The sequence below is a fragment of the Pseudostreptobacillus hongkongensis genome (assembly GCF_001559795.1).
Taxonomy (GTDB): Bacteria; Fusobacteriota; Fusobacteriia; order Fusobacteriales; family Leptotrichiaceae; genus Pseudostreptobacillus; species Pseudostreptobacillus hongkongensis.
The window spans coordinates 1-45,062 of sequence record NZ_LOHY01000082.1 but is presented as its reverse complement, the minus strand read 5'-3'; the positions used below and the strand labels follow the sequence as shown (position 1 = coordinate 45,062).

The following is a 45,062-nucleotide window of genomic DNA, read 5'->3' as shown; positions in this document are numbered from 1 at the left end:
TTTTATACCTTTTTTATTATGTTTTTTGATATTTTAAAAAGAGTAGAATTTAGATTCTTTAATTTCTAATTTTCTACTCTTTTTTTATAGTTAGAGCTATTTTTTATTGCAACAGCCCCTTTTATATTAATTAATTCTTTTTTATAAAAATAAATGTCTTATCCATACTATATTCTATTTCTGTTTCAAATTTTTTAAAGTAATTTTCTATATCTTCATATAAAGAATCACTTAAAATGCAATCTTCTGATAAGGGTTTAAGTTGCATAGATTGAGCACCACAAGCATCTTTTAGAGATAGTTTGTACCCATATTTACTTATTAAATTATTTATTTCTATAATATTATCAAAAGTAACGATTTTCATATTATTTAGTCCCAAATATTCTATCCCCTGCATCACCAAGACCTGGGTAAATATATTTATGTTCATTTAACCCTTTATCTATAGCTGCAATGTATAAGTTTATATCAGGATGTTTTTTAGTTATAGCTTCAATTCCTTCTGGAGCTCCTATTATAGATAAAACAGAAATATTTTTAACGCCCATCTCTTTTAGATAGTCTATTGTGTAAATTATAGAACCACCAGTAGCAAGCATAGGATCAACGATAAGAACTTTACTTTCTAAAATATTAGTTGGCATTTTAGCGTAATAGTATGTAGGTTCAAAAGTTTCTTCGTTTCTATATACCCCCAAGTGTCCAACTTTTGCGTTTGGTATCAATGCAAGTAATGCATCAACCATTCCAAGACCAGCTCTTAGTATAGGAACTATGGTAACGGGTTCATCTAGAACTAAAGTTTCTGTTTTCTGTATAGGTGTTTCTACATTTATAGTTTTAAGTTTCAAATCTTTAGTTGCCTCATACACCATAAGAGAAGCGATTTCATTTAAACTTTCTCTAAATAATTTAGTATCAGTATTTATGTTTCTTAATATAGAAATTTTATGACTGATTAATGGGTGTTTATATTCAAATACTGCCATTTTATACCTCCTATTTATTTTAAAAAAACAGAATCACTAAAAATAGCAATTCTGCTTTCCACATTATAAATTATATTTTTTCTTGAATTTATCAACTCTACCTGTTTCATCAACAAATTTAGATTTACCAGTATAGAATGGGTGTGAAGTAGAACTTATAGCTACTTTAACTACTGGATATTCTTTTCCTTCAAATTCAACTGTTTCTTTACTTGATTTTGTAGATTTTCCTAAAAATCTTTCACCATTACTTGTATCTTCGAATACAACTAATCTGTATTCTGGATGAATTCCTTTTTTCATTTTGGGACTCCTTTCATAAAAAATTATATATTAAATTTTATGAATATTTTACACTAAAATATGTGTATAAAAATATTTCAAAGTAGTAAAGTTTAAGCGTTTAATGCTTGAACTTTAGTAGCTAATCTTGATTTAGTTCTTGAAGCAGTATTTTTTTTCATAATTCCTTTAGAAACTGCTTTATCTAACTCTTTAAAAGCCACAGATAATGCTGCCTTAGCATCATCAATATTTTTAGAATCAACTGCTGATAATACTTTTTTTACAAAAGTTTTAACTCTGCTTTTAACAGCTTGGTTTCTTAATCTATTTCTTTCACCAATTACGATTCTTTTTTTAGATGATTTAGTATGTGCCATTCTGTTTTCCTCCTTTATACACAATTTTACTATTTATTTTAACATTATACATAAAAAAAAGCAAGTATTTTCTATTAAATTTATTGTTTTTTAGATATATTTTTGGTAAAATTTGATTAAGAAAATAAAAAAGGAAATGATATGATAGAAAAAATATATAATACTCTTTTTGAAAGGTTTAATTTTGAACCAAGAAAAGATCAAATTGAAATGTCATTGTATATAGATGAGAATATGCTTTCAAATAACCCTATTCTTGTAGAAGCTGAAACAGGTTCTGGTAAAACGATGGCATATTTAATACCAACTATATTAAAGGCATTAAATGAAAATAAAAATGTAGTAATTTCAACAAATACTTTAAATTTGCAAGATCAATTATTAAAAAAGGAATTACCTATAATAGAAGAAATTTTTGGTGAAAAAATAGAGTATACTTTAATAAAGGGAAGAAGTAATTATGTCTGTAAAAGAAAATTACAAGAATATTATGATAGAAATAAGAAACCTGAGATATCTAAATTAATTGATGAGATATTTAAAACAAAAAATGGTGATAGATCAGAGCTTAAATCTAATATATCAACTAATATATGGAGTGAAATAGCTTCTGAAAGGGAAACAACTTTATATAAAAAATGTCCATTTTATGAAACTTGCTTTTACTATAATAAAAAAAGAGAAAATGAAAAAGCTAAAGTATTTGTTGTCAATCACCATATATTAATGCTTGATAGGATATTAAGAAATGAATCATCTACATCACTTATTCCAGATTATCAAATTTTAATTATAGATGAAGCACATAATTTAGAAAATGTAGTTAGAAAATATTATTCTTATACTTTTTCTTTTAAAGAAATGTCTAAATGTTTAGGATTATTATACAATAGAAGTGCTAAAAGTGTTGATAAAGCAGGTCTTATTTTAAAAATACTATCTAAAATTGAAGAATATAGCAATAACTTTGAAGTTGATAATTTAAAAGACATACTTATAGATGATATGGACTATATTTATGATAATATTATGAATATTATGAAAATGATAAATGAGAAAATTCCAAATATTAAATTTAATGGGAATCTAACTAATATTTTAAAAAATATAGATTTTAAAAGTATACTTAATAATATAGAATCAAGAATAAAAGAAGTAGATACAAGAATTGGTGAAATAAGTAAATTTTTAGAAAATAATACAGATATAGATAAAGAAAATGAAATGGTATTTTTAAATAATATGATTTCTAAAGTTATATCATTATTTGAAAATCTTAAAATTAATTTTGAATTTAACTTTGATGAGTATATTTATTGGGTTAAAAGTGAAGATGGAGTTTATTTAAATTTAAATACTACACCTTATTATATCGCAGAAAGATTTCATGATGAGTTTATAAAAAAAGTAGAAAGTATGATCCTTGTTTCTGCAACATTAACTACAAATTCAAATTTTGATTATTTAAAACAAAGTTTAGGAATAAAAGAATCTAATGAAAAAATTATTAAATCATCATTTGATTATAAAAATCAGATGAATTTATTGTTGCCTACTAATATTTCTGAACCAAATTCATTAACTTTTAGAGATGAAGCATCTAAGTTTATACTAGATTACACTATTAAAAATAAAGGGAAAACTTTTGTTCTATTTACTTCGTATATAGATTTAGAATACATATCAGAATATTTAAAAAAACATAGTGATTTGAATATTTTAAAACAAGGTGATTATGAAAGGGTAGAATTAATAAGAAAGTTTAAAAAAGAGAAAAAATCAGTACTTTTAGGAACGGATAGTTTCTGGGAAGGTGTAGATATACAAGGAGAAGCCTTAAGTAGTGTTATAATCATGAAAATGCCTTTTCAAGTTCCAGATGATCCTATAGTAAAATCTATCTCTGAAAAATATGGTTCAAGATCGTTTGTTGATTTTCAACTACCTTATGCAATAATTAAACTTAAGCAAGGTGTTGGAAGATTAATTAGATCTAAAAATGATAAAGGTAATGTTATTATACTTGATAAAAGACTATATACAAAAAGCTATGGAAAAATAGTTTTAAAATCACTTCCAAATGCAAATATTGAAATATTAGATTTAGAAAGTATAATTAACTATAATTCACAAATTTAATAATAGATATTATTATAGAATGGGGGAGATTACTTGTAAATACGATGCTTTAAGTTTTTAGGAGAGGGCTTTTATAACAGTATCTCTAATTGTTAAGTCAAATAGAGCCAAAGAAGAAAGAAAAGTAAGAATGAGATAAAATCATTTGATAAATTGTGTTGTTAGGAGTACAATATAAATATATAAAACTTAACAACACAAGGAAGTGATTTACTATGGGTAAATTTTCAGAAAATATAATAAGATTATCTAAGAATAAAACTAGAAGAGAAATAATAGATTATTTATATCAAGAAGGTTTAAAAGGTTGGGTAAATATTAGAAATGATTTTGGAGATAAGTATACTAAATATGTATCTTCTGAATTTAATAGAATTTTATATGAGGCTAAGTATAAAGTTGTTTCTAATATAGAAAATGGGAAACAAATAAATAATTTAGTAGATGAAATAATAAGAAAATCAAAACAAGAACAGGAGCCAGTTTGGTATAAATATTGGTGGACTGAATTATAAAAGGAATTTATAGTTCCTTTTTTTATTACAAAAAATTTTTAAAGGAGGTAAATGGAAGGTTTAGTAACAAGTATAAATATAAAAGATGCTAGAATTTGAAAACAGAATAAATTTATTTAATAGAGTTAATCAATAAGTTGATGGAATGATAACAAAATATATTTAGGATGCTTTTGATAATATAAGTTAAGAAAAATATAAAATTTTATTTTTATCGATTATATAATTAAGTATGTATGGTATTGTTACCTTTAAATTATTAATATTTAATTCAAAGTAAAAGTTTGTATTTTATAATATAAAGTGGTATACTTTAATAATAAAAAAGAGAATTGGAGTATAGATATGAAAATAAATTTTTTAGGTAAAACTTTTGAAGTAAGTATTAAAAGTAATCAAAAATCTAAAAATACTAAAAGTTTTTCAATTTTAAATGACACTAAAACTCATAGAATATTGATATATATTTTAATAGTAAGTATATTTTTTATATTCTCTACACTTAAAAATAATGTTCAAACATATAATATAGGAGATATAGCTAAAAATGATGTTATAGCATATAAAGATCTTACTTATACTAAAGATATATTAGATGATGAATTAAAAGCTAAAATAAAACAGAATACAACTCCTGAATATGATAGAATTGAAGATGTTGATAAAGATGAAATAGATAAGCTAGATCAATTTTTCCAAGATTTAAATCAAGTAGATTTAAATAATGATACTAAAATAAAGGAATTAATATCTATATATGAACTTGATTTAAAAGTATCAGATGTTAGAACAATAGGTATTAATAAAGGAGTAAAATACTATTTATTCTTAATTAATGTATTAAATGAACTATATACAACAGGAATATATAAAACAAGTGATGTAAATAAGATTTTATCTGAAAAACAAATAGTTTTAACAGATGAAGAAAAAAAATTAATTATGAATTTTGTAAAACCAAATCTTGAAATTAATAAAGCTAAGACTCTTAATAAAATAGAAAAAAATATGGAAAGGCTTAAAAATAATGTAGTTTCTATAAAAAAAGGAGATATAATTCTTAGAGAAGGTGGGGTTATAACTGATAGTATATACAATAATCTTGAACATCTGGGTTATATAAATGCTAAAGATGTTTTAACAAGAATATTTGGACAAGTATTACTTTATGCAATAAGTAGTGTAATATTTATAGCTATTTCATATAAATATTTAAGAAAATCTTTCAATTCAAAGAGTTTTTATCCTTTAATTATTACGGTAGCATTAATAGATTTTCTATATTTATTCTTATTTAATAGCTATGATTTAAAATATCTAGCGCCATTTTTATTACTCCCGCTTATTGGTAGTGTACTTGATAAAAATCATTTGTTTATATTCATCATAACCTCGTTTAACTATATATTTGTTTTAGGAGACTATAAGTGGACAGCTATAATACTTTTATTAAGTATAATGGTTATGAATATAAATTCAAATGTTTCAAATAGAAATCAAATAGTAAAAAATAGTATATATATAGGATTGATACAATCGTTTTTTGCTATAGCTTATGGATTTGCATCTAATTCAGATCTTATAGAAATAATACCAAATATTATTGCATCAATAATATCAGGTATATTAACAGGTATATTTTCTTTAGGTTTAATACCATATTTTGAAAATTCATTTAATATACTTACAGATATTAAGTTATTAGAATTATCTAATTTTTCTAATGATTTACTTAAAAATCTATTGCTAGTTTCACCAGGTACTTTCCACCATAGTATAATGGTTGGAGCACTTGCAGAAGCTGGTGCTGAAAGTATAGGTGCAGATTCTATACTTTGTAGAGTTGCATCATATTATCATGATATAGGTAAAATGAAAAGACCAGAATATTTTGTTGAAAATCAATATGGTATAGTTAATCCACATAATAAGTTAAAACCAACACTAAGTGCATTGATTATAACATCACATACTAAAGATGGATATTTTTTAGGTAAACAGTATGGGTTACCTAAAGAAATTTTAGATATTATTTTAGAACATCATGGTACAACTTTAGTTCAATATTTCTATTATAAAGCATTAGAAAGTGGTGAAGAAGTTACAGAAGATAGTTTCAGATACCAAGGACCAAGACCTAGAAGTAAGGAATCAGGAATTATTATGATGGCAGATACTATAGAAGCTGCTGTTCGTGCAAGTAGTGATAAAAGTTACGATTCTATAGAAAAATTAGTTAGATATCTAATTAAATCTAAAATAGAGGATAATCAATTATCTGATTGTAATATAACACTAGGTGAGATAGAAAAGGTTATAAATGCTTTCTTAAATGTACTAAGAGGTATTTATCATGAAAGAATACAATATAAGAATATAAAATAAGATAAAGGGACTTTTGCTCCCTTTTATAGAATATATAATATATGTAGAAAGAGAGACTTTATGACAAATAAAAGTAAAAATATAAATATGTTTTTAATGGATGGAGATGTAACAGGTGTTATAAAATGTACTTTGTCGAATTGGACAGGAATAGTCTATAAAATTCCTAAAACTAAATTAATAAGTGATAATATAAAAAATAGAGATCATTTAAAACAAAGTGGTATATATTTTCTTTTAGGAAAAGATGATGAAAGTGGTGAAGATATTGTATATATAGGTCAAGCAGGAATTAGAAAAAATGGTGAAGGTTTATTATTAAGAATATTAGAACACACAAGGGATAAGCATAATGAGTATTTTAATGAAGTAATAATATTAACTACTCAAAATAATTCTTTTGGTCCTACAGAAATAAGTTATCTTGAAAATAAGTTTACAAATCTTGCAAAAGAATCAGGAAGATATATTGTTATAAATGGGAATGAACCTAATATAGGAAATGTAACAGAAGAAAAAGAAAGTGAACTTGATGAAGTAATAGAAAATACTAAATTAGTAATAGGTACTTTGGGGCATAAGATATTTGTATCTCTTGCTCCAGAAAAACTAAATGATAAAGCTAATGAAGAAATCAATAAAGAATTAGAATTATTTTTAACTAATAAAGAAAAGACAATAAATGCAAAGTGTATTAGAACTAATGAAGGTTTTGTGGTTTTGAAAGACAGTATGATAGCTATGGAAGATGTTGATTATAATAATGAAAGTATTAAAAAAATAAGAAAAGAATTAATTGAAAAAGAAGAAATTGTTGATGGTGTTCTTAAAAAGAATATATTGTTTAATAGTGCTTCTTATGCTTCTGGATTTGCAATAGGATATTCAACTAATGGAAGAACTTATTGGAAAGATATAACAGGAAAAACTTTAAAAGAAATAGAAGAAGAAGAAAATAATATAAAGTTATAAAAGGCAAAGATTAAAATAATTAATGTATACTATTAAAAATATATATTTTACATAATGAATAATTTATGTTATTATTAGTTATACTAGGAATTTTGGAGGAAATAAATATGAATAGAAATGTAGTTGTTAAAGGATTTATGATGGACATGTAAATGAGCTTGTATCTAAATTTAGGTACAGGCTAGTTTGCATGTGCCAACAACTACAAATAAACGGGCACACAGCCCGTTTTTATTTTAAGGAGGGAATATATGTCATATTTGAAATTTGATAATATAACTAAAGAATTTTCAGGTAAATTGGCAGTAAATAATGTTAATTTTGATATAGAAAAAGGAGAGGTGTTTGGAATAATAGGTTTATCAGGAGCAGGTAAATCTACTCTAATACGTATGATTAATAAATTAGAGACACCTACAAAGGGGAGCATATATTTAGAAGGTAAAAATATATTTGAGTTTGGTAAATATGAAACACGTGATTATAGAAAGAAAACTGCGATGATATTTCAAAGTTTTAATCTTTTATCATCAAGAACTGTTTTTGAAAATATAGCACTACCTTTGGAAATTTCTAAAACACCTACTAAATATATCAAGGAAGAAGTAAAAGATTTGCTTAAATTAGTAGGACTTGAAGAATTTTCTGATAAATACGTAAATAATCTAAGTGGAGGACAAAAACAAAGAGTTGCTATAGCTCGTGCATTAGCTACAAAACCAGATATATTATTATCTGATGAGTCGACTTCAAGTTTAGACCCTATAACTTCCAATTCTATACTTGAATTATTAAAAGATATTAATGTTAAACTTGGAATAACGATAATATTAATAACACATCAAATGGAAGTTATTAAAAAAGTATGTGATAGAGTTGCTGTTATGAAATCTGGAAGTATAATAGAACTTTCAACTGTAAAGGAATTATTTGTAAGTCCTAAAACAGAACTTGCAAGAAATTTAATAAGTGATTTAAAATTAGAGGTTCAAAAAGGAAAGAAAAATACTCTTAAATTAATATTTGATGGAGAACAATCGGATATGCCTTATGTATCTATACTTACAAGAAAGTTTAATGTAGATGTAAATATATTAGGAGGATCTATAGATACTTTATCGCATGGTATAAAGGTTGGTCATCTAATATTAGAAATTGAAGCTGATAGTTTAGAAGAACCTATTAATTGGTTAAGCAAGCATAAAATAAAGGTTGAGGTGATATAAATGATATTAAAAGCAATACTAGAAACTATATATATGATATTTGCTTCAATGTTTATAGCAAGTATAATAGGTATGCCTATTGGAATTTATTTATCAATAAGTAAAAAAGGTGGAATAAAGGAAAATTCAATAGTAAATAGAATACTTGACTTACTAATAGTAAATATAACAAGGTCTATACCATTTGTTGTATTGATAGTGTTATTAATACCGCTTTCAAGATTTTTTGTAGGTAAGTCTTATGGAACAACCGCTTTTATAATCCCTCTTTCTATAGGTACTGCACCATTTGTTGCAAGAATATTAGAAAATTCATTAAATGAAGTAAGTTATGGATTAATAGAAGCAGGAATTTCTATGGGAGCAAGTACTAAGGATATAATATTTAAAATATTAATTCCAGAAGCTACTCCAAGTATTATAAATGGAATTACTTTAACTTTAATATCACTAGTTGGATATTCAGCTATTGCAGGTATTATTGGAGGTGGAGGACTTGGAGATTTAGCAGTTGTTCAAGGATTCCAAAGAGGTAATTATAAATTAATGTATTTATCAACATTGTTATTGATAATATTAGTTCAAATAATACAATTTATAGGGACTAATGTAGTAAAAAAAATAGAAGAAAAGAGAGGAAGATGATTATGTTCAAAAAATTTATTGCAGTATTAGCAGCAGGGGTACTTTTATTATCGTGTGGAGGTAATGGAAGTGAAAAAAAAGAGGCTACAGGTGAATTACAAAAATTAGTTTTAGGAGTTTCTCCAGTTCCACATCAAGAATTAGCAGAACTTGTTAAAGATGATTTAAAAGCAGAAGGTATTGATTTAGAAATAGTAGTATTTAATGATTATGTTCAACCTAATTTACAGTTAAAAGATAAAAGTATAGATGCTAACTTCTTCCAACATGTACCTTACATGGAAGAATTTGGAAAAGCAAATAATATAGATATGGTTAGTGTTGGTGGAATTCATTTAGAACCTTTAAAAGCTTATTCAGATAAAATTAAATCTATAGAAGAATTAAAAGATGGAGATGAAGTTTTAATACCTAATGATCCATCTAACCGTGGAAGATCTTTAATATTACTTGATTCATTTGGTGTTATTAAATTAAAAGATAAAACAAAACTTGATGCTTCAGTTAATGATATAGCAGAAAATCCTAAAAATCTTAAATTTACTGAATTAAATTCAGAACAAATAGCTCCAAGATTATCAGAAGTAGCATTAGCTTTAATTAATACTAATAATGCATTAGCTGCAGGAATTAATAAAGATAAAGCTATACTTGTAGAAGGAAAAGATTCACCTTATGTTAATATAATTACAGTATTAAAAGAAAATGAAAATGATGAAAGAGTTGCAAAACTTGTTAAAGCATTAAGAAGTGAAAAAGTTAAGAAATTTATAGAAGAAAAATATAATGGTGAAGTAACAGCAGCATTTTAAAAAAACTAGGGTAACCTAGTTTTTCTTTTAAAATAACAAAAAAATTATTAATTTATTAAAAGTAGAGATTTAATTTCTACTTTTTTTCTAAGATAAATTTAGTAGAGTTAAAATGATAATGATGCTATGATTATAAATATTAAAATAGAATATTTGTTGATTTTGATACTAATAAAATTTTAGGAATATCTCCATATTTGAGAAGTGATGTAATGATAAATAGATTTTCTAACTATTCTGATAGTGATAGTGTATATAATCAACACGATTATGTTATTTATAAAGTTCATGAAGAAATATTGTATAAAATATACTATAAAAATAAGGGTAAAGTTTTATAGGAAATAGAAAAATTATTACCTCATTGTGATTTGAAAGGTAAATATTCAATAGATATAAAGTTCAAAGTATCAAAAATACTAATAGTACCATCAGAAAAAATATATCGAGCATAAAAAAAGCAAGAAAAAGTTATGATAAAAGTATTAGAGCATAGCAACAAGTTTTTAAATATGGTGAATTTGTTTTAGATGAATTTAAACATTTAAACTGGGATGATGAATATGAAATTGGACAATTTGAAAAATAGAAAAGAGGATAAAATGAAAATTTTGATTGTAATTTTAGTTATAATATTAAATAATATTATGAATATAATTTTGATAGATAAAGAAAAATTAAAAGTAGATGATAAAAATGAAGTAGTGAAATATAAAAAGGAGATATATAAAATAATAATGGATAATATAATATTGATAATATTATTATTGATGTCTTGGAAATTAAGTATAGATTTTCTATTTAATATATCAGAAATTTATTTTGCTCTTTTTGTTTTTATAGATAAGATAATAAAAATAGGGATTAAAAAAATTGAAATTGTAAAATATTATGCTTCAATAATTTTTTATTGTTATTAACTATACAAAAAATAATATATTAGATAATATTAAATTTTAATTATTTATGTCTTAAATTATTAATTTTAAACTTTTAAAAATATATAAAATTTATGGTTTATATAAAAAATATATATTTGACTTATGTTTTTTCTAAGTGTATACTAAGTACAATAAGTTCTGGAACAATAGAAATAAGGAGGTATAAATGAGTAGTAAAATAAAGTATATATTGAAAATTTTATTTTTTATTTTTACTATGTGTTATGGATTTTTATTTAATAATGACTATCTTTATCATACGATAGTTATTTTATGTATCTTTGATTTAATGATTTGCTTATTTAAGTATAAACAAAATAAAAATATAATAAACAAAATTAATTCGATTTTAGTTATAAAACCTGTTATATTTTGGATAATATTGATATTTAAATATATGTTTTAGGAGGGAAAAATGAAAAAATCAATTATAATTGCGTTAATATTTTGTGTTCCATTTATTAGTTTATCTAATGTAGAAAATAATCAGCAAGAGATAAAACCGGTTAATTTAAATGAACCTAAATTACCAGAAGAAAAACCATTAAAACCTGAATTTGAAATACCTAAAGATGAGTTTTTAGGTGAAAAAGGGAGAGAAAATGGACGTAAAGTTGGAGAATTTATAGCAGGAACAGTAGGAGTTGCTACTCCTTATATTACTGGAGAAGTTGGAAGTTTAATAGAGGATGGATATAAAGCGGTAAAAAAGAAAATAGAAGAATCTAAGGCTGAAAAAGAAGAAAAAGAAAGACAAGAACAAGAAAAAAAGAAAGGGAAGCAGCTAACAGATATATACCGCAGTATACTATGGCAATGCCAGAATGGAAAAGAGAACTTGATAAAGCTCTAGGTAATGAAGTTAAAATAACAGATAAAGCATTGAAAGGTGAAAAATTTAGTAATAAAGATAAATTTTTACCTTTAAATGAAAAAGAGATTAATAAAAACATTAAAGAAAATTTAGAAAATAAAAATAATGATAAAAAAAAATAAAAAATATAAATTTTTAGTACTGACTCCAAAAAGTTGGACAAATTAATTTAACTAACTAATAAGAATTGATTTCTGTAAGAAGCAGGAGTTAATCCTTTTAATTTTTCCTTTATTCTTTTATTATTGTAATAATATATATAATCTTCTATTGCTTCCTTCAATTCTTCTAATGTCTTGTATTTTTATTCTTGTTCATAAAACATTTCTGATTTTAACAACCCAAAGAAACATTCCATTAATCCATTATCTAAACTATTTCCTTTTCTTGACATACTTTGAGTTATCTTCTTCTCTTTCAATTTTTCTTGATATGAATAATGCTGATATTGCCATCCTTGATCACTATGAAATATCAAATTTTCATAATTTTCATTTTCTTTAAATGCCAAATTTAACATATGATTTATCTGCTCTAAGTTAGGACTGCGTGAAATATCATATGAAACTATATATCTTCCATAAGCATCTAATATTGGTGATAAGTATAACTTTTCTCCTCTTAAATTAAATTCTGTCACATCTGTAAACCATTTTTGATTTGGAGCTGTTGCTTCAAAATTTCTTTTAATATGGTTATTAGCTATCTTTCCTATAAGACCTTTGTATGAAGAATATTTTCTTTTTTTACGGATAATACTTTGTAAATTAAGTTTCTTCATAAGTCTTTGTACTTTTTTATGATTAATATTTAAACCTTGATTTTTTAATTCCAATGTTACTCTACGATAACCGTATCTTCCTTTATTTACATAGTAAATTTCTTTAAGTTTTTCAATAATATCTTTATTCTTCTCATCAATATCTTTTTTATTAATATAGTAATAATATACTGATCTTGATATTCCAGCAATCTTTAATAACATTTTGAAAGGATATTTAGCTCTAAGTTCGGCTATTACTCTTACTTTTTCTTCTCTTTTAGCTCCCTTTCTTGAACTAGAGCTCTCAATTTTTTTAAGTATTCATTTTCAGCTTTTAGATAAAGTAGTTCATCTTCCAATTGTTTAATTTTTTCTTTTTCAGATAATGTTTTATTATTTTTCTTAGGTTTAGTCATAGATTTAGGTTTCCTTCCTTTTTTCTTTTCTATAACATTATACCCATTTTCTTTAAATTTTGAAAGCCAATTATGTAAAATACCAGAAGATACTAAACCAATATCAAGAGCAACATAATTAATAGACTCATGACTAATTAAAATTCTATTAATTATTTGTAGTTTAAAATCTTTAGAATATGTTCTATTTTTATCTTTTCTTAAAATATCATATCCATGTTTTTTAATTAAAGTAATTAAATATCTAATATTAGATTCATGAACATCAAAAGCTTTAGTTAAAGAAGAAATTGTTTCTCCTTTTTTCCTTCTTTCATATATTTCAATTTTATCTTTTATTGTTAATTTACTCATAAAAAAAACTGCACCTCCAATCTTGTGTCCAAGATTATGGGTGCAGTTCATTATTCTATTTGTGGACAGCTCCTTTATTTTTAGTAGAAAAATAGAGTTATATTATGAACTACAAAGAAATGAGAAATACACTAGAACAAATGGTAAACGAAAATCACGAAGATTTTGCAAAGGCACTAATTAGTTTTGAAAAAGGTATCAATGATAAAGATACCTTGGATAGGTTGTACCAGGAGTATATGGATAATGACAGTATGAGCTTACTTAATGATGAATTTGATTACTTGATTGACGAACTCAGAGAAAATGGACAGATTAAAGAAAGTGTAGCAATTGAAAAAGAAGATAATGATTTGGTGAATATTGTTGGAAATATAGTAGGTGAGGTTGAAGCAATTGAAAGAGAAAATAAGAATGGAGAAGCCTTTAAAGTGGTTAATTTCTCAGTTGTGTCAAAAGACGATGAGGGAAATAAGACTTATACAAATTGTTCGGCTTATGGAGATAAGGGAGATATTTCAAAGGATTTTAAGCAAGGAGACTTGGTAAAGCTTTTTGGTCAGGTAAGAACATCCATTGATGATAATGGAAAAGAGCATACTAATTTTAGAATCATATCGTCTAAGCTTTTAAAAGCAAAGGAATAGATGAAAAACCAAGAAGAAAAGAAAGAATCTGTACTTTGGACAATAAAAAAATATAATGCTGAAGAAAAAGCAAAACCTATTGAGAAGAAAGAAGCTTCAAAGGAAACTGAGAGATAAGTATTTGTGTAACTTATTGTATGTAGACATATTGTATGAAAAAGTGGTATGCTGACAAAAAGGAGGATAGCTATGGATATATATAAAATATTTGCAAATAATGTAAAGAAAAATCGATTGAAACAATCATTGTCACAAGAAGAACTAGCATTTAAAGCTGGTTTGCATCGTACTTATATTAGTGATATAGAGCGAGAAAAACGAAGTATATCTCTAGGCAATATTCAGAAAATTTCTATAGCCCTTAAAATTGAACCATATGAATTATTTTTAAAGGAGGATGCTGAGAATGATTAGCACTTTAGAAGATTTTAAAAGAAAAATGGATGAAATAAGCATCGATGGATGGATTAAGACACATAGAAGTGGTCCTACAGGAATAGGTAAGACATTGGAAGATTTATTAGGTATCAACGAAAACAATGCAGCAGAACCTGATTTCGGGGTATACGAATTAAAAGCAGCTAGAGATACAGATTCGAGTATGTTAACACTTTTTACCAAAACTCCAAAGCCACCAAGAATCAATAATTATTTGTTAAATACATATGGTTATACAAGTGATAATTATGATAATGAAAAAAAGGTTTTACATACTACTTTGTCAGCAAATATACAATCAAGAATAGCTGATACGGGTCAAACTTTAGGCATTAAGTGTTTAGATGAAAAGATTAGCCTAATTGGAAATAGTACAATTGAGGAGGCTTATTGGGAAAGAGAGCAATTAAGGAAGGCGTTTTATAAAAAATATAAGCATACATTGGTATATGTAAAGGCAAAATCAAGAAATATAGGGAAAAATGAAGAATTCCTTTTTTATGAAGCGTATGAACTATCTGATTTTGACTATGAAGGACTTATGGACTTATTAGAAAAAGGAGTAGTAAAAATAGATATTCGTATAGGGCAGTACCCAGATGGTAGGGCTCATGATCATGGTACAGGTTTTAGGATACATCCTCAATATTTTGATGAATTATTTATGAAAAAAGTAAAAATTTGGTCTAGATAAAACTAAAAAGGTAAGCATCACGATTGGTTATTTAACCAGATTAAAGATGCTTACCAATTATTTTTTTAGAGAGAGTATAATCTACACTTTTCGTAGAACTACGATGAATTCATTTGTCATTGTAGTGACAGTTTTTCCTTTTTCGTTAGTTGGTGAATTAAGTGATGGCATAACCTTATTATGGATATTCCTTGTAAATGTTGTTACATGGTGTAAATTGTGTTCTTTTGCAAGCTCAACTAATATTTCATCAGTTTTCAAATATACACCTTTGACAGTCCTATTTCCAACTACCCAAAATTGATAGGTATTTATTTTGGATTTTTGTGAGCATTTACTTAGACAAGAATTTAGGTCGTTATAAAAGCTATATACATCACCGCTTCTTTTTATATCGAGTGCTGATATTTTCTGTAGTGCGTCTCCTAAGGTTGGACTACATAAATCGAATTCAAATCCATTATTAAAATTCTTACCACCTAATAATTCTTTATCAATCTTATTAATGTCAATATCTAAGGAATTTTCATCTAGCCCAACCCATTGCAATGATAGTTTGCTAAATTCCCCATAGGCAACAGTTGTTCTACTATCGCCATATGGAGGTGATGTTATGATTAAGTCTATTGAATTATTTGGTATGGTTGTGAGAAATCTAGTATCATCAAGAGTTGTTTTAACAATAGAATTATTATTATTTACTATTTTATAAAATTCATCCATTCTAGATATATTTTTATCGACTATTTCAAAGAATACATTCAAAACATTTGGATTAAAAGAAGGTAATTTCTTCTTATCGATTCTATACATTTTAAATTCACCATTTCTTTTATTAGATGCTAATCGTATGGTTTCACTTAAAGAAATCATAAAAAAATTTTTTATTTTTAAATCAGGCATTGTTTCCAACACGTTTTTTATAATTTGGATATGTAAAACTACATTAGGCTTAAACCAATACCCTAAGTTTTTGAAATCAGGAAGTGTTGTTACAATTTCTGTAGAAAATCCGTGTTGAATCATAAAATCCTTTAAAAATTCTTTTGCGTTGTCTCCCCAACCATGTTTATCGTATATATTAATATTATTTTCGATTATATAATTTTCTAATGAAGAGATAATATTAGAATTCTCGCTAATTAATTCTTCAATCCTTTCTTTCATTAAATTATGCCATTTTAAAAGCTCAGATTTATCTAAAACTTTAGTTTTTACTTTTGTGAGAATTATAGAAAGTGGATTTAAGTCAGTTGCATATACAGTTGGTATATTGGCAATCATACCTTCTACGGGAACTGTTCCTGATCCAGAAAATGGATCAAAAAGAGAATTTATTGTATAAATATCTTTCATCTTTTTTATTATATTTCTACTTATAGGATAGATCATTGTTGCTGGATAGGAATGAAAACCATGAGTTAATTCACGTGTATCTTCTGATTTGAAATCCCAAAAATCAGCAGGTAAATTTTCAATCCAATTTATTATCTTTTTATCATTATCAGTTTCTTTTTTTTTCATTTGAACTTTTTCTCCAGTATTATACTTATTATTTGATTTATTTTTGATTTTTAACTCGACTGTACAAATAGTATCGTTGTGCCATCCTCCATGAGGAACAAGAAGGATTTTTGTTTTTTTAAAACCGTACGCCATTCCTATACCGCCACTATTCCATCCAAAAGTTATAATTTTTCCGCCAATCTTTAATATACGGGATATTTCCTTTTTGTGATTAGACCAAAAGGAGGCTTTTGTTGTGTCCCAAGTAACGTTATAACCTACATCGTTATAGCATTCACTAACTTGCCTAGGTGAATAGGGTGGGTCGTACAGTATTCCATCAATAGAATTATCATTAAATAATTTAAAAAAATCTAGTGCGTCAAGATGGTAATCTGTATCAAACTCTTGATTTAGGTCATTTGTGATTGTCGCAAATTTATTATTATTCGCAAAAGGATCTATCCACAAACCATCAGTTAGTTCTTCAGATATAAGTTCTTTTATTGGTTTAATGCTAAATGTGTTTTTGTTTGGCATTGCCCATTTGCGTATTAAAACTGGTTCTTCTGGAAAATGAATATGGTTAACTTTTTCTTTATCGCTTTTAACTCTTGCGTCATCTGGTTTTTTTGCATCTGTTGGAATAGCCCAACTCCATCCGAATTTGATTGCACCATCTATTCTATTTTCATTGCATAATTTAGTGATTCTTCTTTCACTTATTCCCCACAAGCATGACGCTTCTTTTATGGTTATGTACGACATATTTTCACCTCCAACTTTATTATATTCTTTTTTCAGAATAATAGCAAGGTTTATTTATATCATTTAGTTTGAAAAATTAAACTTTTATATGATATAATAATAAAAAAGTATGAAAGAAAAGGCGATTTGTAATGAAATTGAGCTATAAGAAACTGTGTAAACTATTGATTGATAGAGATATAAAGCATAAAGATTTTATCGATAAAACGGGGATTAGTAGAAGTACATTTTATAAATTAAAGAAAGATGAAAATGTAACTACAGATGTGATATTAAAAATATGCGAGGAGCTTAATTGTGATATATCTGAAATTATGGAATGTATAGATTAGGGAGGAGTTTTATGTCGGAAATGAAATATGAAATTACAATACATGGAGATAAGGATGGATTCATTCAAATGAAATGCCCATCATATGGTGAAAAGTTTATGATTTCTATTGATGATTATGAAAATGAAGATTTAATTGAATTATGGTGTCCTCAGTGTGGCTTGATTCATAAAAGTTATATTGATGATGATATAGAAGAATTAGCAAACAGGATTATAGAAAATTCAGTTAAGGATCTATTGAATGGGTTTTCAAAGAATTTAGAGAAAACTTTTAAAAATAATAAGTTCATAAAAGTTAAAGTAGGGAAAAAATTAAAAAAAGAAGCAGAATTGTACTGACCCCAAAAAGTTGGACAAATTAATTTAACTAACTAATAAGGATTGATTTCTGTAAGAAGCAGGAGTTAATCCTTTTAATTTTTCCTTTATTCTTTTGTTATTGTAATAATATATATAATCTTCTATTGCTTCCTTCAATTCTTCTAATGTCTTGTATTTTTCTTCTTGTTCATAAAACATTTCTGATTTTAACAACCCAAAGAAACATTCCATTAATCCATTATCTAAACTATTTCCTTTTCTTGACATACTTTGAATTATCTTCTTCTCTTTCAATTTTTCTTGATATGAATAATGCTGATATTGCCATCCTTGATCACTATGAAATATCAAATTCTCATAATTTTCATTTTCTTTAAATGCTAAATTTAACATATGATTTATCTGCTCTAAGTTAGGACTACGTGAAATATCATATGAAACTATATATCTTCCATAAGCATCTAATATTGGTGATAAGTATAACTTTTCTCCTCTTAAATTAAATTCTGTCACATCTGTAAACCATTTTTGATTTGGAGCTGTTGCTTCAAAATTTCTTTTAATATGGTTATCAGCTATCTTTCCTATAAGACCTTTGTATGAAGAATATTTTCTTTTTTTACGGATAATACTTTGTAAATTAAGTTTCTTCATAAGTCTTTGTACTTTTTTATGATTAATATTTAAACCTTGATTTTTTAATTCCAATGTTACTCTGCGATAACCGTATCTTCCTTTATTTACATAGTAAATTTCTTTAAGTTTTTCAATGATATCTTTATTCTTCTCATCAATATCTTTTTTATTAATATAGTAATAATATACTGATCTTGATATTCCAGCAATCTTTAATAACATTCTGAAAGGATATTTAGCTCTAAGTTCGGCTATTACTCTTACTTTTTCTTCTCTTTTAGCTCCCTTTCTTGAACTAGAGCTCTCAATTTTTTTAAGTATTCATTTTCAGCTTTTAGATAAAGTATTTCATCTTCCAATTGTTTAATTTTTTCTTTTTCAGATAATGTTTTATTATTTTTCTTAGGTTTAGTCATAGATTTAGGTTTCCTTCCTTTTTTCTTTTCTATAACATTATACCCATTTTCTTTAAATTTTGAAAGCCAATTATGTAAAATACCAGAAGATACTAAACCAATATCAAGAGCAACATAATTAATAGACTCATGACTAATTAAAATTCTATTAATTATTTGTAGTTTAAAATCTTTAGAATAAGTTCTATTTTTATCTTTTCTTAAAATATCATATCCATGTTTTTTAATTAAAGTAATTAAATATCTAATATTAGATTCATGAACATCAAAAGCTTTAGTTAAAGAAGAAATTGTTTCTCCTTTTTTCCTTCTTTCATATATTTCAATTTTATCTTTTCTTGTTAATTTACTCATAAAAAAACTGCACATCCAATCTTGTGTCCAAGATTATGGGTGCAGTTCAGGTAATCTAGTTTTTCTTTTAAAATAACAAAAAAATTATTAATTTATTAAAAGTAGAGATTTAATTTCTACTTTTTTTCTAAGATAAATTTAGTAGAGTTAAAATGATAATTATGCTATAATTATAAATATTAAAATAGGAGGTTTAACTTGGCTAAAAAAGAATTTACATTAAATAGATTTTTACCTTTAATACATATATTTACTGTATTTATTACAGTTTTACTTGCTTTTAAAATAGGAGTATTTTTTCTACCTTTTGTATTAGCTTTAGGTGTTGTAACATTAACAAGACCTGTTTCAAATTATTTACAACACAAACTTAAGTGGAGTAAGAAACTTTCAAATGGTATAGTAATTACATCGTTTTATTTGATAATATCAGCACTAATATTAGTATTGTTGATAGTATCTTTTTCAGAGCTATATTCATTTATTAACTGGCTTATATCAAATATAGGGAATTCTAAAGACTATATTACTGATATTTTAAATCAATTTGATGGTTTTAAAATTATACTTCCTGAATTTGTTCAACTTAGTTTAAAAAATGGTTTAAATTATTTAGTAACTAAAATGACAGGCTTCAGTATAAGTTTTTTAAATTACTTATTATCATTAACACTTAATTTACCAATATTATTAGTATATTTAATAATAACTATAACTGCTACATATTTAATGGCAAATGATACAGAAGCAGTTTATGATTTTTTTGATAAACAATTTCCAAAGTCTTGGATTAATAAATTTGATTTAATTAGAATAGACGTTTTTTCAGTAGCATATAAGTATTTTAAATCACAATTAATACTAGTATTATTGTGTTTTGTTGAATTATTTATAGGGTTTAGTGTTATAAGTTTAATTTTTGGTAAAATAAATTATGTATTAATGTTAGCTATATTGATAGCTTTAGTAGATGCATTGCCTATATTAGGAACAGGATCAGTTTTAATACCTTGGTCTATATACTTGATTGCAACGTCTCAAATAGGTATGGGTATGGCAATAATAATACTTTATCTAATAGTATGGGTTTTAAGAGCAATAATGGAACCAAAAGTATTAAGTGCTAATTTAAGCATAAATCCATTAATATCACTTATATCATTATTTGTAGGATTTAAATTATTTGGAGTTTTAGGATTCCTTTATGGACCAATAATATTTACTGTAATGACTATAGTATTTGAAGATGAAATAAAAAATGGATTCTTTAAAATTCTATCAGGAGAAGTAAATTAAAATGAAGTATAATATAAAAAATTATATGCCAACATTGAGAATATTAACTATTATTATAGTTATGATTTTAATGGTAAAAGTATCACTTTTTCTATATCCTTTTACTATAGGAATTATAATAGCACTGTTTTCAAAAAAAATTACAAATAAATTTTCTAAATTTCTGAAAATAGATAATAAGAAAATAAATTTTTTAGTAATAACTTTGATATTTTGTATAATAGCTTCATTAATTTCATATTTAGTATTTTTAATACTTATGGAATTACTAAAATTATCAGAGTGGATAAAAATTAATTACACAGTACTACATCGTTATGGTAATTTAGCTATAGAAAGATACAACAGTTATTTACCTAAATTACCAGATTATTTACAAGAATATATAAAAGAAGGACTTAATTCTTTTATAGGTAAATTTTCAGATTATATTTATCAGATTATAAATAATATGTTTGTGTATATTAAATATTTACCAGAATTAATTGTAAGTTTTGTGATTACTATAATTTCAACGTATATTATCTCAAATAATATGGAAGAAATTAAAGTTTTTTTTAAGAATCAATTTCCAAAAAGTTGGCTAAAAAAAATGCAAATAGTTAAAACAAATAGTATAGACACTCTTTTTACATATATTAGATCACAAGCAATAATAGTATCTTTAGTGTTTGTGTTTATGTTTGTAGGCTATACAATTATTAATCATATATCACTTAATATAAAGTATGTGCTAATTTTATCTATAATAAGTGCATTATTAGATGCCCTACCTTTAATAGGTACAGGTCCCTTACTTCAACCTTGGGCACTTTATTTATTTATACAAGGTAACTATAAAGGGGCTATATCGATCTTATTAATATATATAGCTGTTTCAATATTTAGAATGTCTATTGAACCATATATATTAACAGGAAGTTTTGATTTACACCCTATTATATCGCTTTTATCTATGTTTGTTGGATTCTTATTATTTGGTATAATAGGATTTCTTCTAGGACCTATATTATTTACGGTAATTAATATAGTGTTTGAAGATGAAATAAAATTAGGATTTTTTAAAGTATTAGCAGGAGAAAAAATAAATGAAGAAAAAAAATAAAAAAGGATATAAAAAAATATACATAACAATTTTTTCTATAATATTAATTTCTTTTGGTTTATTCTATGCAGATATATTTGTAGTTAAAAGAAATTTTGATATAAATAGTATAACAGTTGAAAAAGGCGATGGATTTTTAAATGTATATAAAAAACTAGGCTTAAGTTATACTCTTTTAGATAAAATATATTTTAAGTTGAATAATCAAAATTTAGTTACAGGAAATTATGAAATTAAGAATAATATAACTAAGAAAGAGCTTTTTGAACTTTTAAAGAGTACAGATACTCAAAATATAGTATTAACAATACCGGAAGGATTTACTCAAAATCAAATTTTTGAAAGAATAGAATCTTTAGGTCTGGCTAATAAAGAAGATATGTTAAGAGCTTTAAATAAAGTAGATTTTCCATATTATCATGAAAAAGATAATTTTGATGGGTATCTATATCCAGAAACATATTTTATTCCTAAAAATGCAGGTCCAGATTTTATTGCAAAAACTATACTTGGAGAATTTTTGAAGAAATTCCCTTCAGAAAAATATCCTGATAAGAAAAAGTTTTATGAAGATTTAAAATTAGCATCAGTAGTAATGTTTGAAACAGGAGGGAATGATAGAGAAAAAGTTGCTGGAGTATTCAAACATAGATTAAGAATAAATATGTTATTACAGTCAGATGCCACTTTAAAATATGATTTAGGAAGAATGGCATATAAGAAAGAGTTACAAAATAATGAGTCTTTATACAATACCTATAAGCATAAAGGATTACCACCAACACCTATATGTAATCCTGATAAGGATACTATAGAAATTACAATAAATGCGCCTGAAAGTGAGTATTTATTTTTCTTTATGAGTGGAGGTAAAACATATTATTCAAAAACACATGAAGAACATTTAAGAAAGAGAAATGAAGTTAAATGAGAAAGAAATTAATTTTAATGTCATTAATATTCTTTTATTCTTGTAGTACAGTAAGTATGAATGAGAAATATAAGAATATTTCCGATAAAACAAATGAAATTAAAAATATTAGTAATACAGCTAAAAATGAAAAAACAGAGCAGAAAAGTATAAAGAATATAAATGATATAAGAGTAAGACTTGCAAGTCTTGATAAAGAAAAACTTAATTTAATATTAACAAGTAATATGAAAATAAATGGACAAAAAGTTTCTTTATATAATATTGAATTAAAGGCTGTGGATAATAAAATTATGTTTGATGGAAATTACTATGATAATATAGAAATATTAAATCCTAGTGATACTATTCAAGTTGGCAAACTTAAATATTATGGAAACTTCTATATAAAAGCGAATAATTCTAAATTGGAAATAGTAAATACTTTAGATATGGAGAAATATTTATTAGGAGTTCTTCCTTATGAAATACCTAGTTCTTTTCCATTAGAATCTTTAAAAGCACAAGCTATAATTTCAAGAACTTATGCATATAAAAATATATCTAGATTTAAAAAAGATTTTGACTTATATGATGACACGAGATCTCAGATGTATCAAGGTATACCTCAAAAAGATGTGAAAAATATAGAAAAAGCCATAAAATCTACAGAAGGACTTGTTATTAAATATAAGGGGACTTTAATAGATGCATTATTTCATTCATATAGTGGGGGTCATACAGCAAGTAGTAAGGAAGTATATGGAAATCATTTTGATTATTTAATTGGTGTTGAAGATAATTATTCTAAATATGTTCCTGATAGTGTATTAAATTGGAAATATCTAATACCCATGAATGATATAGTTAAAGAAGTAGGGTTTATAGTTTCTAGTTTTGATGCAACATATACAGAAAGTGGAAGAGTAGATACCTTGACTTTATATAATGAAGATAAGAGTTTATCTAAAGTATATAAAGGTTTAGAATTTAGGAGAAAATTTTCTACTACTAATATAAAATCTACATCATATACACTAGATATATTAGATAATGGTATAAATGTTATAGGTTCAGGGTATGGACATGGTGTTGGTTTTTCACAATGGAGTTCAAAATCTATGGCTCAAGACTATAATATGAATTATGAAGAAATTATAAAGTTTTTCTATAATGGAGTAGAAGTTGTAAATAAAGGGGATTAGAATGTTTTTAAGTTTTATTAAAGAAAATGATTTGATTAATAAAGGTGATAAAATACTAATAGCTTTTTCAGGAGGACCTGATTCAGTATTCTTATTTGAAAAGTTATTAAGTATAAAAGATGAATATAATTTAGAAATACATCTTGCTTATGTTAATCATAATATTCGTGATGATGTTTATAAAGATATAGAATTTGTTAAATTTATTGCAAATAAATATAATACAAATTATTCAATATTGGATATTAAAATGGATAAATTTTCAGAGGGTGTTGCTCGTGATTTAAGATATAAAGTATTAGAAGAAGAAAGACTAAGAATAGGATTTAATAAAATTGCAACAGGACATAATAAAACAGATAATGCAGAAACTATAATTTTTAGGATAATTAGAGGAACACATCTTGAAGGACTAAATGGTATAAAAGTAAAAAGAGGTAATATTATAAGACCTATACTATACATAAAAAAAGAAGATGTACTTAAACAAGTAAGTAATGATTATATAATTGATAAAACAAACCTTGAAAATGATTATAGTAGAAATAAAATTCGTAATTTAGTTTTCCCTATATTTGAAGATATAAATACATCTTTTATTGATAATATAGTTAAATTATCTAGGATTAATGAAAATGATGAAATAAGGGATATGATAATAGAAAAACTTAAAAAATATAATATAAAAATTAGTAGTAGAAAAATAGATGATATTTATAAAATATATTTTAGTAATGAAAGTAAAATCATAGATTTAGGAAATGAATATGTAGCATATAAATCTTATGATAAATTTAGTATAATAAAAAAAGATGAAATAAATAATTTAGATTATGAATATGTTTTGAAATATGGCGAAGAGATAAAAATAGAAAATTATTACATTGGATATACTAAGTTAAATCTACTTGAAAAAAAATCTGATTATGAGTATAATATCTATAGTTCGGAATATTTAAAAAAAGATACTATTTTTAAGGTTAGAAATAGGAAAAATGGGGATAAATTAGGTGATAAAAAAATAAAAAAAATATTTATTGATAATAAAATAGATAAATTAGAAAGAAATAGAATGCCGATAGTTTTAGTTGAAGATAAAATAATAATGGTAGGAATTAATTTTAAAGAAAAAAATCAAAATTCTGGACAATTTTGTATATATATTAGGAGAGAAAATGGAAGAAAAAGATAAAAATGAACTTCAAGATGAAGAAGTAACTGAAGATCAAAATAATGATCAAAATGAACCTTCAAATAATACAGAAAATGAAGAAAATAAAAAAGAAAAAGATAAAGAAAAATCTAAAAAAAGAAATGAAGAAGAAGAGTTTCAAGAATTTATAAATAAAATAGAAAATCTTAAAAAAAATAAAAATAAAAAAGTTATAAGAATTAAGCCAGGAATGTTCTTTATGGCTATTACTATAATATTCTTAACTATATATTTAATGTTTGGAACTAAGTCTAACTTTTTTGAAGAAAGACAACCTATAACTTATACACAGTTTACAAATAAAATAAGAACTGGTGAAATAACAACTGTAAGAGAAAATCAAGATAATATTGAAGGAATTAAAAAACGTGAAGGTAAAATAGAAGTATTTACTACTAATAAAATAACTTCAAGATTAGGAGAAGATACTAATTTAATGTCCCTTATAACTGAAAAAGGTGTAGACGTTAATGTTAATGAAAAACCTGTAGCAACAGCTATAATTAGTTGGATTTTAGGATTTGTACCTTTAATATTAATGATAGGATTCTTTGTATATATGAATAGAAGTATAATGGGAGGATCAGCTTCTGGAAGATCTGGAGGTATATTTTCTATAGGTAAGAGTAATGGTAAAATAAGTGAAAAACCTAATGTTAAATTTTCAGATGTAGCGGGACTTAAAGAGGAAAAAGAAGAATTAAAAGAAATAGTTGAATTTCTAAAAGATCCATCTAAATTTGAAAAAGCAGGGGCACGTGTTCCTAAAGGTATATTACTTTTAGGTGAACCAGGAACAGGTAAAACATTACTTGCTAAAGCAGTTGCAGGTGAAACAGGAGCAGCATTCTTTAGTATGTCAGGTTCTGAATTTGTTGAACTTTATGTAGGGGCAGGGGCCTTAAAAGTAAGAGAATTATTTAAAGAAGCAAAACAAGAAACTCCAGCTATAATATTTATAGATGAAATTGATGCAGTTGGAAGACGTAGAAATCAAGGTAAAGTTGGTGGAGGTAATGAAGAAAGAGAACAAACTTTAAACCAACTTTTAGTTGAAATGGATGGATTTGAAACTGACCAAAGAATTATAGTTATGGCAGCAACAAATAGAGCAGATGTATTAGATCCAGCTCTTTTAAGAGGTGGAAGATTTGATAGAAGAATAGAAGTTTCAGCACCAGATGTTGAAGGAAGAATAGCTATACTTAAAGTACATACAAGAAATAAAAAACTTAATAATGATGTTAAACTAGAAGATATAGCTAAAATAACACCAGGATTTGTTGGAGCAGATCTTGAAAACTTAATTAATGAAGCAGCAATATTAGCAGCTAGAAGAAATTCTGATACTATACTTATGGAAGATCTAGATGAAGCTGTAGATAAGATAGGTATGGGACTTGGTCAAAAAAGTAAAATAATAAGCCAAAGAGATAGAGATATGTTAGCTTATCATGAAGGTGGACACGCATTAGTTGCAAGTATGATTAAAGATGCAAATAAGGTTCATAAAGTTACAATAATACCTAGAGGAGATGCAGGTGGATATATGATGCCGCTTCCGGAGGAAACTTTAGGTAGAACAAGAAATCAGATACTTGCAGAAATAAATGTTTTATTTGCAGGACGTGCAGCTGAAGAATTAATGATGGATGATATAGCGACTGGAGCATATTCTGATATTAAAAGAGCTACAGATCTTGCAAGATTATTAATAACTAGAGTAGGGATGAATACAGAACTTGGACCAATAAATTATGAAAATAGTAATGAAGGATCATTTGTTTCTGAATTCAGTGACCAAACTAGTCGTGAAATAGATATTGAAGTAAGAAAATTATTGAAATCTAAATATGAAGAAACATTACAAATTTTAAAAGATAATAAAGAAAAATTACAAAATATAGCAGATTTATTAAAAGAAAAAGAAACTGTTACAGGATATCAAATTAGAGCAGTTGTTTCAGGTCTTAGTGTAGAAGAAGTTTTAGAACTAAGTAATGAAGAGTTAGAAAAGTATAATTAATAAATAAGTAAGTAATTTTTACTTGACAAATCATTAAAAATTAGGTAATATATATAAGTATTAATACAAATTACATGTAATGGCATAATTAAAAATTATGTAGAAAGGAGCTCAAAATGGCAGTACCTAAGAAAAGAACTTCAAAAGCTAAAAGAAACATGAGAAGAGCGCATGATGCAATATCAGCACCTCACTTTGTTGTTGAGTCAAATGGTAGTGTAAGAAGACCTCACAGATTAAATCTTGAAACAGGTGAATATAGAGGAAGAAAAGTACTTAAATCAACAGTTGAAGAAATAGTTGAATAGTTACAAAGTACTATAAATACTAGATTTTAAACTAAATAAAGAATAAAGCAGTCCCTATAAATGAGGCTGTTTTTTTATTGTGTTTTTTTATTAATGTCTAAAAAAGTAGTATAATATTTGATACGATTAGTTTAATTAATAAAGATAATAATGAAATTAATTTTAATGGATATGATAAAGAAATGTGGGATAAATTGTGGTATAAAAAATTTGAAAAAGAAAAAGAATTCTTAAATTTAATACATTACTTTATATTTATAAATGGATATATAACAAATAATGAAGCCACTAAAATTTCAAATAAGTTTCCAGAAATAGTAAGAAGATATTTTAATAAATTAGTTGAATTAAAAATATTAAAATTTTAAGGAATAAATAGAAGTCGTAGATATATTTTAAATTATGATAGTTTTTATAAAGGAAAATAATTAACCACTCTGTAAAAATATACGGAGTGTTTTTTGTATAAAAATTATAAAAATGGTATAATATAGAAAAGAATTTAATATAAAAAGAAGGTACTTATGAAATTTGAATTTAAAGGGTTAAATTATGATATAGCTAATGACTTAGAAGATAATACCTTATATGTATTTTCTAATTCAAATGATAAAAACGAATTAGAAAAAAATATAAGGGATCCATTTGTTAAATACAAATTAATAACAGAATCAGAATTTTGGGATAGATATTTGTTAAGTGATAATATAGTATTAAAAGAAGAAAAAGAAACAGTTTTCTATTATAATTCTTTAACTAATGAACAAAAAAATAAACTACAAATAAATGAATATTTTGATTGTATAGATATAGCTTATAGATATTATTCTTTTATGAAAGAATGCGTAGATTTTAAATTAGAAATTGAAAATTTAAATCTATATTCTTGGCAAGAAGAAAAGATAAAAGATATGTTTGATATACATAAGCAAATGATAGAAGAGGTAAAAAAAACTAAGAGAATGCCTAGATATCTACTTCCTTTATTTTCATATACTAATGATAAATATATCTCAAATTTTTCAAAAATAATATTTGTTGATAAATTTTCATTTACAAAATTTGAAATAGAGGTCTTAGAAAAAATTTCAAATTTAGTTATATCTTTATCTGTATCTGAAAATGATTATGATATGCATAAATATATATTAAGAGGAATAAGTTTGCCAAATGTTTTAAATAAAGAGAATATAAAAATAATTGAATGTAATGATAAATTTTCACAAAATATATCTCTTATTAATCATAGTGAAGATTTTAAAATATTTTATGATAAAGATGAAAATACAAAAAATAAACTAAAAAAAGAAAATGTATTTTTAAATCAGGAAGAAGTATTAACTTGTAGTAATTTTAACTTGTCAAATACTATAAATTATAGAATAATTAAGAGTATATTGAATGTTATAAAAAATAAATCAGAATTAGGATATAAGATTTCTGATATATATACTCTTTATTCCATAAAAGATTTTTTAAATATATTTGATATAGATAAAAAAGTTATATTAGACATAAAAAGAGAGCATAAATCAGGGAATAAATATAAAAATAGTGTAAACTATCCACAATTAGAAATTCTTGATAAATTTAGTAATGCAACTAAGTTTGAAGATATAGTAGAATACCTTGTAAAAATATTAAATTATGTTTCTGAAAAAGATAGAAATTTTGAATTAACATATTCATTTTATGAGGCATTAACTGAAATAAATACATTAGAATTTGCTTTTTTAGATAATTTTTCTACGGATTATTTAACTTTATTACTTAAGTATTTTGATGCTAAAAAAGTAAAAATTAAATTAGATAATGTTAATGTATGTGTTAAAAGTATAAATAATTTATCAAGTTTAAAAAAAGAAAAATTAGCATTAATTAATATGCAAGATAGCTTTAAAATTAAAGTATCTAACATATTGTCTATTAGACAAAGATTAGAAATAGGATTACCTATAAAAGAAAATAAGATGCTTGAAGTACTACATATTTACTATAAATTAATATTTAACACAAATAAAATATACATATCATATATTAAAAATGAAGAAGAAAGTAAAGAAGAGTTACCATTTATAACAGATTTAATATATACATATGGCTTAGAACCAGAAAAATTTGAAATTAGTGTATCAGAAAGAGCTAGTATGTTAGAAAATATATTAGATAAAGATAATATAGAGTATAATGAAAATGAAATATATCTAAGTGATCAAGATAGGCTTAAATATGATGAAAATTTTGATATAAAAGAAATAAGCGTAAGTGCTTTCCTTAGATTACTACATTCAGAATCAGATTATTATTTATCAAAAAGAATAGATGTAAATGAAATATATGATGATAGTGTAGGAGTTAATCATATAGGTACTATGTTACATAAATTAATGGAAAAAGTCATGCTGCATATAAAAGAAAATAAAAATAAAATAGAAATTTCAAAAGATAAAATAAATAAATTTTCTAATGAAGTATTAAATGAATATAAAGGACTATTTTTAGAAAAATATTTAAGATATGTAGAGTATAAATATTTAAGTGATATAGATGAAAAAATATCTAGATTCTTATATAAATTAAAAAAAGAATTATTACATGAAAATATTGAAAAAATAGAAATAGAAAAAGAACTAAGTTATAAAGTTAAATTAGATGAAGATAGAGTTATTAAAATAAAAGGTATAGCTGATTTAATAATAACTACCGATAAATCTACATATATAATTGATTTTAAAACAGGTAAATTTAAAAAAGAAAGAAAAAAAGAATATAGTAATCAGGTTAAACTTTATTCTATTATGTCTCAAGATGATAATTGTAAAGAAATTAAATTAATTTTATCGTTTATTTTAGACAATGATAACTATTTTACAGAAATAGATTATGAAAGTTCAAATATTAATAATGAGCATATAATAGAAGTTTTATCTAATATGATTAGTAAAAAAGAAAATTATGAAGTAGGTAAGCCTAATAGATATTCAGATTATAAAGAGGTGATAATATGCAAATAAAAACGGTTATTAAAGCTAGTGCTGGAACTGGTAAAACATATAGATTATCATTGGAATATATATACTATCTTTTAAAAGGTATAGATTTTAGAACTATACTTGTTATGACATTTACTAATAAGGCTACTTTTGAAATAAAAGAAAGAATTTTTGATTTTATTAATCAAATAGTAACTAATAAAGGTGAAGCTGAAAGTTTAAAAGAAAATATAGAATTTAATTTTGGTTATGTGATTGAAGATACTGATGTAGAAATATTATCTAAGATATATAAAGAAATGCTAATAAATAAAGATAGCATAAGAATACATACTATAGATGGATTTGTTACAACTATATTTAAATCATGTATATCAGAACCTATATTATCTATTTATGAATATGATTTGATTGAAGAAAATAGTGAGCAAGAAACAGCCTTTTATGAAGAACTTGTCCTGAAACTTATAAAAAATAAAGACTTCAAGTATAAATTTTCAGATAAAAATATAGAAGATATAAAGAAAGAAATTAAAAAATTTACTGAAAATAAAACAGAAATATTACAAACAGAGATAAGAGAACTACCTTTTAGTGAAGAAGAAATAATTAGAGAATTAAAATATCTACTGTTAGATAAATATTCTTCAGAAAAAGGGTATAAATTAACATCTGGTGTTAATAAATTATCTGAAAAAATACATGATTTAGATTATGATTCAGTAGTTAAAATATTTGATGAAATGTTTACTAATAAAAAATTGAATGCTATTTTTGACGGAAGATCAAGAAAACAGATGTCAAAATTAGCTGAAAATAAAGAGGTATTTATTGACCTTATAAATATAATATATAAAATATCTATGAATAATATGATAAAAGCAACAAATGATTTAGTAGCTAATGCTACAATATTATTTGAAGAAGAATTTAAATTAAAAAAAAGAAAAAAAATTCTTGATTATAATGATATAACTTATTATACTTTATCTCATATATATGATGAAAATTTAAAATTAGTAGAAGATGATAAAATAACTGAATCTTTTGAAGAGTTAATGGGTGGTAAGTTTGATGTAGTAATGATAGATGAGTTCCAAGATACAAGTATAATACAGTTTAAATTATTAAAATTATTAATAAATAAAGCTAAGTATGTAACTTGTGTTGGTGATGAAAAACAAAGTATTTATGAATGGCGTGGAGGATATAAGCAATTATTTGAAGAACTTGAATTTAAATTAGGTCAAGATACTATAGTTAAAAATCTTGATATGTGTTATAGAAGTGAAGAAAAAATTATAGAATTTGTTAATGAAAAATTCACTAACTTACAAGGGTATAACTATATAAATATAGAATCAAGCAAAAAAGAAAAAAATAGAGGTTATGTTGAAATAAAAAAAATTGTGAAAGAATCAATACCAAGAACATTACCTGATGAAGAAAAAGAAAAATTAAGTAATAAAGAATTTAAAGAAATGGTAAAGGATATTAAAGCAAATGGAGATTATGCAAATAGTGCTGTTCTTTTAAGAGGTAATAAAGAACTTGAAATGGTAGCTGATTTACTAGAAAAAGAAAATATACCATATTCTTTATCATCGAGAGCTGATTTTTTAGCATTACCTGTAATAGCTGATGCAAATAGATTAGTTGAGTATTTAGTTACAAAAAATGAAGTTAAAAAATATGAATTCTTAAGAAGTAAAATATTTTCATATACTTTAGGAGATATACAAAAAATATTTAATGGAGAAAAAGAATTGCCTAGTAATTTTAAAAAATTCTTGGATAATTATGAAAAAGTTAATTCAATTAATTCTAATATTTTTGACTTTTCAACTCAGTATTTAAAATATTTTGGTTACGGATCTAAAAATCCAAATAAAGTTGATATAGTTAATTTGAATGAATATTTTAGTATAATGAAAACTTTTGAAAATCTTACAGATTTCTATAATCATCTAAAGAATAATAAATCTAATAGAAAACCAGTTATAGAAAAAAATTCTGTTCAATTAATGACTATACATGCTTCTAAAGGGCTTGAATTTAAAAATGTATATACTATTAATGATTTCAAGTCAAAATTAGGTAAAAATAAATATGTTAAATATGATGATGAATATAATATAGAAGATTTTTATTATCTAGATTTTAAATATTTTAAAAGGATATATAATATATTAGAAGATTGTACTAATGTGTTTTATAAAGATGAAATTCTTGAATATTTAGATGAAATAGGTATTAAAGAAATTTATGATAATCTTACTAAAAATGAAAAAGATGGACACTATAATTTAAATTATGTTGCATATACTAGAGCACGTGAAAATCTATTTATTTATCACATTGAAGATGAAGATATACTTTATGGTAAGACTATTTATGGAAAACTTGATATAGAAGAAAGTATAGAAAGTTATGAAGAAACTAAAGATTATACTAAGTATATAAAATATTTTAAACCTACAGAATATAGGGAAATAGATAATGAAAGATTTAGTTTAAACAGAGTTAATAAACAAAAAGAAGGAAGTGCAATACACTATTTCTTTGAAGTGTATGACGGGGATGCTAAAACTGCAAAAGATACAGTTAAAAAGAAATACGGTAATTTATTGAGTGTTGATTCATTTAAAAGAGTAGAAGAATTAATAGAACATAATTTGTTTAAGTATAAATATTTGTATGAGAAAAAATTGAAAAGATATTCTGAATTTAAAATATATGATAAGTTTGATGAATATAAAATGTATAAAATAGATTTATTATTAATAGATGATAGTTCTAAAAAAGCATATATTTATGATTTTAAAACAGGAGAAAAAGTTTTAGAAAATCCTAAGTATAAAGAACAACTTGAAAACTATAAAAATATACTTTTAGAATATCTTGAAGATTATGAAGTTTATACTGAAATTTTACCTTTAGAGCAATAATTCAAAAAAAATTAAATATATGGTATAATAAAAATAAAAAAGTTAGGAAATGTTATGAGAAAAAATAGAAGAAATGATGAAATGAGAGAGGTTAAAGTAACCAAAGGATATATAGAATATCCAGAAGGATCTGTACTTATAGAATTTGGTAATACAAAAGTAATTTGTAATGCTACTGTAGAAGATAAAGTACCCCCATTTTTAAAGGGAATGAATCAAGGGTGGATAACAGCAGAATATTCTATGCTTCCACGTGCTACTAATACTAGAACTAGAAGAGAATCAAATAATGGTAAATTAACTGGAAGAACGATGGAAATCCAAAGACTTATAGGAAGAGCTTTAAGAGCTGCTATTGATTTGAAAAAACTAGGTGAAAGAACTATAACGATAGATTGTGATGTGATACAAGCTGATGGTGGAACAAGGACAGCATCAATAACAGGAGGATATCTAGCTTTAGAAATAGCTATTAATAAATTAATGGAAGAAAATATATTAGTAGAAAACCCTATAATTTCTAAAGTTGCAGCAATTAGTGTTGGTAAGGTTGATGGAGAAATTTTATTAGATTTAGAATACAGTGAAGATTCATGTGCAGAAGTTGATATGAATATAGTTGTTAATAGTAATAATGAATTTGTAGAAATTCAAGGAACTGGTGAAGGGATGACATTTAATCATCAAGATTTATTAGATTTTATAGAAATATCTAAGAATGCTTTTGACATATTATTTAAGCTATAAATTAGAGCTACCTTAATGGTAGCTTTTCTAATATTTTCCTAATTAAATATAATTGAAAAATATGTTGTGATATGTTAAAATAAGTAAAGATAAATAATATATAAATAGTAGGTGCAAAATGTTAAAAATAGATATTTTAGATCTGAATTTAGAAGAACTCGAAACAGAGTTTTTAAATATGGGTCTTAAAAAATTTAATGCAAAACAAGTATATCAGTGGCTACATCAAAAGTTGGTTTTTGATTTTGATGAATTTACTAATATATCAAAAGAAGTAAGAGAAAAATTAAAAGAAAAATTTGAAATAGGAACTTTAAAATATATAACACACCAAGTTTCAAAAGATAAACAAACTGTAAAATTTCTTTTTTCATTACCAGGTAAAAGATTAATAGAATCAGTACTTTTGAAATATAAAAATAGGTATAGTATATGTGTGTCATCTCAAGTAGGGTGTCCATTAAAATGTGATTTCTGTGCAACAGGAATGATGAAATTTGAGAAAAATTTAAAATGTTCAGAAATACTTATGCAATTTTATTATTTACAAAAATTCTTAAGAGAAAAGAATGATAAAATATCTAATGTTGTTTTTATGGGTATGGGAGAACCTTTTTTAAATTATGATGCGGTATTAAAATCTATCAATATGCTGAATTCTAAAGAAGGACAGGATTTTTCTAAAAGAAATTTCACTATTTCAACTTCAGGACTTATAAATGAAATTAATAAATTTACTATAGATGAAAAGCAAATAAAACTTGCAATATCATTACATAGTGTTAATGATGAAAAAAGAAGTTCTTTAATGCCAATAAATAAAGCTAATCCTTTAGCTAAATTAAAAGAATCACTTATAAATTATCAAGAAAAAACTAAAAATAGAATAACTTTTGAATATATCTTGATAGATGATTTTAATTGTGAAAAAGAAGATGCTGTAGAACTTGTTAAATTTATGAAATCATTTAATCATTTAATAAATTTAATACCATATAATAAGGTTGAAGGAAAACCTTATGTAACACCTAGTCGTGAAAAACAAAGAGAGTTCTATAACTATTTAGTTAGTCATAATCTTAATGTAACTCTTAGAGAAACTAAGGGTGATGATATACAAGCAGCTTGTGGCCAATTAAAAGTTAAGAAGGAGGAAATAATTAATGAAAAAAATAATTAAATACTTATCGATTTTTATAGGATCTTTAGTAGTTATTTTTGGATTAGGTTTAGTTTATGTTATTCATGAGGTTAATCAAAAGTACCCTCCTGAATTAATTAATAATTACAAGCCATTAACTCCATCAGTAATATACGATATAAATGGTAATCAATTAGATTTAATTACTATAGAAAATAGAGATCCAATAGATATAGATCAGATTCCAGAAATGGTTCAAAATGCTTTTATATCAGTTGAGGATAAAAGATTTAGAGAACATAATGGGCTAGACTATATAAGACTTACAAAAGCTTTAATTTTAAATGTAACTAAAACAGGTAGAGAAGGTGGTTCTACTATAACTCAACAATTAGTTAAAAATGTGTTTTTAAGTCCAGATAGAACTTTAAAAAGAAAAATAGTAGAAGCTGTTCTTGCTACTAGAATGGAAAGAAAGTTAACTAAAGATGAAATTTTAGAGCTATATTTAAATACTATTAATTTTGGTAGAGGAGTTTATGGAATAAAAAATGCATCTCTTAATTATTTTAATAAACTACCTAAAGATTTAACTGTAGGTGAAGCAGCTATACTGGCTTCTATACCTAAATCGCCAACTAAGTATTCTAAACTTGAAAATGCGCTACAAAGACAAAAAGTAGTTTTAAAATTAATGTATGAAAATAAGGCTATAACAAAAGAAGAATATGATAAGGCAAAGGATGAAAAAATTACCTTTGTTAATAGGACTACTATAAATAAAAATAATGAAGAAAAAATTTCTAGTACAAATATTGCACCAGAATTTACTACTATAATTTTATCAGAAGTTAAAAAAATTCTTAATATAGAAACAGAAGAAGATGAAAAATTATTATTTAATGGTTATAAAATATATGCAACTGTGGATATAAATATGCAAAAAGCTGCATATAAAGCTTTTGCAACTAATAGTAATTTGAATAGAAGATCAGAACTTGAAGCAGCTTTAATTTCTATAGATCCAAGTAATGGGTTTGTAAAAGCTATGGTTGGAGGTAAAAACTATATTAAAGGAGACTTTAATAGAGCTTTGAGAGCTAAAAGACAACCAGGATCTTCATTTAAGCCATTTATATACTTAGCAGATATGTTAGAAAATTATACGATGGCAACTACTCTTGAGGATTCACCTACAACTTTTGGTAAGTGGACTCCAAGAAACTATGATGCAAAATATAGAAATAATTTAACTTTACTAAAAGCATTAGAAATATCAGATAACGTTGTTGCTGTTAAGGCATTAGATTTAATAGGAATTAAAAACTTTACAAATCTTTGGGAAAGTTTTGGATTTGATAGAAAAGAAGTTCCAGAAGATCTAACAGTAGCATTAGGATCTATAACTTTATCACCTTTAGATATGGCAAAGGCTTATTCTATAATAGCTAATGGTGGAGAAAAGGTTGAACCTCAGTTTATATATAAAATAGAAAATAAATTTGGTGAAGTGATATATGAAGCTGAAACAAAAAAAGAAAAAGTTTTAGAGCCAGAATATGCAGCTCTTGTAACTCATATGATGCAATCTGTAGTTAAAAATGGAGGAAGTAAAGGGGCTCAACTTTATGCTAATGGTAAAATGGTTCCAGTTGCTGGTAAAACAGGTACAACAAGTGATTATGTATCAGCATGGTTTACTGGATATACACCTACATTAGTTACTGTAGTTTATGTTGGAAATGATAATAATAAATCTATGGGAAGAGGAATGTCAGGAGCAAGTGCTGCACTTCCTATATGGAAAAACTACATGCAAATAGTTGCAAATCTTAGTAACTTTGATATAGGTAAGTTCCAATTTATAGATGATAATTTATCAAATGGAAAACTTATTAAAAAAGTAATAGATTTAAAGACGGGATTACTTGATAGTGATGGTAATAATTCGCGTGAAGCATTATTTATAAAAGGTACTGAACCAATAGAATACGAAAATATTATATATGAAGAGTTTTAATTAGATACATATACCCAGAAACTTTATAATAGTAAGTTTTAGGGTATATGTTTTTTTGTATTGACTTTTTCTTAATTCATAGGTAAAATATACCAACAAGAAAGGAGTTGGTTCTGTGTATAAAAAAATATATATATTCTTGTTTCTTATTTTTTCAGTACTTTCATATAGTTTCTGTGATGTAGCTATAAAGAAAGAAAATGTTAAGATATCTAAGGGAGTAAAAGAAGGTGATTATACTATAGAATATGTAGATGGTTCTATAGAAAATGGTACATATAAAAAAGGTAAAAAAACTGGTGAATATAGTTGTGATAAATCTGAAGAAAATGAATCCGAAGGAATAAGAGTTTGGCAGCTTGAAACAGGTACATATAATAATGGAGTTAAAAATGGAGAATATGTATTATCTTATGGTATAGATTTTTTGAATTCAAATACTGAAAATGATAATTATAGCAATGAAGTAGGTATGTATGTAAATGGATTTAAAGACGGAGATTATGTAGCTATGTTTAAATCAGGAGATAGTGAAGTAATAGAATTAGGTAGATATGTAAAATCTAAAAAAGAAGGTGACTATTTAATAGAATACTACAATAAAGGTGTTAAAAATTCTTATGAAGAAGGGAAATATAAGGATAATATTAAAGTAGGTGAATATACAAGATATTTACAAGATGGAAGCGTTGAAAAACAAAAACACAAATAGACGATAATTATATGATTTGAATTTTTAAATGATATAATGTATAATATTAATAATATGGAGGTGCTTATGTCTAAAAGAATAGCTGCTTTTTTTGATGTTGATGGAACTATATTTAGAAATTCATTGCTTATAGAGCACTTTAAGATGCTTATAAAATATGATTTTATTGATGAAGCTACTTTTGTTGGTGGAATTAAGAATAAGTTCCAAAAATGGGAAGAACGTCGTGGTTCTTATGATGAGTATCTTGATGAATTAGTAGATAATTATATAAAGTATTTAAGTAAAATACCTAATTCTGATATTGACTATGTTGCAAATCGTGTCATAGAACAAAAATCAGAAAAAATTTATACTTATTCAAGAGAAAAAATAAAAGAACATTTAAGACTTGGTCATTTAGTTATTATTATTTCAGGGTCACCAATGTTTTTAGTTGAAAAGATGGCTAAAAAATTACATGCACATGATTATATAGCAACAGTTTATCATACTGATAAAGATGGAAGATATAATGGGGAATTAACGCCTATGTGGGATAGTGGTAGTAAATTTAAAGCTATTGATGATTTTGTAAAGAAATATGATATAGATTTAGAAAAATCTTATGCTTATGGAGATACTACAGGGGATCTTGGTATGTTTATCAAAGTTGGTTATCCTGTTGCAATTAATCCAGCAAAAAGACTTTTCGAAAAAATACAAAGTGATGAAGATCTTAAGAAAAGAATACAGATTGTTGTTGAAAGAAAAGATATGATATATCTTTTAGATGGAACAGTCAAATATTTTAATTTGGAGGAGAAGAATGATTAAAAATATAAAAAAAGGATTTTTAGCCTTAACAGCTATAGGGATTTTAAGTCCATTACTTTCATTAAATATTGGGGATACAACTCTATATTTAACATTAATTAACTTTGGGTTTAAAGGTTTAATACCTGCATTATTAGTTGTATTACTTTCAGCTTACCCTATTTATTTAAATGAAAATTTACAAGATAAATTAGGTATAATATTTAATGTTTTAAATCTTATTTTAACTATTTCAATTTTATTTGTTATTAGAGGTAAAATTTCTAACCTTACAGAAAAATGGGGTATTATTAGTGGTTTAATAACTAAGAATTTATCATATTCTTGGGGTATAATATTAGTTTTAGTTGGGATATTAGGAGTTTTAGCTATAACTGTATTTGAGGTTTATTCAGGTAAAAAATCAACTAGTTTTAAAGAAAGTAAAGCTGAAGAAGCTACAGAAATTAAAGAAACAGAAGAAATAAAATAATAAAGGCTACAAATGTAGCCTTTTTACAAAGGAGAAATATGAAAAAATTAAAAATGTATGATATTATGAAAATGTTAATATTTATTTTACTTTTCCAAAGATTCCCACTTAGCTTTGTTGAAGATTTGAAATATTTAGGGATAGGAATTAATGATGATCTGGCCTTATTTTTAGGATATATTTTACTTTTAATAGCTGCAATATTTACAGGAGTAAGTTTAATAGATAATTTACTTACAGTTATTTCTAGGTTAATGTTATTAGAAAATCCAACATTTATTCAAAAAATAGGTAAATTATGTGTTTGGATCGTTATATACATAATAATTTTAGGAGTAATTTTAAGTGTTGTTAGTTTAATACCATATGTAAGAAATAATATAATACTTGGATTAATAATAATTTTAGGATGTATTCCTCTAACATATTTTTCAAAATATCAAATATATAAAATATTTAATATGTATAGATAACTTAGGTAGGTTAAAATCTACCTTTTTATTTACAAAAACATATATAAAGTGTATAATATAGCTATGAGGTGATAATGTGAAAATAAGAGTTCATGAAGACATGAATATAGATGAAGTGGTAGAGCAATATCCTATAGTAGCACATATATTAATGCGTTATGGGCTAGGATGTGGAGGATGTATAATTTCTAGTGCTGAAACTATAGGAGAAGGTATAGAATTACACGGTTTAGATCCGGATATAATATTGGAAGAAATAAATATGATTATAGAAATGGCTGAAGAAGAGGAAGAAAAGCTTAAGAATTCTCAAGGATAGGTGATATATGCGTACAACAGGAGAAATAATATCTACATATTTAAAAAATAGTAATATGAGTCAACATTTAATAGCAGAAATTTTATCTGTAACGCCCCAGTATATTAGTAATGTTGTAAATAATAAAAAAAGTCCTTCAAAAAATCTTTTGAAAGATTTAATTAGGATATTAAAAATATCTGAAGAAGATATGTTACTTATACAAAAATATGAAATATATAGAAGAGGTTATTTGATAGAAAAAGAAGAAAAAGGAATAAAACTTTTAGGTAAATATACTAATAAAGGGTTTAAATATGATTTTTCTGATAAAAAAATTATAATGATTAATACAATGTATAATGTAGAAAATTTAGCTTATGTATATATTTTAACAACAGATTTAGAACCTACGTTTAAAAAAGGGATTAGCATATTTTTTGAATTTAGTAATGAGCTTAAATATAATAATGAGGTTTACTTGTTAAAGTATAAAGATAGTATAGATATTGCAATACTTGAAGAAATTGATGATAAAATAATTATTAGATATATAGAAAAAAATAAAAAAAGTCAACTTTTAAATAAGAATGAACAGAAAAAATTAGAAATAATAGGAATTTATTCAGGAAGTTTTGAAATTAAAGAAAGGAAGTAATATGGCAAGAAAATATTTTGGAACAGATGGTATAAGAGGTGAAGCTAATAAAGATTTAAATATAGATTTAGTAACTAATCTTGGACTTGCTTTAGGATATTATTTAAAGAAAAATAAAGAAGGAGAGTCTAAACCTAAAATTATACTTGGTACAGATACAAGAATTTCAGGGTATATGATTAGATCAGCTTTATCTGCAGGACTTACTTCTATGGGAGTTAATATTGATTTTGTTGGAGTTTTACCAACACCGGGTGTTAGTTATCTTACAAGAATATTAAATGCTGATGCAGGTATAATGATTTCAGCTTCACATAATCCTATAAAAGATAATGGGATTAAAATATTTTCAAATTTAGGATATAAGTTAAATGATGAAGTAGAAGAAGAAATTGAAAGCCTAATGGATAATAGAGAATTTTTAATGCAACATTTAGCAAGTGGTGAAAAATTAGGAAGATTTATATATGTTGAAGATGATATGAAAATGTATAGAAAGTTCTTACAATCTACAGTTAAGACTTCTTTTTCAGGATATAAAGTTGTTGTAGATACAGCAAATGGAGCTTCATATAGGGTGGCAGCTAAAGTTTTACAAAATTTAGGTGCAGAAGTTGTTGTAATAAATAATACACCGACTGGTAAGAATATTAATTTAAAATGTGGATCAACACACCCTGAAAAATTGTGTCAAGCAGTAAAAGTATTTGAAGCTGATATGGGAATAGCTTATGATGGTGATGCTGATAGATTAATTGCAGTTGATGAACAAGGAGAAATTTTAGATGGTGATATTATAATAAGTATAATAGCTATGAATTTATTAAAGAAAAATATGTTGAATTCAAATAAAGTTGTAACGACTGTTCAAAGTAATATGGGGGTTGAAAAATATCTAGAAGAAAACGGAATAAGATTAATAAGAGCAAATGTTGGAGATAGATATGTTCTTGAAAAGATGAGAGAGCAAGGTTTAAATCTTGGTGGAGAACAATCAGGACATGTAATAATGCTTGACTATAACACAACAGGAGACGGAATATTAAGTAGTATACAATTAATGCAAGCATTTATTGAAACAGGTAAAAAATTAAGTGAGTTAAGAAAAGAAGTTACTTTATGGCCACAAAAAATGATTAATGTTATTGTTGATAAAGAAAAGAAATTTAACTGGGATAAAAATGAAAATTTAATGAATTTTATATATGAAAAAGAAGAAGAAATATATGGAAATGGAAGAATTTTAGTTAGGGCATCAGGTACGGAAAATTTAATAAGAGTAATGGTTGAAGCTAAAACTGATGAAATAGTAGATAAAATTTTAAATGAAGTAGTAGAAAAAGTTAAGGAAGAGTTACTATGATACATAAAAAATTTGCACATATTTATGATGAGTTTATGGATTTTGTAGACTATAACTCATGGTATAAATTTTTAAAAACATATATTAATAAGAATTCTAAATTAAAAATAGCTGACCTTGGTTGTGGTACTGGTAAGCTTTCATATTTATTTTCAGCAGATGGTCATGAAGTTCATGCTTTTGATATATCAGATGATATGTTAGATATAGCTAGAAATAAATATGAAAATATAGAGTTTAATAAGATTGATATTACTAAAAATTCAGTAGGTAAAGATTATGATTTTATTATGTGTAATTTTGATACTGTAAATTATTTCAATAGTTTTAAAGAGTTTATTAACTTTTTGAAATTAGTATATGAAAGTTTAAAAGAAGAGGGTATATTCATATTTGATTTTGTTGAAGAAGGTATATTTGATGAAATGTTTGAAAATGATTTATTTATAGATGATACAGAGGAATATACTTGTATAATGAAACATGATAAAAAATCTAAATTTAAGCATATTATAGATATGGTTATATTTGCAAAAGAAAATGGTGTGTATAATAAGTATACAGAAATACATGAAAAAACTATTTTTGATACAGATAAGATACTAGAAGAAGTTAGGAAAATAGGATTTGAAATATATGATAGTGCTAGAAATTCTGAATATGGAGAATCTAGAATATTTTTAGTGTGTAAAAAATAGGAGGCAATTATGAAAAAAATTGAGGATTTAAAAGAATTTGAATTTAGTGAATTATTATCAAATACTAAATTTGAATCAGTTGAAGATGAAAGAAAAAGACTTAGTCAAAGTTATCTTGAAACTAGTATAGATGAAGATGGAGATGAAATAAGAGAAGATATAATAGAAAACGAAAAGAAAAGAAACAGTTATTCTAAAAAGAATAGATTACATAAATATTTATCTTTTGCAACAGGTTTTGCTTATACAATATTATCTCCGGTAATTCTATTATTAGGAATATACTTTGTTCTTGAAAGAATGATAGGTTTTAAAAGAAGTGAATTGACTATAATAATTTTAATATTTTTAGGTATATTAGCTGGTTATTGGACTCTATTTAAAGATATTAAGAAGATAACAACTAAGAAAGGTAGAGAAGATAATGAAGGTGAAAATTAAAAAATTAAATACTAAGGCTATAATACCTACTTATGGAAGTCAAGAAGCAGCTGGTGCTGATCTTTATGCTTGCATGGAAGGTGATACTTTAATAAAATCAGGAGAAACTGTAATGATAAAAACAGGTATTTCTATGGAAATACCTAAAGGATACGTAGGACTTGTTTATGCAAGAAGTGGTATAGCATTTAAAAATGGTATAGCTCCTTCAAATAAAGTAGGAGTAATAGATTCTGATTATAGAGGAGAAATAATGGTAGCTTTATATAATCATAGTAAAGTTGATTATGTAGTTGAAAATTTTCAAAGAATAGCACAAATAGTTATAGCGCCATATATTACTGCAGATTTTGAAGAAGTAGAAGATTTAAATGATTCTGAACGTGGTCATGGAGGATTTGGAAGTACAGGAACTAAATAGAAAAGAGATGAATAGTTATGAAAGAAAAAGTAAAATTAGAAGGCGTTAGTGAAACTTTGTTAATTCCATTATATTCTAGATACATTGAAAGTAAGAGTAAAAATCCTAGATTTATAGATGAGACTGCAATTAAAATAATAGACTCTATAGATTATGATTATGAAAATAAGATAAAGAGTAAATTTAATATTTGGGGATGTAATGCAAGAACTATAATCATAGATAATTATGCACATGAGATTATAAATAAATATACGGATATAACTGTCTTAAATTTAGGGTGTGGTTTAGATAATAGATTTGAACGTTTAGATAATGGTAAAATAAAATGGTATAATCTTGACTTTGAAGATGTTATAAACCTAAGATCTAAATATATAAAAAAGAAAGATAGGGTTATTGATATTGCAAATTCTATATTAGATTTTTCTTGGATAGATAAAATAGATGATAAAAATAATGTGTTAGTAATTGTTGAAGGAGTTTTACCATATTTTAGAAAAGGTGAAGTTAAATTTCTTTTTGATGAAATAGCTAAAAGATTTGTAAATGTACATTTAATTTTAGAATTGATGAGTATTAGATTAGTACAAAATCAAAAAAGACATGAAGTTAATAAAATGATGAAGAATCCTTTTAAATGGGGAGTTGAATCTGAAAAAGATTTTGTGGACTTATGTAATGATTATAGATTTGAAAAAATTGAAAATATAACAGATAAGATGAAAGAAAGAATGCCTATATACTTAAAACCATTAGCATATATAATAAGAAAAGCGAATAATATGATAGCAGTATATAGTAAAATCTAAAGATAAGTATATTAAAATAGATTGGGGCTGTTGCAATAAAAAATAGCTCTAACTATAAAAAAAGGGTAGAAAATTAGAAATTAAATAATCTAAATTCTACTCTTTTTAAATATCAAAAAATATAATAAAAAAGGTATAAAATAACACTTTTAAATGGAAAAATCCACACCAAAATG

Annotated in this window: 46 protein-coding genes and 1 pseudogene; 40 read left to right on the top strand and 7 right to left on the bottom strand. The window is 24.8% G+C overall.

All coding sequences use genetic code 11. The annotated features are described in order from the left end of the window. Positions 1-130 precede the first annotated feature (130 nt). The 4 genes from AYC59_RS03295 to rpsT all read right to left on the bottom strand — a co-directional run bounded on the left by AYC59_RS03295 (position 131) and on the right by rpsT (position 1,654). Positions 131-367 (bottom strand): RDAC family protein, encoded by a 237-nt coding sequence (locus tag AYC59_RS03295; protein ID WP_156445469.1) that lies wholly within the window; start codon positions 365-367, stop codon positions 131-133. Position 368: 1 nt separating this feature from the next. Beyond that, positions 369-992, bottom strand: a complete 624-nt coding sequence (gene upp, locus AYC59_RS03290) for a uracil phosphoribosyltransferase (RefSeq protein ID WP_066895167.1) — start codon at positions 990-992, stop codon at positions 369-371. Positions 993-1,055: 63 nt separating this feature from the next. Further along, the gene (locus AYC59_RS03285) at positions 1,056-1,295 is read right to left on the bottom strand and encodes a type B 50S ribosomal protein L31 (protein WP_066895165.1); all 240 of its coding nucleotides are present in this window, start codon (positions 1,293-1,295) and stop codon (positions 1,056-1,058) included. A gap of 92 nt (positions 1,296-1,387) precedes the next feature. Next, the gene (gene rpsT / locus AYC59_RS03280) at positions 1,388-1,654 is read right to left on the bottom strand and encodes a 30S ribosomal protein S20 (protein ID WP_066895163.1); all 267 of its coding nucleotides are present in this window, start codon (positions 1,652-1,654) and stop codon (positions 1,388-1,390) included. Positions 1,655-1,795: 141 nt separating this feature from the next. On the opposite strand from rpsT, the gene AYC59_RS03275 reads away from it, so the two are divergent. The 11 genes from AYC59_RS03275 (at position 1,796) to AYC59_RS03225 (ending at position 12,285) form a co-directional block, all read left to right on the top strand. After that, a complete protein-coding gene (locus tag AYC59_RS03275; RefSeq protein WP_066895161.1) occupies positions 1,796-3,793 on the top strand; it encodes an ATP-dependent DNA helicase in 1,998 nt (665 codons plus the stop codon). A gap of 215 nt (positions 3,794-4,008) precedes the next feature. Then, complete coding sequence (locus AYC59_RS03270) at positions 4,009-4,308, top strand: hypothetical protein (RefSeq protein ID WP_066895160.1); 300 nt, start codon at positions 4,009-4,011, stop codon at positions 4,306-4,308. 345 nt (positions 4,309-4,653) lie between these two features. Next, complete coding sequence (locus AYC59_RS03265) at positions 4,654-6,693, top strand: HD family phosphohydrolase (RefSeq protein WP_066895158.1); 2,040 nt, start codon at positions 4,654-4,656, stop codon at positions 6,691-6,693. Positions 6,694-6,753: 60 nt separating this feature from the next. Then, complete coding sequence (locus AYC59_RS03260) at positions 6,754-7,665, top strand: GIY-YIG nuclease family protein (protein WP_066895157.1); 912 nt, start codon at positions 6,754-6,756, stop codon at positions 7,663-7,665. A 251-nt stretch (positions 7,666-7,916) separates the two neighbouring features. Further along, entirely contained in the window at positions 7,917-8,891 is a 975-nt protein-coding gene (locus tag AYC59_RS03255; protein ID WP_066895155.1) for a methionine ABC transporter ATP-binding protein, read from the top strand. Then, positions 8,892-9,536: a methionine ABC transporter permease gene (locus AYC59_RS03250; RefSeq protein WP_066895153.1), complete on the top strand. Its 645-nt coding sequence runs from the start codon at positions 8,892-8,894 to the stop codon at positions 9,534-9,536. Positions 9,537-9,538: 2 nt separating this feature from the next. After that, the gene (locus AYC59_RS03245) at positions 9,539-10,348 is read left to right on the top strand and encodes a MetQ/NlpA family ABC transporter substrate-binding protein (RefSeq protein ID WP_066895151.1); all 810 of its coding nucleotides are present in this window, start codon (positions 9,539-9,541) and stop codon (positions 10,346-10,348) included. Between the two features lie 212 nt (positions 10,349-10,560). Beyond that, positions 10,561-10,689, top strand: a complete 129-nt coding sequence (locus AYC59_RS08215) for a hypothetical protein (protein ID WP_281177379.1) — start codon at positions 10,561-10,563, stop codon at positions 10,687-10,689. A 261-nt stretch (positions 10,690-10,950) separates the two neighbouring features. Beyond that, positions 10,951-11,268 (top strand): hypothetical protein, encoded by a 318-nt coding sequence (locus AYC59_RS03240; RefSeq protein ID WP_066895149.1) that lies wholly within the window; start codon positions 10,951-10,953, stop codon positions 11,266-11,268. Positions 11,269-11,704: 436 nt separating this feature from the next. Continuing rightward, positions 11,705-12,142 carry a hypothetical protein gene (locus AYC59_RS03230; RefSeq protein WP_066895145.1) on the top strand — a complete coding sequence of 146 codons (438 nt, stop codon included), beginning with the start codon at positions 11,705-11,707 and terminating at the stop codon, positions 12,140-12,142. Then, positions 12,100-12,285, top strand: a complete 186-nt coding sequence (locus AYC59_RS03225; RefSeq protein ID WP_066895143.1) for a hypothetical protein — start codon at positions 12,100-12,102, stop codon at positions 12,283-12,285. The genes AYC59_RS03230 and AYC59_RS03225 overlap by 43 nt, the downstream gene beginning before the upstream one ends. 47 nt (positions 12,286-12,332) lie before the next feature. Here the strand turns inward: AYC59_RS03225 and AYC59_RS07550 are convergent. Then, positions 12,333-13,696, bottom strand: a pseudogene (locus AYC59_RS07550) (IS3 family transposase). A gap of 104 nt (positions 13,697-13,800) precedes the next feature. Between AYC59_RS07550 and AYC59_RS03210 the strand changes: the two are divergent. The 3 genes from AYC59_RS03210 (at position 13,801) to AYC59_RS03200 (ending at position 15,475) form a co-directional block, all read left to right on the top strand. Further along, positions 13,801-14,343 carry a DNA-binding protein gene (locus AYC59_RS03210; RefSeq protein WP_066895137.1) on the top strand — a complete coding sequence of 181 codons (543 nt, stop codon included), beginning with the start codon at positions 13,801-13,803 and terminating at the stop codon, positions 14,341-14,343. 189 nt (positions 14,344-14,532) lie between these two features. Continuing rightward, complete coding sequence (locus AYC59_RS03205) at positions 14,533-14,757, top strand: helix-turn-helix domain-containing protein (RefSeq protein ID WP_066895135.1); 225 nt, start codon at positions 14,533-14,535, stop codon at positions 14,755-14,757. Then, complete coding sequence (locus AYC59_RS03200) at positions 14,750-15,475, top strand: MvaI/BcnI family restriction endonuclease (RefSeq protein ID WP_066895133.1); 726 nt, start codon at positions 14,750-14,752, stop codon at positions 15,473-15,475. The genes AYC59_RS03205 and AYC59_RS03200 overlap by 8 nt, the downstream gene beginning before the upstream one ends. A gap of 81 nt (positions 15,476-15,556) precedes the next feature. Here AYC59_RS03200 and AYC59_RS08140 read toward each other — a convergent pair whose 3' ends face one another. After that, the gene (locus AYC59_RS08140; RefSeq protein ID WP_169792218.1) at positions 15,557-17,749 is read right to left on the bottom strand and encodes a site-specific DNA-methyltransferase; all 2,193 of its coding nucleotides are present in this window, start codon (positions 17,747-17,749) and stop codon (positions 15,557-15,559) included. Between the two features lie 131 nt (positions 17,750-17,880). Between AYC59_RS08140 and AYC59_RS03190 the strand changes: the two genes are divergently transcribed. Next, on the top strand, positions 17,881-18,081 hold the full coding sequence (locus AYC59_RS03190) for a helix-turn-helix domain-containing protein (RefSeq protein WP_066895132.1): 201 nt from the start codon (positions 17,881-17,883) through the stop codon (positions 18,079-18,081). Between the two features lie 11 nt (positions 18,082-18,092). Next, positions 18,093-18,422 (top strand): hypothetical protein, encoded by a 330-nt coding sequence (locus tag AYC59_RS03185; RefSeq protein ID WP_082752647.1) that lies wholly within the window; start codon positions 18,093-18,095, stop codon positions 18,420-18,422. A gap of 24 nt (positions 18,423-18,446) precedes the next feature. Here AYC59_RS03185 and AYC59_RS07545 read toward each other — a convergent pair. After that, a protein-coding gene (locus AYC59_RS07545; RefSeq protein ID WP_211260004.1) for an IS3 family transposase occupies positions 18,447-19,810 on the bottom strand; the annotation gives its coding sequence in 2 pieces (ribosomal slippage) (positions 18,447-19,303 and positions 19,303-19,810; 1,365 coding nt in all). A 198-nt stretch (positions 19,811-20,008) separates the two neighbouring features. On the opposite strand from AYC59_RS07545, the gene ytvI (AYC59_RS03170) reads away from it, so the two are divergent. The 24 genes from ytvI (AYC59_RS03170) (at position 20,009) to AYC59_RS03055 (ending at position 44,886) form a co-directional block, all read left to right on the top strand. Then, complete coding sequence (gene ytvI, locus AYC59_RS03170) at positions 20,009-21,106, top strand: sporulation integral membrane protein YtvI (RefSeq protein WP_066895126.1); 1,098 nt, start codon at positions 20,009-20,011, stop codon at positions 21,104-21,106. A gap of 1 nt (position 21,107) precedes the next feature. Then, the gene (gene ytvI / locus AYC59_RS03165; protein ID WP_066895125.1) at positions 21,108-22,211 is read left to right on the top strand and encodes a sporulation integral membrane protein YtvI; all 1,104 of its coding nucleotides are present in this window, start codon (positions 21,108-21,110) and stop codon (positions 22,209-22,211) included. Beyond that, on the top strand, positions 22,195-23,142 hold the full coding sequence (mltG, locus tag AYC59_RS03160) for an endolytic transglycosylase MltG (protein ID WP_066895123.1): 948 nt from the start codon (positions 22,195-22,197) through the stop codon (positions 23,140-23,142). Before ytvI (AYC59_RS03165) ends, mltG begins: the two co-directional genes overlap by 17 nt. Next, complete coding sequence (locus AYC59_RS03155) at positions 23,139-24,326, top strand: SpoIID/LytB domain-containing protein (protein ID WP_066895121.1); 1,188 nt, start codon at positions 23,139-23,141, stop codon at positions 24,324-24,326. Before mltG ends, AYC59_RS03155 begins: the two co-directional genes overlap by 4 nt. A gap of 1 nt (position 24,327) precedes the next feature. After that, positions 24,328-25,518, top strand: coding sequence for a tRNA lysidine(34) synthetase TilS (gene tilS / locus AYC59_RS03150; protein ID WP_066895119.1), 1,191 nt, complete (start codon positions 24,328-24,330; stop codon positions 25,516-25,518). Next, positions 25,502-27,565: an ATP-dependent zinc metalloprotease FtsH gene (gene ftsH / locus AYC59_RS03145; RefSeq protein ID WP_066895117.1), complete on the top strand. Its 2,064-nt coding sequence runs from the start codon at positions 25,502-25,504 to the stop codon at positions 27,563-27,565. Before tilS ends, ftsH begins: the two co-directional genes overlap by 17 nt. 116 nt (positions 27,566-27,681) lie before the next feature. Further along, a complete protein-coding gene (gene rpmF, locus AYC59_RS03140) occupies positions 27,682-27,873 on the top strand; it encodes a 50S ribosomal protein L32 (RefSeq protein ID WP_066895115.1) in 192 nt (63 codons plus the stop codon). 182 nt (positions 27,874-28,055) lie between these two features. Further along, positions 28,056-28,241 carry a hypothetical protein gene (locus tag AYC59_RS03135; RefSeq protein WP_066895113.1) on the top strand — a complete coding sequence of 62 codons (186 nt, stop codon included), beginning with the start codon at positions 28,056-28,058 and terminating at the stop codon, positions 28,239-28,241. 156 nt (positions 28,242-28,397) lie between these two features. Continuing rightward, positions 28,398-30,887 (top strand): PD-(D/E)XK nuclease family protein, encoded by a 2,490-nt coding sequence (locus tag AYC59_RS03130; protein WP_066895112.1) that lies wholly within the window; start codon positions 28,398-28,400, stop codon positions 30,885-30,887. Then, positions 30,878-33,814: a UvrD-helicase domain-containing protein gene (locus AYC59_RS03125; RefSeq protein ID WP_066895110.1), complete on the top strand. Its 2,937-nt coding sequence runs from the start codon at positions 30,878-30,880 to the stop codon at positions 33,812-33,814. Before AYC59_RS03130 ends, AYC59_RS03125 begins: the two co-directional genes overlap by 10 nt. Before the next feature lie 54 nt (positions 33,815-33,868). Further along, positions 33,869-34,561, top strand: a complete 693-nt coding sequence (gene rph, locus AYC59_RS03120) for a ribonuclease PH (RefSeq protein ID WP_066895108.1) — start codon at positions 33,869-33,871, stop codon at positions 34,559-34,561. 118 nt (positions 34,562-34,679) lie between these two features. Then, the gene (gene rlmN, locus AYC59_RS03115) at positions 34,680-35,741 is read left to right on the top strand and encodes a dual-specificity RNA methyltransferase RlmN (RefSeq protein WP_066895106.1); all 1,062 of its coding nucleotides are present in this window, start codon (positions 34,680-34,682) and stop codon (positions 35,739-35,741) included. Further along, a complete protein-coding gene (locus AYC59_RS03110; RefSeq protein ID WP_066895104.1) occupies positions 35,725-37,722 on the top strand; it encodes a transglycosylase domain-containing protein in 1,998 nt (665 codons plus the stop codon). The genes rlmN and AYC59_RS03110 overlap by 17 nt, the downstream gene beginning before the upstream one ends. Before the next feature lie 115 nt (positions 37,723-37,837). Next, the gene (locus tag AYC59_RS03105; RefSeq protein WP_066895102.1) at positions 37,838-38,434 is read left to right on the top strand and encodes a hypothetical protein; all 597 of its coding nucleotides are present in this window, start codon (positions 37,838-37,840) and stop codon (positions 38,432-38,434) included. Positions 38,435-38,500: 66 nt separating this feature from the next. After that, positions 38,501-39,250 carry an HAD family hydrolase gene (locus tag AYC59_RS03100; protein ID WP_066895100.1) on the top strand — a complete coding sequence of 250 codons (750 nt, stop codon included), beginning with the start codon at positions 38,501-38,503 and terminating at the stop codon, positions 39,248-39,250. Further along, positions 39,243-39,722, top strand: a complete 480-nt coding sequence (locus AYC59_RS03095; protein WP_066895098.1) for a hypothetical protein — start codon at positions 39,243-39,245, stop codon at positions 39,720-39,722. The genes AYC59_RS03100 and AYC59_RS03095 overlap by 8 nt, the downstream gene beginning before the upstream one ends. A gap of 38 nt (positions 39,723-39,760) precedes the next feature. Continuing rightward, a complete protein-coding gene (locus AYC59_RS03090; RefSeq protein ID WP_066895096.1) occupies positions 39,761-40,195 on the top strand; it encodes a hypothetical protein in 435 nt (144 codons plus the stop codon). 76 nt (positions 40,196-40,271) lie between these two features. Further along, positions 40,272-40,514, top strand: coding sequence for a DUF1858 domain-containing protein (locus AYC59_RS03085; protein WP_390889583.1), 243 nt, complete (start codon positions 40,272-40,274; stop codon positions 40,512-40,514). A 7-nt stretch (positions 40,515-40,521) separates the two neighbouring features. After that, complete coding sequence (locus tag AYC59_RS03080; RefSeq protein ID WP_066895094.1) at positions 40,522-41,151, top strand: helix-turn-helix domain-containing protein; 630 nt, start codon at positions 40,522-40,524, stop codon at positions 41,149-41,151. A gap of 1 nt (position 41,152) precedes the next feature. Beyond that, entirely contained in the window at positions 41,153-42,514 is a 1,362-nt protein-coding gene (gene glmM, locus AYC59_RS03075) for a phosphoglucosamine mutase (protein ID WP_066895170.1), read from the top strand. Then, complete coding sequence (locus AYC59_RS03070; RefSeq protein WP_066895092.1) at positions 42,511-43,212, top strand: class I SAM-dependent DNA methyltransferase; 702 nt, start codon at positions 42,511-42,513, stop codon at positions 43,210-43,212. Before glmM ends, AYC59_RS03070 begins: the two co-directional genes overlap by 4 nt. Positions 43,213-43,221: 9 nt before the next feature. Beyond that, a complete protein-coding gene (locus AYC59_RS03065; protein ID WP_066895090.1) occupies positions 43,222-43,653 on the top strand; it encodes a hypothetical protein in 432 nt (143 codons plus the stop codon). Continuing rightward, on the top strand, positions 43,637-44,074 hold the full coding sequence (dut, locus tag AYC59_RS03060) for a dUTP diphosphatase (RefSeq protein WP_066895088.1): 438 nt from the start codon (positions 43,637-43,639) through the stop codon (positions 44,072-44,074). Before AYC59_RS03065 ends, dut begins: the two co-directional genes overlap by 17 nt. 17 nt (positions 44,075-44,091) lie before the next feature. Next, complete coding sequence (locus AYC59_RS03055; protein ID WP_066895086.1) at positions 44,092-44,886, top strand: class I SAM-dependent methyltransferase; 795 nt, start codon at positions 44,092-44,094, stop codon at positions 44,884-44,886. The last annotated feature ends 176 nt before the right edge of the window (positions 44,887-45,062 follow it).

What these genes read in the sequence shown, in the direction of transcription:
- AYC59_RS03110 (WP_066895104.1), top strand. Translation starts at nt 35,725, where the DNA reads ATGAAAAAAATAATTAAATACTTATCGATTTTTATAGGATCTTTAGTA.
- tilS (WP_066895119.1), top strand. Translation starts at nt 24,328, where the DNA reads ATGTTTTTAAGTTTTATTAAAGAAAATGATTTGATTAATAAAGGTGAT.
- AYC59_RS03225 (WP_066895143.1), top strand. Translation starts at nt 12,100, where the DNA reads ATGGCAATGCCAGAATGGAAAAGAGAACTTGATAAAGCTCTAGGTAAT.
- rpmF (WP_066895115.1), top strand. Translation starts at nt 27,682, where the DNA reads ATGGCAGTACCTAAGAAAAGAACTTCAAAAGCTAAAAGAAACATGAGA.
- AYC59_RS03230 (WP_066895145.1), top strand. Translation starts at nt 11,705, where the DNA reads ATGAAAAAATCAATTATAATTGCGTTAATATTTTGTGTTCCATTTATT.
- AYC59_RS03130 (WP_066895112.1), top strand. Translation starts at nt 28,398, where the DNA reads ATGAAATTTGAATTTAAAGGGTTAAATTATGATATAGCTAATGACTTA.
- rph (WP_066895108.1), top strand. Translation starts at nt 33,869, where the DNA reads ATGAGAAAAAATAGAAGAAATGATGAAATGAGAGAGGTTAAAGTAACC.
- AYC59_RS03190 (WP_066895132.1), top strand. Translation starts at nt 17,881, where the DNA reads ATGAAATTGAGCTATAAGAAACTGTGTAAACTATTGATTGATAGAGAT.
- dut (WP_066895088.1), top strand. Translation starts at nt 43,637, where the DNA reads ATGAAGGTGAAAATTAAAAAATTAAATACTAAGGCTATAATACCTACT.
- AYC59_RS03245 (WP_066895151.1), top strand. Translation starts at nt 9,539, where the DNA reads ATGTTCAAAAAATTTATTGCAGTATTAGCAGCAGGGGTACTTTTATTA.
- mltG (WP_066895123.1), top strand. Translation starts at nt 22,195, where the DNA reads ATGAAGAAAAAAAATAAAAAAGGATATAAAAAAATATACATAACAATT.
- AYC59_RS03125 (WP_066895110.1), top strand. Translation starts at nt 30,878, where the DNA reads ATGCAAATAAAAACGGTTATTAAAGCTAGTGCTGGAACTGGTAAAACA.
- AYC59_RS03205 (WP_066895135.1), top strand. Translation starts at nt 14,533, where the DNA reads ATGGATATATATAAAATATTTGCAAATAATGTAAAGAAAAATCGATTG.
- upp (WP_066895167.1), bottom strand. Translation starts at nt 992, where the DNA reads ATGGCAGTATTTGAATATAAACACCCATTAATCAGTCATAAAATTTCT.
- AYC59_RS03135 (WP_066895113.1), top strand. Translation starts at nt 28,056, where the DNA reads ATGTGGGATAAATTGTGGTATAAAAAATTTGAAAAAGAAAAAGAATTC.
- rlmN (WP_066895106.1), top strand. Translation starts at nt 34,680, where the DNA reads ATGTTAAAAATAGATATTTTAGATCTGAATTTAGAAGAACTCGAAACA.
- AYC59_RS03200 (WP_066895133.1), top strand. Translation starts at nt 14,750, where the DNA reads ATGATTAGCACTTTAGAAGATTTTAAAAGAAAAATGGATGAAATAAGC.
- AYC59_RS03095 (WP_066895098.1), top strand. Translation starts at nt 39,243, where the DNA reads ATGATTAAAAATATAAAAAAAGGATTTTTAGCCTTAACAGCTATAGGG.
- AYC59_RS03275 (WP_066895161.1), top strand. Translation starts at nt 1,796, where the DNA reads ATGATAGAAAAAATATATAATACTCTTTTTGAAAGGTTTAATTTTGAA.
- AYC59_RS03185 (WP_082752647.1), top strand. Translation starts at nt 18,093, where the DNA reads ATGTCGGAAATGAAATATGAAATTACAATACATGGAGATAAGGATGGA.
- glmM (WP_066895170.1), top strand. Translation starts at nt 41,153, where the DNA reads ATGGCAAGAAAATATTTTGGAACAGATGGTATAAGAGGTGAAGCTAAT.
- AYC59_RS03250 (WP_066895153.1), top strand. Translation starts at nt 8,892, where the DNA reads ATGATATTAAAAGCAATACTAGAAACTATATATATGATATTTGCTTCA.
- AYC59_RS03265 (WP_066895158.1), top strand. Translation starts at nt 4,654, where the DNA reads ATGAAAATAAATTTTTTAGGTAAAACTTTTGAAGTAAGTATTAAAAGT.
- AYC59_RS03090 (WP_066895096.1), top strand. Translation starts at nt 39,761, where the DNA reads ATGAAAAAATTAAAAATGTATGATATTATGAAAATGTTAATATTTATT.
- AYC59_RS03055 (WP_066895086.1), top strand. Translation starts at nt 44,092, where the DNA reads ATGAAAGAAAAAGTAAAATTAGAAGGCGTTAGTGAAACTTTGTTAATT.
- AYC59_RS03065 (WP_066895090.1), top strand. Translation starts at nt 43,222, where the DNA reads ATGAAAAAAATTGAGGATTTAAAAGAATTTGAATTTAGTGAATTATTA.
- AYC59_RS03270 (WP_066895160.1), top strand. Translation starts at nt 4,009, where the DNA reads ATGGGTAAATTTTCAGAAAATATAATAAGATTATCTAAGAATAAAACT.
- rpsT (WP_066895163.1), bottom strand. Translation starts at nt 1,654, where the DNA reads ATGGCACATACTAAATCATCTAAAAAAAGAATCGTAATTGGTGAAAGA.
- AYC59_RS03285 (WP_066895165.1), bottom strand. Translation starts at nt 1,295, where the DNA reads ATGAAAAAAGGAATTCATCCAGAATACAGATTAGTTGTATTCGAAGAT.
- AYC59_RS03100 (WP_066895100.1), top strand. Translation starts at nt 38,501, where the DNA reads ATGTCTAAAAGAATAGCTGCTTTTTTTGATGTTGATGGAACTATATTT.
- ftsH (WP_066895117.1), top strand. Translation starts at nt 25,502, where the DNA reads ATGGAAGAAAAAGATAAAAATGAACTTCAAGATGAAGAAGTAACTGAA.
- AYC59_RS03260 (WP_066895157.1), top strand. Translation starts at nt 6,754, where the DNA reads ATGACAAATAAAAGTAAAAATATAAATATGTTTTTAATGGATGGAGAT.
- ytvI (WP_066895125.1), top strand. Translation starts at nt 21,108, where the DNA reads ATGAAGTATAATATAAAAAATTATATGCCAACATTGAGAATATTAACT.
- AYC59_RS03070 (WP_066895092.1), top strand. Translation starts at nt 42,511, where the DNA reads ATGATACATAAAAAATTTGCACATATTTATGATGAGTTTATGGATTTT.
- AYC59_RS03295 (WP_156445469.1), bottom strand. Translation starts at nt 367, where the DNA reads ATGAAAATCGTTACTTTTGATAATATTATAGAAATAAATAATTTAATA.
- AYC59_RS03080 (WP_066895094.1), top strand. Translation starts at nt 40,522, where the DNA reads ATGCGTACAACAGGAGAAATAATATCTACATATTTAAAAAATAGTAAT.
- AYC59_RS03240 (WP_066895149.1), top strand. Translation starts at nt 10,951, where the DNA reads ATGAAAATTTTGATTGTAATTTTAGTTATAATATTAAATAATATTATG.
- AYC59_RS03255 (WP_066895155.1), top strand. Translation starts at nt 7,917, where the DNA reads ATGTCATATTTGAAATTTGATAATATAACTAAAGAATTTTCAGGTAAA.
- AYC59_RS03155 (WP_066895121.1), top strand. Translation starts at nt 23,139, where the DNA reads ATGAGAAAGAAATTAATTTTAATGTCATTAATATTCTTTTATTCTTGT.
- AYC59_RS03210 (WP_066895137.1), top strand. Translation starts at nt 13,801, where the DNA reads ATGAACTACAAAGAAATGAGAAATACACTAGAACAAATGGTAAACGAA.
- AYC59_RS08140 (WP_169792218.1), bottom strand. Translation starts at nt 17,749, where the DNA reads ATGTCGTACATAACCATAAAAGAAGCGTCATGCTTGTGGGGAATAAGT.
- AYC59_RS08215 (WP_281177379.1), top strand. Translation starts at nt 10,561, where the DNA reads ATGATAAATAGATTTTCTAACTATTCTGATAGTGATAGTGTATATAAT.